The sequence below is a fragment of the Faecalibacterium sp. I4-3-84 genome, assembly GCF_023347255.1.
Taxonomy (GTDB): Bacteria; Bacillota; Clostridia; order Oscillospirales; family Ruminococcaceae; genus Faecalibacterium; species Faecalibacterium taiwanense.
This window is the reverse complement of the sequence record NZ_CP094466.1, coordinates 2,625,118-2,681,500: the sequence shown is the minus strand read 5'-3', so window position 1 is coordinate 2,681,500 and position 56,383 is coordinate 2,625,118. Positions and strand designations below refer to the sequence as shown.

Genomic DNA, 56,383 nt, shown 5'->3' with positions numbered 1-56,383 from the left:
CCTGTGCCGGAATGTTGATGCGCTTGCGGAACTCATTGAGGCTTGCCTTCTGATTGATGAAGGAGAGCTGGACGAAAATCGAGCTGTCGAAGTAGTTCAGAAAGTCGCACCAGTTCTCAAAGATGGCAGTTTTGTCCTCGTTCTGCGCAAGCTGGTAGTTGATGTCCTCAAAGGCGATGGACTTCGTGTAGAGGCGGCTGTTCACCTTGCAGATACCGTCACGGCACATCTCCACATAGGGGATGGTCTGCTGGGCGGACTTGCGGACTTTCTTTGCCTTCCTGTCCTTTTTCTTCTGCATGACGATCCGCTTCTTTTCCTGAGCGGAAAGGGCATCGCCGTAAACGACGCCGTTCTTGACGGTCATCTTAGGCTTTGCCTTTGCTGTGCTGTTGTTCAAGCTGCAATTCCTCCTGTTCTTTGATTTTCTGCTGAATTTCAGCGTAGAGATTGTTTGTGCGATAGGGACGCACCTTGTCCCGGATGAACATGGACTGTACGATGTGGTACAGATACTTTTCGGCGGGCTGTCCGTCCTTCTCGTAAAGCGCGAAGAAGATGAACGGGAGCATGATGACCACCATCAGCATTGCCGCCGTAGACAAGTCGAGATGCGCCTTCGCCAGAAAGAAGATCGGGACGCCGACCGCCGCAGCGATGGAAAAACAAATGAGCTGCCGCTTGGTCAGGTTGAACATGACCTTCGTTTTGACGCGGTTAAGATCCTTCGGGACCGGAACAAATGCCATTGACTGTTTCCTCCTTTCTAAGCTGCTTTTCATAGCGCAGCTTCATTTGTGCGGGATATTGATCCTCCTTCGGCTGACGCTTGCCTGTCCAGCGAAGCCCACCCGCTTTGCCTTGACAAATCCAGCCGGAAGCCCGAAGGCTTGCACCGTTTTCGCTTTCCAGCGTGTAGGTGATGATGCGCTTATAGCCCATAGCCGCAGCAGCTCTTGCCGCCGCACCGTAGAGAAAGCTGCAAGCGTTCTTCTCTCCGTTGGTGCATATCCTTGAGAGCCTGCTCAATCTTTTCTAAAATGCTGCCCAATATTTCACCACCCTTCGGTTAAGCTGGGCTTGCCGTGGATTAGCCGAACAAACCGGAGAGCAGAGGGATGAGGGTCGTGCCGATCAGCACCACACCGCCGCCAGCCATGAGCTGCTTGATGCCCTGAGACTTGGCGCCGGGGTTGTCGTTGCCGTAGCCTTCCATGAGGTTGACAACACCCCACACTGCGAGACCTGCGCCGAGGGCGATAACGAGCGTCTGAAGAACCGTGACAGCCTGATTGATGAAAGCCATAGATTTTCCTCCTTGATTTGAAAAAGATTGGTTGTGTATTTTTGAAAATGGGCATAAAAAAAGAAGCCCCGTCGCTGTTCTGCTTTGGGAGCCATCAGGCTTTACCCACTGCGCAGTGCAGCGACGGGGCTTTAATCCGCTTCGACCTCGCCCATATCATAGAGGTCGAATGTGTCATCGGGCTTGACTATCAGCTTGTGCTGCCGGTACTTCTCGATGTCAAAGGCGTTCCGCTTGTTATAGTCGGAGAGCTGCCGGTACTTTGGATGCTTTGTAATGTCGTATTTGTTACTGAGAAAAGGTCTCACGCCTCGAAGCTGCAAAATACACTTGGCTCCGTCCATGACGGCGATCTCATCCTGAGACATCAGTTCTTTGCCGGTTTTCTGATAGTTCAAGCCATAGGAGTTGTTGTTGGAACGGGTTTCTGAGGTGTTGTAAAGGTCGATTGTCTCCTTGCCCAGCACCTCGCTGATTTCCTTGAGAGTCGATTTTTCTTTTCCGCCGAGGAAAAGTGTGCAGTCGCAGTTGCCCGTGATGGTGTCCGCCGCATCCTTGTAGATGGTCTTGAGCTGAGACTGGGACTGTAAGATGATTGACGCCGAGATTTCCCGGCTTCGGATGGTTGCGATGAGCTTATCAAACTTCGGGATTTGACCGATATTCGCAAACTCGTCCAGCAGACAGCGCACATGAACGGGCAGCCGTCCGTTGTAAACATCATCTGCTTTGTCGCAGAGAAGGTTGAAGAGCTGAGAATACATGATTGCCACGACGAAATTGAAGGTGTCATCGGTATCGGAAATGATGACGAATAGTGCCGTCTTCCGGTCTCCGATGGTGTCCAGCTCCATCTCATCGTAGCTCATCAGCTCCCGCAGCTCTGCGATGTCGAAGGGCGCAAGCCTTGCGCCGCAGGAAATCAAAATCGACTTAGCGGTTTTGCCCGCCGCCAGCTTGTATTTGCGGTATTGCTTGACCGCAAAGTGGTCAGGGTCGCGGGCTTCCAGCTCATCGAACATGACATCCACCGGGTTCTTAAAGGTCTCATCGTCCTCTCTGGCTTCCGAGGCATTGATCATTTCGAGCAGGGTAGTAAAGTTTTTCTCGTGGTCGGGTGCCTCGTACCAGATGTAGCCGATGAGAGCTGTGTAGTAGAGCTTTTCCGCCTTGACCCAGAAATCTTCGCCGGACTTATCGCCGTCTCCCTTCGTGTTGACGATGATCGTATTGACCAGCTTGAGGATGTCCTTCTCACTGCGGATGTAGCTGAAAGGGTTGTAGTGCATGGATTTCCGGAAATTGATGGTGTTCAGCGACTTGATGACGTAGCCGCCCTTTTCAAGCATTTTGCCGCACTCCACCAGCACCGTACCCTTCGGGTCAGTCACAACGTAGCTGCTGTGCATCTGCATCAGATTTGGTTTTACAAAAAAGCGCGTCTTGCCTGAGCCGGAACCGCCGATGACAAGGATGTTCTTGTTGCGGGCGTATTTCGGCTGCTTTGGACGGCTGTTCATGGTCAAGAACTCCGTCTGCGTCAGAATGATGTTGTTCGAGAACTCCGGGTCCGTGTACGGCTTGATGTCCTCCGGCTTACCCCATCGTGCAGATCCGTATTCTTCGCCCTGCCGGAACTTCTTGCGGTTCTTGCCCTTGACATAGACCGCCAGCTTGAGCAGCGCACCGGCAACCAGACCGATGAGTAGATCAACGGGATGAAAGCTGGGCAGCGGATTTGCGAAGGTAGTGCCGAACACGGCAAAGCCGTTTGTCAGCTTGTCGATGAACTCTGTGCCGGGGGCGAGACGAAACACGGCGGCGATCTTATCCGCGAAGTAGAAGGCGAAGACATACGGAAGGTTCAGAAGAATGAGTTTCTTCACATCGGGTTTGTTCACAGCTCCACACCCCGATCCTTGGTCTTGACCTTGACCTTCTCTTTGTGTTGTGCCTTGCTCTGGGCTTTCTCATGATCCAGCTTGTGCCGGATGGACGGCTGTTCCTTCTGCTTGACGGTTTTGGCGGAGAACTCCTTGAAGGCGGCGGTCATGACATCAACGTCCCGACCCTTGAAGAAGACAAGATAGCTGGGCGGCTCTACGGAAACGTCCTTTTTGAGCGCAAAGTCCAGACCGTATTTGCTGGCAGTCCGCTCAAAGGACTTGATGTTGCCATCCGTCACTTCAATGTTGGAGATGGCGGCATTCTGGCTCATCAGATGTTTGATGGACTGCTTGCCGCGATAGGTTTTAGGTTGCTGCATCTGCTTCTGCGCCTTCTCGATTTCCTGAACGAACTTGTCCAGAGCCTTTTTCAGCACCTCAGCGGAGATTTTACCGCCCTTGATCATGATTGCAACAACTTTGGTGTTGACTTCATCCTGCAATGCAGTGATACCTCCTTTCCTTGGAATAATTGAGGGAATGCTGCCTCAGCTAAGGCGGCACACCCGGCAGATGAATGAATATGACCATGTAAAGCCCTCCTTTCAGGCATAAAAATAGCCGCCAGCGTTTCGCTTGCGGTTTACCAGCCGTTGAAATCATGATTGACCTTTGCGGAGTAGAAATTGTCCATCGTTGCCGGAGCGTTATAGAGTGTGGTCAGGAGATATGCCCTGATGTTCCGAATGTTGGACGGACATTCCTTCATTGCGTGGAAAACATACTCGATGTGGCTGCTGTCCAGCTTGAGAAAGCGGGACTTGACCACTTGCTGCGGCATATCTTCGCCATTGATGCGGATGGTAGGAGCAGTTGAGCAAACGGCATCCAGCATGATCTCGACAATTTCACCGAGGCGGTCTCCGTCAGGACGGTCTTTCATAATCTCGTATTCGATGTTCTCTTCGATGATTTCTCTATATCGCTCTCGCTCATCCACCCAATCAGTCCCATCATTTCTGCGTCCTGTGCCTGAGTGATTGATAGATGGAGTATTGTTCAAGTGAGTATTTTCTTGGTGTGTAATTACTTGGTTCGTATTTATTTGCATTGGGTTTCCCGATGTCGGGACATCCGTTGCCGGTTTTACCGGTATCGGCTTTTCCGATGACGGTGAATCCAACGCCGGTTTTGACAACTCCGGTATTTCAAAGACAAGATACTCGCTTTGCGCCATTCTGCCGTTTTTGTCCCTACGCTGACGCCTGATGATATAACCGGCATCCTCCAATTCCTGCACAGCAGAGCGAACGCCGTCGATGCCGTCCGCGTTGAGCTTGGCAAGCCCCTTGAGGGAGTAGTCCCATTCATCCGGAAGGCTGAGGATTTTCGACATCAGCCCAACAGCCTTGAGGGAGAGCTTCTTGTTGCGAAGATGGTGATTGCTCATCATCGTGAAGTTCTCGATCTTGGGGACTCTGAAAACTGCCATAAAATCACCTTGCCATCTTGGGAAGCAGCTCTTCGCCGCACTTTTTCTGGAACTTCATTCGGATGACATCCTTGCCCTTCGGCGTGAAGTAGGTCTGAGAACCGGTGTAGCAGTACGTCACAAAATCGCGGACGATGAACAGTCCGGCATTGCTGTCCTTGTTGTAGGGAAGAAGCTGACCGGAGGGAGAGCGGAATAGGTACTTTTCTCTAAGAAGAAACTGGACGAACTTGCGCTCCGGGATTTTCAGTTCCTTCGCCGTTGTTCTAATATTGGTACAGTCATCCGGATTGATAAAGGCATCGTAGTAATCGGCTTTGGGCTTTGCAGTGTTCAGCTCAACCTCAAGAACCTTTACGCGATTCTTTTCTCGAATCAACGCCTGAGCGAACTCCATGATGACCGCCGGTTCCTTCTGAATGCGTTCCAGAAGGGAGTCCGTCATGTAGCCGCCGGTCTTGCGGATGGTGGGGACAACTTCATCGAACAGCCAGTGTTCAAACTTCTCAGCAGCAGGGAGTTTGCTGTGAACAATCAGTCGGTAAACATCGCCCTCCGGTATATAGGAAAGGGACTGCATACCACCTCTTGTAAGGGTGTCCCGTTTTAGGACACCCTTGCAGTGATCAATAATTGCCTTTCCGGGTCGGGCATATCCAAGCGCTTTCGCAATATCTGAACCGCAGAACAGGAGTGTTTCCCCTTCGAGGATCGTTCGCACCTCACCGAACTGTTCATTCTTGAAGACTTCGATTTTGTTATTCATGACTGACTTCCTTTCCGGCAGCAGATGTGCCATTTTGATTTTTGAGAGTAGAAACGGGCTTGCAGCAGTAGGGACACTCTGCAAACACGCAGGACTGATATTTCCAGAAGGGACGATGAAATCGACAGCTTCGGCACTCAGGGAGAATGCCATCCGCGCCGCTGTCAAAATGCTCAAAGCCGGGTGTGGTCTGCATCAGCAATTCGAGTGCTTGCAGATCACCGGCTGTCATGCGTTTCATGCTTAAAAACTCCTTTCCTTCGCCGCATCGCCAGCAAATATTCCGGCTTTTGGGCAACAAAAAAAGAGGGTTTGCTTCTTACTCCAAATTGGAGAAGAAACAAACCCTCTTCGTTTACGATGTAGTTCAGATGATTTCTCGGATGGTATGAATGACACCGAGCAGCAGCCCGATGAAGAAGGCGAGTCCTCCGATGAGACCGCCTATGATTAAGTTCAATGCGAAGATGCCGACTGAGCCGGAGATACCGTAGCCGCTGGGAACGAGCCAGAGGCACATCCTCCGGATGCCGAATGGCAAGCCGACGCAGATCCACATAAGGAAGTAGTCACATACGCCGTCAGGCATATAGATCGGCTTGAGAAATGACGCGAGGCAGAACGCAAGCGCGATTGGAAGCACAACCTCCTTCAAGAAGACTTTGATAGCACCCACTATATCCTCCTTCTGCCGGAAGTGTGCAGCAGCACCCTCCGGCTTGCTTGATTATTATGAAAGTCCTTTGTTTTCGGTCAAAAAAAGAAGGGACTAAGCCAGAATGCCTTGATTTTCAAGGTCTTTCTGATTTAGTCCTATTATCGCACAATAATCTTTTACAATGACCGTTGCAATATGCCCGGCTTCGATTTCGGCAATCATGGACTGAAAGCCGGGGCGGTTGAAGTTTGTTCCGCTGTATCCATCATCCGTAAAATGTTTGATATTGTTGAAACCACTTTTGCGAGCGTAGTCTTCCAGATACTTTTTCTGGTTCAGGATGCTGTTGGATTCACCCTGTAATTCGTCATCTCTGGAAAGTCTTTCGTACAATGCCGTGATTTTTCCTTGGTTGGATTTTGCCATAGTTTCACCTTCTTTGTTTTTAGTGGGGTTGCTTGATATGTAACAAAGATACGATATTTTTACTCTCTTGTAAACGCATCTTTGCTTTATCCTTATTCATTATAGCCTTTCGGGTCAGTAACCACATAGGAACTGTGACATTGTAAAAGGTTGGGCTTGAGCCAAAACCGGGTCTTGCCGCTGCCGGAACCGCCCACCACCAGCACATTTTTGTTCCGGGCGTTTTTGGGGTCCGGTGGGCGGTTGGACATCATCAGCCGTTCCGTTTTGGTCAGGATAATGTTGTCGGCAAACTTGGGAGCCATGAACGGTTCAATATCCTTGGGTGTGCCCCACCGGGCAGAGCCGTACTCCATGCCATGGCGGTACTTTTTGGCGTTTTTGCCACGCAGATAGACCGCCAGCCGCAGCCCTGCGCCGCAGCACAAGCCCACCAGCAAATCCAGAGGGGGCAGACTGGGCAGCGGGTTTGCAAACGCCACCGGGATGGTGCCCATCATGGACATGATCTTATCGCCCAGTTCCTTGCCCTCGGCAAGCCGCCACGCTTCGCCAAAGTTGGTTGCCACCAGTCCCAGCAAAATATAGGGCAGGTACAGAGCCAGCAGTTTTGTCAGCTTTTTCGTGGTCACAGTCCGCGTTCCTGTTCCTTGTGCCGGACTTTGCCGGGGAGTTCTGCTGCTGCCTGCACCAGTTCATGCAGTTTTGCCAGCACCGAGGGGCGGTTGTCTTTATTCAGCAGGGATGCCGAATATTCTTTGAAAGCTGAATTGAAGGCTTCTGCGTCCGGGGCTTTGAAAAAGACCAGATACCGGGGCGGCACCTCGGAGGTGTCCTTGCGGATGGCGTAGTCGATGCCGTACTTTTTGGCATAGCGTTCCAGCCCTCGGATACCGGTCTTGCTGATCTCCACGCTGGATACGCCCCGGTTTTGCCGCAACAGGGTGCGGACGCTTTGCTTACCTTGGGATGCTTTGGACTGGTACAGCCGAAACGCCGCCTTTACCGCCCGGAGGACAGTCCGGGCAGACAGCTTCGTGGTGGAGATCATCAGGTTGAAGGATTTCTGTTCGATTTCTTCCTGCAATGCCATCACCTCCCATGCAGCAGAATGCTTTTAGCGGTCATGCTCTGCCGGGGGCTTAGTGCGGGGCTTTTCTGCCGGAGGTTCATCGGGCACAGGCAGCACCAGCAGACGGTTGCCCAGTTTCAGAAAGGCTTCCGGCTGATGGAAAAGCTGCTCATACTTCTGTGCCATCTCCGGGGAGAGCGATGCAAAATCCTCCTCGCCCAGACCCACCACCAGAAAGTCTCCGGCAACGGCATCATACATTTCTCCGTTTTCATCCCGAAGGGCACGATTCAGGGGCAGACCCATGAGCTTGCCGTCATCGTTATAAACGATGGCAACCGGATCTTCAAAAGGGTAGCTTGCGCCGATGGAACCGCCCACCGCCTGCTGCAAGGCTTTCAGGTCGTTATCAATCTCGACCTGCTGCGGATGCTGTCCCGGTGCAATTTTCAGCACGGACAGGGTGTTTTCATTCTGTTCCATTATCATTCTCCTTAAAGATTGTGCTCTCCTGCCCGGCATGGGCGGCGTTCAACAGAGCTGCCACGAAGAAGCCGAAAAAGGCACCAGCCTCAAAAAATGCGACACCGATAAAAAAGTTCAGCATGGCACACCTCACTCCATCATCCAGTTCAAGATACTTCCGCCCCAGCTTTTCATCCAGCAGCCTCCGGAACTCACGTTCAATTTTGTCACGCTCGCAGGCAACTCGCTGATAGCGAGGTGTCTTCATCAGCTCCGTCCATATTGGACGTACCATTTTGTCATAGTAGTTCAGCATAAAGTCTTTATCCATAGGCATCCTCCTTTTGAAATGTTTTGTGGGTAAAAATAAAAGCGCAGCTTCTATTCATTCAGAGTAGAAGTTGCGCTTTGCTGCTAATTTGTGCGTCAGACCACCACTATTTATTTTTCTGCTTCGATGTACTGCCTTAGAACATCGCAGAATGTCATATCATTGCATTTGCTGATCTGCTCCTTTACGGATACTGATTATTTCACCTCGAAAGTTACGCATATAAGCTATTGCTTTTTGTATGCGCACATGCTATGATATAAACAACATTGTTCAGCATATTGTTTACAACAAGGAGGACATGAAATGGCAACTGCAAACGATCTTTTAGCTCGAGCTATAGACGAAACAAAGCATCTACATACTAATGAAATTTTTCTTGTACGAGATTTATTTAAAGGCTATGAGTGGAATCGAATCTCAAGAAGTGACAGATTGTTATTGGGAACTTTGTTCTTAAACTACGTTCACACCTCTGGAACCCGTTTGAAACCAATCGAAAAAACTTCCTCTGGACAGCAAAAGTATAAAGTCGGCAGCAATTGATAGTTTTATACACTATCAGAATGACAACTATTCGAGAGGGAGGATTTGCCATATGAAAGCAGAATTATACAAGAGACTATTTCGAGCCATTTTCTCCGAAGATATAGCATCATTAAAAAAAATAGCCATTGCAATCATTCAAGAGGAGCGCAAACTCGGTCATAACGTTCTTGCAGACTCTTTAGAAAAAATTTCAATTACCGAAAAGCCCAAATATACTCTGTTTGATAGTAGAAAAAACGAAAGTGGATTATCTGCTTTGCCAAAGAGCAAGCGTACAAATTCACAATTGGTATCATATATTCCAAGAGAACAATTAAAACATCATATGATTTTACCAAACGAAGTTGAAGAACGACTTCTTTCGATTGAGCAGGAATATGTAGCACGCGAACGGTTGAAAAAATTCAATCTTGTACCTAAAAGAAAAATACTTCTCTATGGTCCTCCGGGATGTGGCAAAACATTAAGTGCCGAACGAATTGCATGGAATCTCGGGTTACCACTATTGAAAGTTCGATTCGATTCTTTACTTTCTTCTTACTTTGGAGAGTCCGCATCAAACCTTAGAATGGTATTTGATTATTGCAAAAGTGAACCTGTTGTTTTACTTCTTGACGAATGTGATTTTATCGCTAAATCTCGCATTACAACGCAGGATGTTGGCGAAGTTCCTAGAATCGTCAATATGCTACTCACTTTGTTAGACGAATATGATGCTCCGGGATTGGTTCTAGCCACTACAAATTTGAAAGTATCTCTTGATGAGGCTCTTTTCCGAAGATTCGATGATGTTATTAAAATGCCGATGCCGGGGAAATTAGAACGTAAACGCTTATTGGAAATGACTTTATCTGCAATACCAGTTGCTCCGGATATTGATATGGATAAAATATCAAATCAATTGGAGGGATACTCTGCCGCCAATGTTGTTTTGATTGCACAACGGGCTGCCAAAATTGGTATTCTCACAGGGTGCAAAAAAGTATGTAACGAACATTTTGTAAAAGCATTGGAAGAAAGCTCTAAATTTTAATCTGTAAGGAGGTACGACAATGGCAGAGAATAATGGTTTTACGCATTTACCCCTCCCACTGTTATTTCAAGGAAAACCGAAATTACGTGGTGGCGGTGCAGTATCTGCGCAGACAAAGAGGAATACTGCTAATCGAATTACTCACGGTGGCTATGTGAAACATCGCTCTGCTGAATTGTCCCGCTTTTGGAAAGAACGTCGTGCAGAACGTTCAGAAAATGCGTTACCTGAAATAGAAACTGGTATTCCCATACTGCTAGAAATAGATCCTTCTACGGATATTGATTTCCTGCGTGGATTGGGATTTGAAATCGTCTGCGAGATTGAGGAAGGATTTATTATAGTTGCTACAGAAGATGTTGATCTTTCAGTCTTTAATGAGAAAGTAGATGCTTTTGTTGCAAATGTAACGGCAAGGTGCAATTCACCGGCAAAAGTTTATGCTCTCTGTGAAGATGGTGATAGGCTTAAGCGGATTTTGTCAAAAGAACTCTATGCAAAATGGGCAACAATTTCACCAGATTCAGTATATGTTATTGATATAGGCGTTAGTTGCTGTGGAAACATCGAGTTGCCTAAACGGCCCAATCGAAAAGATGATGAAACAGATGGACACTATTCTGCTCGTGAACAGCGGTGGAAGGAAAAGTTTAGTGCCGCCTATATGGCTTGGGACGAAATCAAGATGCAACGAGAAGAAACAATAGAAAATTTTGTTTCTGATTATAATGGTGAAATTATGGAACTCGCTGATGGTATATCGGAAATAGCCGATTTACCTGACAGCTTCTCGGCACGCTTAAGAATATCTGGTAAATGTTTGCTTGACCTAGTGTTGAATTTTGCATATATATTTGAAGTATCCGAAGCCGAGACAATAGCTATGGGATATACGCCCGAAAATAAAGACGATTTCATCGAAACCGTACAAATTGAGGCTCCTACCCAATCCGCTCCCATTGTATGTATAATGGATAGCGGTGTTCAAGAAGAACACAAATATTTAGCACCATCAATTTCTAGTGACGAATCTATCAGTTTACTACCCAATAATACGAGTACAAGTGACGAAGTTGCTGGAGGAGGACATGGAACACGAGTAGCCGGCGCAGTCTTGTATCCAAAGGCAGTCCCTTTAGATGGAGTTTATCAACTTCCTTGCTGGATTCGCAACATGCGAATTCTCGATGAAAACAATTGCCTGCCAGAAAATGTATATCCTCCAAAGGCAATTGCAATTGCTGTACAGAAATATAATGTTGAAAACCAAATCCCAACTAAAATATTTAATCACTCCATTGGTAGCCATCAACCTTGTGAAATGAAACACATGACACCATGGGCCGCTGAAATTGATAGTCAGTCTTACAACCACGATGTTTTGTTTATACAGGCTGCGGGAAATATTTCCACAGATGTCATATCGGCCTATTGGCAGGCGGGATATCCATATCCTGAATATCTTGACAGAGAGTTATGTAGAATTTCAAATCCAGCGCAGAGCCTACAAGCGATTACTGTCGGTTCCGTGTCAGCGGACGAGCTAGAAACGGATGACTTTATCGCACTGGGAAAGCATATGGAAGTCTCTTCATTCTCACGCTCAGGACCCGGTATTTGGGATGTCTTAAAGCCAGAAGTTGTCGAATATGGAGGAACTCACGTATATAATAAAGGGAGCGTCCCTCCTCAACTCACAACGCCTCCGGAAGTATGTCCAGAACTAATTCGTAAATCTCCAGAAGGTCCAGCTTTTGCACGTGATGATGTTGGCACGTCTTTTTCAGCACCAAAAGTCACCTATATTGCATCACAGGTTGAAAAGGCTTTGCCTGAGTCGCCTGCATTGCTGTATAGAGCTTTAATAGCCCAATCTGCCCGGTGGCCTAAAAATATCAATGAAGTTAGCAAAGAAGAATGTGTCTCTACATTGCGTCATATAGGATATGGTGTTCCGGATGTCGAACGTGCTACTCACAATGACGAGTACCGAATAACGTTGGTAACACCATCTCTTATGGAACTTGGTGATGATGAAGCTCATATTTTTCAAGTTCCTATTCCTGAAGAACTATCTAACGTTGGTGAAGATTATGACATTCTGGTCGAAGTTACTCTGTCCTATGCAGCGAATCCTCGCCGGACTCGGCGTTACGTAAAAGGGTATTTATCAACATGGCTAGATTGGTGCTGTAGCCGAATTGGAGAGAGTGCGGAGACATTTGCTCGCCGTATATTTGAAACGGGTGCTATCATTGAAGATGATGGAGACTTTAACTGGGTGCTTGGAGAGGCAACCAATCGGGGGGTAGCAGAAGGATATTCACGAAAAAATGGTACTCTTCAAAAGGATTGGTGTATAATCAAATCCAATCAATTGAGTGATGCTTTTTGCATTGCGGTTCGTGGTCATAAAGGCTGGGGAGGCTTGTTTAAAGCAAAATATTCATTAGCTATCAGTTTTGAAGCTGTCAATCAGGATATACCGATCTATGAACCGATACGGACTGAAATTGAATTGGCTGTTGAAAACGGAGAAATCGAGGTCGAAATGCCAGAGCACAAACCGTAATATCTTTATTTGGAGAAGAGTCAATTGGATTTCCTCCATTTTTGGGGCCAAGTTTGCTCGAAGAATAACCTTGAAAAGATTTACTAAACGTCCGCAATATTGTTGACCTGTTCTTGCTGCTATCCTATTCTCTGAGTTCTCATTCCTCCTATAGTATCGGCCATTATGGCACTGTTGGGCGTTGGGCCGTTCTTCATCAGTTATATGTGTCTTCTGCGATGTCATCTTTTACCATTATAACTGCGGATTCTAAATAGACACGTTTTTTCATTTCAATCTCTCTTTCTTTGAGTGAGAAAGGAAAAATCAAACGTGTTTCGTCCATATTTTGTTTTCAAGGTTCAGTTCGATTTTATCTTATCTCACGCATTCAAGGAACACAAGGATGTCAGGCAGCGGTGTGCCCTGCCGTGCGCAGGATGGTGGTTTGCAGCAGCTTCTGGATCGCATCCAGACAGTCCGTATCCGCAGACGCATAGGTGATCTTGACTTTGCAGCCTTTGACGGAAAGAGTTTCGGATTTAGCGGTGGTATCGCAGATAGCGTTCATAGGCCTCCTTTCTCCATACCCATTCGTTCAGATCGAGCTGATACAGCAGCGCATAATTAAGCCGAATGAGTTCCGGGATGCTCAACCGTCCCATCGGGCGGATCAGCCGTCCCTTGCTGATGGTCTGGACAGATTCTGCCAAGATCATAGAGGGCTGCAAAAAAGCCCGATTACCGTCCACAAGAACGTGGGCTTGGTGATCAGGCTTCTTTGCAGTATTGGATGTGACAGGCGCAACAATGAGGTTGGGCGAATAGCAGTTTGCGGTGTTGTTCTGCACCACGACCACAGGGCGGATACCGCCCTGCTCGGAGCCAAGGTGCGGCTCCAGATAAACAGCGGCGCACCCTTCACAGAAATCAGGGCATCGTCCTCGTCAAAACAAGGCAGAATGGAAGGGGCATCCTCCTCCACGATAATGGTCAGTTCCATGCCCGGGCCGATGGCGGCAAGGTAGACATTCTCGCTTGCCATTTCGGTCAGGCAGGATGCCGCCTGTTTCAGCATGGTCAGGATGTTCACATCCACAGTAATCTGCGGAGCATGGGTTGCGGAGTGAAAAGGAATCGTGTTGTTCATAGGCGTTACCTCCAAATTTTTGCAAACAAAAAAGACCCCATCGGGTCTTACGTTACGGGTCAGCGCTCGTTGCGGCGCTGCTGTTTTTTCTGCCACGCATCCAAAAGCTGGATGATCTTCTCCTCCATCTGTTTAGGCGTATAGCTGCGGGGGAAATACTTCCGCAGGGTCTCGTTTTTGATGGTCACGGTGTCTTTCTCGCTTTTTTTCTCCTGCCCCATCACATCAAAGGCTTTTTCGTAGCTGAACTCTCCCTGCTGTGCCATCTTTTTCAGTTGCTGCGCCTGCGATAAGGACGGCGCGTTCTGGGTGTCGTTCATTGCTTCTAAAAAATCCCGCTGTTGGCTTTCGTCCAGATAGGAAAGTTCCACAGCGGGATTAAAGGCAATCTTCTTTTCGTCCACCATGTCCAGCAGTTCGGGAACAAGATTGGTGAGCCGAATAAAACGCTGAACGTTTCGTGCGCTTTCACCAGCGCTTTCGGCAAGTTCTGAATCTGCCCGGAACTTCGTGCCAACTTGGCACGAAGTTAAATCTGACCTAGCACCTTGATTTTTTAGAGCTTCCAGCTTCATTTTGTAGGCAAAAGCCCGTTCACTGGGGAGGATGTGTTCACGCTGCAAATTGGAATCCACCATCAATATCACAGCAGCATCGTCCGACATTTTCCGCACAATAACCGGCAGGGTATCCAGCCCGGCAAGTTTCGCCGCATACTGACGGCGGTGCCCAGAGATGATCTCGTAGCCGTCACCATCCGGGCGGGGACGGGCAAGCAGCGGAGCCAGCACACCGTACTGAACGATGCTCTCCACCGTCCGGGTCATAGCTTCATCGTCCAACACCTTGAAGGGGTGGTTGGTGAAGGGGTGCAGCGCATCAATGGGAATCTGCTGTACCTGCTCCCGCTGTTCCTCCTGTCGGTTTTCTTCGGTGGAAAACAAGTCATCTAGCCCTTTCAGAGCTAAGTTTCCGCTGTCGATCGGCATCTGCCAGCACCTCCTTCGCAAGAGATTTGTAGGCTTCTGCCACCTTGCCCTTGGGGTCGTGCTGGAAAATGCTCTTGCCCACGGCACTAGTTTCTGCTGCTCGGACGGACCGTGGAATGGTCTGCTCAAACACCTTTAGGTGTTTCCCGTATGCCTGCCGGATCAGATTGCTGATTTGTTTTCCGTAGTTGGTACGGCTGTCGGTCATGGTCAGCAGAATGCCCTCGATTTTCAGCTTCGGGTTGATCTGCCGCCGGACCTTTTGGACGGTCTGCAAAAGCTGTTCCAGACCTTTTGCGGAAAGGTACTGTGCCTGCACAGGAATCAGGGCGGCGTCTGCCGCCGCCAGTGCGTTGATGGTGAGCATCCCCAGCGATGGCATACAGTCCAGCAAAATAAAATCGTACTCCCGTTTGGCACTGTCCAGCACCTGTTTCAGCATCTTTTCCCGGTTCATGCTGTTTACCAGAGCCACTTCCAGCCCTGCCAGTTCGATGTTGGCAGGGATCAAGTCAACGCCCTCTGCGTGGTGCAGGATGCCCTCACCGGGCTGGATGGGCTGGTCGTTCATGGCTTTCTGCATCAGGGTGGAAAGGGTGGTGGGCAGTTCATCGGGCTGCTGCCAGCCCATGCTGATGGTAAGTGAACCCTGTGGATCAGTATCCACCAGCAGGACTTTTTTGCCCTCCATTGCCAGCCCGATGCCTAGATTTTCACAGGTGGTGCTTTTCCCCACACCACCTTTTTGATTGGTAACCGCGATAATCGTAGCTTTCTTTGCGATAACATCACCCCGCTTTCGGTGAACCGCGCGCAAAGTCGTGGTTTGTCTTGTTCTGATAGTAGAGGTTCATGGTGGTGGGCGCATTGTAGAGCATCGCCAGCAGATACTGCTTCATGTTCCGCACCGGGGCGGTGTTTTCCGCCAGACAGCCCAGCACAAAACGGATGTGGTCGGCGTTCAGCTTTTTCAGCCGACTGCGTACCACCTCGGTGGGCTTGTCATCTCCGGCGATCCGCAATATCTTGCGTTTGGTGGAACAGGTGTCCACAAGCAGGTCTACGATCTGATAGATGGTATCCTCATCATCCGGGCAGAGCCGGAGCAGGAGGTCTACCTCCAACGCCTGATAAAAATAATCCTCAAGCTGCTCTCGGATGCCCCCGGAATAGATAGGGTCAGGATCGTTCCACTCTGTCTTATTCTTATCAGTCTTATTTGCTTGCGGTTTTGGCTGTTCCAGAGTTGCGCTTTCGGCAGCGCCTGAATTGCTGTTTGGGCAATTCTGTACTTGCGCTTTTGGCAAGCCGGAGGAAAAGTCCTTGACGTAGATCAGGCTGGGTCTGCCCAGACCACGGCGTTTGCGCTCAATGAGGTCCATGTCCTCCAGTTCCCGGAACAGCTTGACCGATTTGTGTTCGGCACAACAGAGGGATTCCTGCACTTCCCGGACGGTGTAGATGATATACACCCGCCCTTGCTCGTCCAGCCAGCCGTTCTTGACCGACAGGCTCATGCGGTCCAGCAGAATGCCGTACAGTGTCCGGGCATCGGTGGAGAGCTGCCGGAAGCGGTGGTCTTGGAACAGTGCCTTGGGGATGCGGAAATAGGAGAACAATTCGCCCGACTGACCGTAGAAGTAGTCGTAACTCATGGCATTAACGGATCATCATCTCACGGTCTGCGGCACCTTTCATATACATGGCTTCTGCGATGTCACATTCTGCCAATATGACGGCGGATTCCAAATCAAGGTACTTGCGTTTCTGCTCATCGTTCAGCATCCGAAAGAACTCCCGTTCGATTGCGTCACGCTTACTTGCTGCCGGTTGGTAGCGCGGTGTTTTCAGCAGCTCCTCCCATTCAGTCTGTACGGCTTTGTTAAAATAGTTCAGCATAAAGTCTTTATCCATAGGCATCCTCCTTTTTGATTGTGAATCATCTAATTTTGTGATTTCTTCGAGTACGGATGAGTTATCGACTTCAAAGAGCAGCAGTCCAAGAAGGTAATTACAGCTATTCCATTGAAAATGAAACTGTGGTATAATGCTTAAAAAGAGCTTACGAAGCCATTGAAAATGTGACACAAAACACTAAAGGTGAACTTATGAACCATACAATTCATATAAAGAAGTTAGGACCAATCAATGAATGCACATTAGAAATAAAGCAATTCAATGTATTTACTGGCCCACAGTCAAACGGAAAAAGTACTGTTGCAAAAGCTATATACTATTGTCGTTCGATTAAGCAAGACATTTTAAATATCATGATGCAGGGTGGTCCTTCTAAAGTCTTTTCAGCCAAGACTGACTGGAAATGTGCTATGCAGGCTAGAATGAAAGATAAATTTCTGCAAATTTTTGGAACTTCGTGGATTATGCCCTCTGATATGATGCTGGATTACGTCTACGGCGATGAAAAAATGTCTCTTTGTGTTTCTTTGAATGAAGATTACGAGCGTCCGGGACACAATTATGTTAATATTCAATTTTCGGAAGGCTTCTTAGAGTTATTTCAAGAATTGGATGACAACGTATTTCTCGATCCATACGCTTTTAAGAAAGGCCATTGGGAAGAAGTGCTCACCAAAACCCTCCATGATCCATACGAGACCGTGTTTATTCCAGCAGGCCGTAACCTGATTACAATACTGAGTGAGCAGATGAACTATATCTTCACTTCATTGGAGGGATCACAGCTTCGCCAGATTGACTATGTAACCAAACGTTATATTGAAACCATTTTAAAATTAAAGCCTTTATTTGGGCGTGGGTTATCTGGATATATAGATGATGTGATGGCTTCCGAAGATTCTGAAGCTGCAAAAAAATTCAAATCGAATCGTCCAGCCATCAAGCTTCTTTGCGAGAAAGCGACAGAAATTTTGGGTGGTAGCTATCGTTATGTAGATGGTGAAGAGCGTTTGTATTTAGATGAGCGTAAATATATTAAAATCAATTTCACCTCCTCTGGCCAGCAAGAAATCATTTGGGTATTCAATTTACTTTTTTATTATCTGATTGAAGATAAAAGAGTTTTTTTAATCCTTGAAGAACCAGAGTCTCATCTCTATCCAAGTTCGCAACGTAGTGTTGGTGAGCTTTTGGGACTTTTCCTCAATGACGAAAAAAATGCAGAGCTTATTACGACCCATAGTCCTTATTTGCTCGGAACTTTTAACTATATGCTTCAAGCCGGGCAAAGCAAAGGTAATGCTGGCGAAAAGATTAAACAGAAGTTGCGCAAACGATATTGGCTTGACCCAAAACAAGTGAGTGCCAGTTATATTAGGGGCGGTTCTATAGAAGATGCACTAGACCAAGATGATGAGTTGACTCTAATAAAAAACGAATTGATAGACCAAGCGTCTGTTGACATCAACAATATGAGTGATTTCATTATTGATAAAAATTTTGAGGATTCAGATAATGCCGAACATCAATAACTGTGTACCTTATCGTGCAGGAACTTGCTCATCATTTGTATCTTCAGAGAATGGATGTAAACATGAGGCAAAAAATCCTGACAAGAAGGCTATTCGACAATTCAAAGTAGATGGAGAAGTCTTTCCTAAAGGACATGATCCTGAACGGTGTGATTGGCTTTTATTAGATGATACTAAAGGAAATGCCTATTATATTGAACTCAAAGGCTCTGATATTCCTCATGCCATTGAGCAAATTGAAAGTACCATTCGAGAGATTCATTGGTCGATTTCTGAGTACATCGTTTTCAAACGAATCGTATATAAAACTGGAACACATAAGATTCAAGAAAGCTCTGTTATAAAGTGGAAACAGCGTAATAAAAATGCCATTATAAAGGAAAAGCAATTATCCGAAAATATATGATTCGTAAAAATCGGTTGAATTTTGTTCAATCGATTTTTTGATATATAGTATTTTTTGCGTAAGACCTTTGTTTGGTCGGTGGAAGGAAATCCAGCATGAATACAAGACTGTATTGGACTATCAAAAAATTTTTTCAAAAAATTGTTTTTGACACGAAACGATTAATATATGTTTTGAAGGAAAAGTTTTCCAAACAATGCAAATTACTGCACATTCAGTTTGATATCTTAAAGGTCGTTTTATGGCAGATATTTCTCGCAATCGTCTTTGTTCTTTTATTAAAGAAATGTGATGCGTTACTGCTTTCTTACCTAAAGCTGGATTCTATATCTTTGGATATGTTTAAAGATATCACAATTGGTGGAATGGGCATCGCGGGGGTGATTTTAGGACTTTATTGTGCGAACATTTCTTCTATTTTTTCTGCAAAATATTCGAATGTTCCTTCAGACTTAGCAACGCTATATCAAAGAGATGTTATAACCAATAGCTGCATTAATCAAATTATTAGATATATCGTTGTTTGCTCCATTTTTTTGTTTGAATGTGTCTTTAAACAACCTTTAGGAATGGCATCCATTATTGTTCTACTTTTTCTAACTGTCCAAATGGTTATAACATTCAGTGTTACAGGAAATCGTTCGTATATGCTTTCAGATACTTTTTCTGTTGGAGATGCAAAATTTCAGAATCTCTATAATATCATTAAAAAAGTCTCTAAGCGCAACATATTTACAACAGATCAAAGCTTTCAAAATCATTATAAGAAAATTGCAAGTCATGACGTTTATATTCTCTTTGAAATAGGTCAATATAATGCAAATATTCCCAAAAATCAAAACGAATCAATGGGTCTATTTATGAATAAATCCGTTGCGCTCCTGGAATTTTATTGGGACAAAAAACAAAACATCCAATATGATTCACTTTGTTTTGAGAAAAAAGCTCAATATCCGCAATGGCATGCAACGGATGATACCGAAATAAGATTAGCTCTTCAAACCGGAACATCTATACAACCGAAAATGGTAACAGATAATTATTGGTTTGAAAACGCATTATTAAAAGTAAATCAAGAATGTCTCAATAAAATCCTTAGAGATGATGACATTCTAGTATTGCAACAATATTTTGTGTGTCTTCAAAGTTTGACCCTGATAGCTGGAGAAAAAAGACAATGTGACTATTGGGGTTCTGTTCTGAAAAAAATCAAAATATCATCATGGACTGTTATTTGTAAACACTTGTCGAGCGATGACCTTGATAAAGAAAATGCACTGTCTATAGTTGATATTATGTGTTCAAATTATGTTGAATTGATTCTTGGAATAACTAGATATCTTTCGAATCTGAATGTCGAAAGTGTTTTGCATCAATGCACAACCTATTCCAGTTTTGACCAGTGTGATATTCAGTATGTTCCATATCTGAATGGAGAAATGTGCAAAAGATTATTTACCCAGATTTCCGCAGAGCTATCCATTGAAAACAAAAAATTGACAGCTAATTGGTATATTCAGCAAATTGTTGCTAAAGAAATATATCAATATATTGGTATTGTAATCGGCACCATTGAGTTTTCAATTAAAGAAGTGTATGAAATTGGTATACAGCTAAATACAGAAAACCATTGTCAAGCTGCTGCAACTGCTCTGTCACACGTGTTTGAAATACTCAACAAAAGCAAACGCGCTATTCTTTTAATTGAAAAGATTTTGATACAGTTAGAAAATAAGCATATTGAAAAATCAATTCTTTGGCAAAAAGTTTCAACAGACTCATTAGTTCAGACTATTCAAAAAATAGAAACTAATCTTCCGGCTGTTCTTATAAAATGTAGTGTATCAGATGCGCTAGACCACTGGAAAAATCGAGAAGACTATCCAGACTTTTTGGGGCTTTGCTATAATCATGTTTCGGAAGCACTTATTCGGTCAATTGAATCTAATGACTTTGAAAGATTCAAAAAAATATATAGAGGATATTTTGACTTGGTGCTTCTCTACCAAGAATACATTCGAACGGATGTAATAAAACATAAAGAAGCTTATCTGGCGGAAATTGTATTTCATGTTGCTAGTGCGCCATTTTTTGAGTATGCTCTAATTAGTGGGCTTGCTATTATTTGGGGTGAATTTAACGGGGCATCTTGTTGGAAAGACTCAATCGATACAACTTTAAAGGAGTTTATCAAAAAGGACTCGAAGAATCTATCGATTTTGTCGGTCATCGCACAACAACTTCAATTTCGTCAACATGACATTGTCGGTATTGGAAATCGTGATATTCTTCAAACAAATTGGAAACAGCGAATAGCTCATGTGATGTCCAGCAGTCCAAGTTTCGAGGTTATTTATGATCATTTTAGCGAAAGATTAAAGACGGCAAGTAAAATTTTACAAAGTTATAGGGGAATAACCATAATGAATCACCATGTAGACTTAACTAATCCAGAGGATGTTTTTATGATCGTCTCCGTTAACAACTATCTTCCAGATGAGAAAAAATATAAAAGTTGCTGGGGTTGGAGCGAAAACTATGAATCATGAGATAGAGAATTTTAAATCTTCTCAAATTAGTCCGAATTTCGAAGTTCATAAGAATTCAAAAGTTTTATCTGGATTATATACGCAAATGCTTTTGGATGATTTTTGTAGAAGCTATTCTATTGAGTTTTCAGTAGACAAAAATAGGCAATGCTTTTATGATATTAGTCCAGTAGGTGATACATTGAAAAGCATATTATCTTCTCAGCAGCCTTGGAAATTTGAAAACATTATGGACGATCTTCTTTCCCATATGACAGCTAATCTCATTCAATATGGGAGATTTTTCACAGAAATAGTTTTATTGACAGATTGCAATAACATTATAATGGGAATTTCATTCGTCCCAATTCATCCAATTGTTTCGATTGTGGGGAGAAAAAACACTTATTTTATTTCGCATAGAAAGCAAAATGATGTCAAGCTATATAATATAAGAAACGACAGACTCATCACATTCGATTTACATGAAATAGGTTGTTCTCGTAAAATTTTCACTAAAGCCTTAAAGAAAATCAACAAGCGTGATATTACAGAAATCACTAATTTTATTTTGGATAAAAACTTAAAGTTTGATTTAACGAAGTATACTCAAAGCGAAGAATACCAGTTACTTAAGAATACAAAAGAAATTTATTGGTACGGTCGGAATAATCATAATCAGTTTATGGATGATTTTTACCTTTTATGGCGTACAGCAAAGTTCAAGGAGTTCAAAAGAGAAATCCTTGATTATCTACTGCGCAAAATAAATACTGCACTTTTACCATATCGTAATATTGCGAATTTCTCCGGCGAAATTATCACTCACTGCAAAGAATCTAATTACTCCCAAGACTTTGATCGTCTTCAAAAAGGTGATCTCACAATTTCGCAATTTAGTAATAAATTATATCACTCTAAATAAAACGGTACCACTCTTTATCTTTGATTTTGTCGATCATCAATGTTTCCATGAATATTTTATGGGCAAAAAGCGCAGCTTCCATTCTTTTCGAGTGAAAGTCGCGCTTTTACGGTACATCGTGTTTTCTTTTGAATCGGGATGCGATACATCTGAACCCCAAGTGAGTTACATCTCAAGGGCCTGTAGCTCACTTGTCCGCCAACCATATCACATCCCAAATCGCTTCCTTTTGAAAATCAGCGGATTGGAAACCATACTTGCGACCAAGAAAGGCCGTTGGGATGGCAGGTCATTTTATATGGACGAATATACGTTGATTTTTCTTTTCTCATGGTGCATAAGGTGTGCACAAAAGCGATATTGCTGGGAGAGCGTTCGGTTCGCATCCGAAAGGTCGAGGGTTCGACTCCCTTCGAGTCCATAAAACGCCGTATCGTGTTAAACGATACGGCGTTTCTTTTTGCCATTCTTTGCAAAATCGTGCAGCATTTTTAGGCACAATGCTTATAGTTTCACCTGCTGTTTTGTCTAAAACGGCGATTCCGGCATTTGATGTACAATGCCCAACTTTTTGAGGATTTTGCGACTTATTTTTCTGTTTTTTGCCCCGTCCAGCCGATGCTGCGTGACGCTTGAACTCCTCGAACTCGTCCAGCGGCACATTGAGAACGATCTCGATATTATAGTCGCGTCCGACACGCACTTCCTTGATAAACTGTTTCAAAATACCGCTGGAATGCGAGATACAGAAGTCTGATTTATCTCCATACCTATTTTTATTGCTTCCTGAAACAGGGTAAAACAAAAGCCGCCCGAAGGCGGCAGGATGCATCACGGAAGCAACTATGAACGCGGCTCAGGGCCATCAGAACAGATCCAGCATGTTGTCCAGATAAATTTCTTCCCGGACGCGCAGCTGATACTCAGGCTTTGTCATGTAGTAAAGCAGAAATTCCAGTATCAACGCGCTGCCCAGTCCCCGCCCCTCGATCTTGAAGTTGGAAAAGCCGCCGGGCAGATAAATTTTGCGGATATCCCCGGCCCCGATGAAGCCGGGGTTTTCCATTGCCTTTGAAAAACGATAGCCCTGCTGTGCGCCCGGCGCTGTGCAGCGGTGGTCCGGGCAGTCCTCGCCCAGATTTTTGCGGCTGACATTCTCGTAGCAGTGCTTTCTGTCCCGGCAGCCGTACCAGCAGCATTCGTTGCACAGAAATTCCACCTTGTCCTTCTGGTCCTGCGACAGGGTATCCAGCTCTGCAAACGACTTGTTCAGGCGGAAATCCGGCACAACATAGCGGAACTCTTCCCGTTCCGTTTCTCTGCGGAGCTGCTGAAAATCTGTAAGGACTTTTGTTGTGGAGGACACGAAATAAAGGCCCGGATACTGCCTTTTCAGGTAGTCCAGCAGCAGGTCCGAATGGACGATGACACCATTCTGCACACGGTTTTCTTTTTCAAACAGCGCACAGAGGGCATTGCATTTCCAGTCTGCAAGGTGCTCTTCCCGGAGCAGCGAATTGCTGAAGGTGAGCCGGGCCGATATGCCATATTCCTGCATCAGTGCAAGCACCCGATGCGGCTGTGCATCTCCAAAGCCAGCGCGGCCCCCGCCCCAGATGCAGTCGGCTGGTGCACCGTAGACCGAACCGATCTCGCACCAGTCGTAAAAATATTCCCTGTGTTCACGGAACAGCGGCAGAAACACACGGTACAGTTCATAAAATTCAAACAGTCCCGGAAGATGATAATATGCCGTGCCGCGTTCGTGCTGTGCCATTGCCGTGTGTGTTCCTCATTTCTGTAAGTTTCAGCTTCCCTGCAGCAGCTTTTGCGCTGCACCCGGAGATCTTTTTTCCAGTATAGCACAGTCCTGCCGGGAAAGAAATCATCTTCCTCTTGACCTTGAGCACACTCCAAGTTTTATCATGTGCATAAAGGCTCCTTCGGTCCGTTTTTTTGCAGAACTTCTCCTTCTGTTTTTTATCTCTCCTAATTTCAGCCGGTCAGCAGGCATCCACATTCTTGGTGACCATCACGTCACTGTCCAGCCCGCAGACGTTGTGCAGCACGATGGTGCCCGCCTTGACGGGGGCGGTCAGCACCACCTTGCGAATCTCGTCCATCACCGGGAAGATCATATCCTTGGGGATGGCCTTGGTCAGGCGCACGCTGGTAACAGGCAGCTCGCCGCCCTTGACCAGCACCGAGCTGGCGATGGTGCGGCGGGGCGCAGTCAGCTCCTGACGGACATACTGTTCGCCGCGGGGGCAGGTGTGACCGGTGACCGAGATCACCTGACCATTTTCAACTTCGGCTTCGATCTCGCAGCCGTTGGGGCAGACGATACAGGTAAATTGCTTTTTCATTCCACCGACACCTCCAGTGCGCCCGTTTCCTGCAGCTTGGCAGCAGAGACCTTGAACTGGATCATCTCCGCAGGAATGGCTTTCTTCATCTTCTTGGCAGCAACTTCCACACCGTTCTGGCGCACCACGATGCGGCAGTCACGGTAGTGGTTCCGCACGCGCAGCGACAGGCTAAAGTCGTTCTTGCCGCTGACCTTCTGCGGAATGGTGTGGCCCACGCCCTCGCCGCACTTCACGTCCAGCGTGCAGGGGTCGATGCCCTTGCCCTCAACGTAGGCGGCAGCGTGGCGTGCCAGTGCCTCGGACTCCATGGAAACAAAGTCCACCAGATCATGCACATGCAGCACATTGCCGGCAGAGAACACGCCGGGCACGTTGGTCTGCAGGTTCTCGTCCACCACAGCGCCGTTGGTGTGGGGGTCAATGGCGATGCCGGCATCCTCCAGCAGCTTGTTCTCCGGGATCAGGCCCACGGAGAGGATCAGCGTATCACACTTGTACTCCTTCTCGGTGCCGGGGATGGGCCGACGGTTCGCGTCCACCTCGGAGATGGTCACGCCGGTCAGACGGTCACGGCCATGGATCTCGGTGACGGTGTGGCTGAGATAGAGCGGGATATTGTAGTCATCCAGACACTGCACGATGTTGCGCGGCAGGCCGGAGGGGTAAGGCATCAGCTCGAACACTGCCTGCACATGAGCGCCTTCCAGCGTCATGCGGCGTGCCATGATCATGCCGATATCGCCGGAGCCGAGGATGACGACCTCCTTGCCGGGCATCCGGTTGTAGAGGTTCATGTAAGCCTGCGCAGTGCCTGCGGTGAACACGCCCGCCGGACGCTCGCCGGGAATGCCCAGTGCGCCGCGGCTGCGCTCCTTGCAGCCCATGGCAAGCACCACAGCCTTTGCCTGATACTGGCGCAGGCCGCTGCGGGTGGAGGCGGTGACGACACGATCCTCCGTCAGGCTCAGCACCGTGGCGCTGGTCTCGTAAGGGATCTCACGCTTGTTCACTTCATCAATGAACGCCTGTGCATATTCCGGGCCGGACAGGCTCTCGCCGAAGCGGCCCAGACCGAAACCGTCATGGATGCACTGGCGCAGGATGCCGCCCAGCATCGCCTCGCGCTCCAGAATGATCATGTTGCGGATGCCCTGCTTGTGCAGCTCCACCGCTGCGGCAAGACCTGCAGGGCCGCCGCCGATAATCACAACGTCTTTCTGTTCCATCGCTCAGTTTTCCTCCTTCCGCATATTGCCGGTGAGTACCCATGACCCCTGACGGCTGTAACGCACATTCTCCGGCTCGGTGCCCAGCTCCTGCTCAATGAAGTGTTCGATCTTCATCTGACAGAAGCCGCCCTGACAGCCGCCCATCATGGCGCGGGTGCGGTACTTGATGCCGGTCATGGTGGAAACGCCCAGCGGGTTATGGATGGCCTGCAGGATCTCGGCCTTGGTCACTTCCTCACAGCTGCAGATCATCTCGCCGTAATCGGGGTCCTGCGCGATGAGCTCTGCCTGCTGTTCCGGCGTGCACTCGGCAAACTTGACGATACCCTTGTGGTGCGGGTCAAAGTCTGGGTTTTCCTCAAACTTTTCGCGCTCCTGCATCAGGCCGATGACGTAGCGGGCCAGCGGAACGCTGCCGGTCAGGCCCGGGGATTCAATGCCCACGAGGTTGACGGCATTGGGTGCCACGTCGTCCCGGATCTCCACCTTCCAGTCCTGAATGGCACCGTTTTCATCCACCCACTTGGGCTGGATGCCGGCGAAGGTGCGGATCTGATCCTTTTTAAAGATGTGGGGCCACAGCTTTGCGCCCTCCACGGCCAGACTGTCCATGTTGGCCTGCGGCACGCTGTAGTCGTCCAGCACATCGGTGTTCTCCGCGTCCGGGCCAACAGTCACGTTGCCGTCCACGGTGGGGGTGATGTGGATGCCCATATAGGTGTTGCTGGGCACCGGGTACACCGGCATAGGCAGCAGCTTGCCCATGCGCTTGTGCAGGATGATGTAGTTGCTGCGGGAGCCGATGACACGGTAGCCGGTCAGGCCCAGCAGGTCGGAGATCTGCTTTGCGCCCAGACCAGCGGCGTTGATCACCCAGCGGGTGCAGAAATCGCCATGGGCAGTATGCAGGTAGTACCGCTCATTTTCCCGGGTGATAGCCTCTACCTTGTGGTCAAAGAAGAAGTCCACGCTGTTGGTGTGTGCGTTCTCGGCCAGAGCCACCGTGTACAGGAACGGGTCCATGATGCCGCTGTTTTTGGACCACATGGCAAACTTGCCCACCACGGCTGGCACCAGCTCGTGCAGCTTTGCTTCATCGATCATCTCAAGGCCGGTGCAGCCGTTGACAGCGCCCTGCTTCATGGTGCGCTCCAGCTGCTCCATGTCCTCGGGGGTGTTGCCCACCAGCACCTTGCCGCAACGCTTGAACGGGAAGTTCAGCTCTTCGGCCAGCTGATCCATGATGCGGTTGCCTTCCACGCAGCATTTTGCTTTCAGGCTGCCAATGGGGTTGGCAAAGCCGCCGTGCACCACAGCGGAGTTGCGGCCGCTGGTCTCGTTGCAGACATCCAGATTTTTTTCCAGCACTGCAATGCTCAATTTGTAGCGTGAGAGTTCGCGTGCAATGGCGCTGCCCACGACACCTGCACCGATGATGACCACATCGTATTGTTTTTTCATGGTATCCACCTTTCTTCCTGATTTGGAGATCCTGCTTTTATGTTATATATTTCATTGACTAAAATATATAACATTTCATGATCTCTGTCAAGCCGTTTCCGGCAAAAAACTGCACAAAAAAATGCCGCATCTTTTGGCATAGATACGGCATTTCTGAACGTGATACGGTTGTTTCAGGCTTTGAAATAGTGTGGGAATGCTTCCCGGATCGCAGAAAGGTTCTCCGTGTAGCGCTGCATATGCTGCCCGGCAATGCGGTGTGCTGCCGCCGCATCCTTCTGTTCAATGGCTTTCAGCAGGCTGACGTGATCTTTGTAGATCGTTTTTGCGGGCCTGCAGCGGAAGCTGAGGATGGTGGTGCGGTCAAAATGCGGAGCCAGATTTTCCACCAGATCGTACCAGTACGGGCAGCCGCACTGCACATAAAGCAGCCGGTGGAACCCCTTGTCCAGCTCAAAGATCTTTTCTTCCTGTGCACGCTCAATGTACATGCGCCAGAGCGCCACGTTCTCCCACAGCTGGTCGATATCCGCCGGGGTCAGCTTTTCGCACGCCATGCGGGCGATCTCTGCTTCCAGCACAGCGCGCAGATGGCGCACTTCTTCCACCAGCTCTGCATCGATGAGAGAAACATAGGTGCCGATCTTGGGCCGGATCTCAATGAGCCGCCGCTGCGCCAGCTCCAGCTCTGCTTCCCGGAAGGGGGTGCGGCTCACCCCCAGCTGTTCGCACAATTCCGGCTCGTTCAGTTTTTCACCCGGCTCCAGACGGGTATTGATAATATTATCGATCAATACCCGCAGAACAAAACTTTTTGCAGATTCATGCTCTCTGCGCTCTGAAATCGTAATCATCGGAAGGCTCCTTTCCCTCACAGGGAAACACTGTTCTCAGACTGCTGGGTCAAGTATACCACACTGCACACCGGCGTAAAAGAGGACAATATATAAAAGGAAGAAAACTGTGTCAGAATTGTAAAAGATAAAATATTTTAACTATTATTCTTGACTTATCCAACGATTCGGCTATAATGGTCGTGTTCGCAAGAAGCTTCAAAAAATTTAGATATTCAAAACAAATCAAAGGAGACTACTACCATGACGTTTGAAGAAATGAAGAAGATCGTTGTTGATACCCTGAACTGCGACGAGGACAAGGTGACCATGGAGGCCAGCCTGACCGAAGATCTGGAGGCCGACAGTCTGGATGCCGTGGAGCTGAACATGGCTCTGGAAGATGCCTGCGGCGTGTCCATCCCGGACGAAGAGCTGGCAAAGCTCAAGACCGTGGGCGATATCTACAACTACATCACCGCACATATCTGAGGCAAAAAGCAATGAACGATATCCGAGATCTTTTCCCCGGCCGAATGCGGGAGCGCACCTTCCAGCTGAAGGCCAAGCGGGATGCCGGTGCCGTCTGGCACGAGCAGCAGTTTGTGGAGTGCAAGCAGTGCGGCCGCCGCGCCGCACGCACCCTGTGGGCAAGAAGCCTTTACGTCTGCCCCAACTGCGGCTACCACATGCCCATTGGCGGGTACTACCGGCTCAGTCTGGTGCTGGACCACGGCAGCTTCCGGGAACTGGATGCCGACCTTGCTCCACAGGATGTGCTGCATTTTCCGGGCTACCGTGAAAAGCTTGCCGCCGCCCAGAACAAGACCGGCCTGCGTGAAGCCGCTGTAACGGCCACCGGCCGCATCGGCGGGGTGGCCTGCGTGGCTGCCGTGCTGGACAGCCGCTTTTTCATGGGCAGCATGAGCACTGCCGTGGGCGACAAGATCACCCGCGCCATCGAGTACGCCGCCGCAAAGCACCTGCCGCTGGTTATTTTTTCGGCCAGCGGTGGCGCGCGGATGCAGGAGGGCATTTTCAGCCTGATGCAGATGGCAAAGACCAGTGCCGCCATCCAGCGCTTTTCGGCAAAGGGCGGGTTGTACATCAGTGTGCTCACCCACCCCACCACCGGCGGTGTGACGGCCAGCTTTGCAAGCCTTGGCGACATCATGCTGGCAGAGCCTGGCGCGCTGATCGGCTTTGCAGGTCCGCGGGTCATTGAGCAGACCATTGGCGAAAAGCTGCCTGCCGGATTCCAGCGCAGCGAGTTCCAGATGGAGCACGGCTTTGTGGATCAGGTGGTGCCCCGCAGCCAGCTGCGGGATACCCTGATCCAGGTCTTGCAGCTCCATGCAGGAGGAAAACACGAATGATCAAGGAAATTTTAGAGCAGCTGGCTCCGCTGGATGCCCAGATCGCCGCGCTGAAAGGCAGCGGCAACGAGATGGATGCCATCACGGCCCATGCCTCCGAGCTGGCAGAGCTGGCTGTGGAAGAGGACGAGATCCTGCGCACCTGCGGCCCGCTGACCGCCGAGGATCGGGTGTTTCTGGCCCGGCACCCGGAGCGCCCCCACATTGATGAGACTGTTTCTGCCCTGTTCACCGACTTCTTTGAGCAGCGCGGCGACCGTCAGTGCAAGGAAGACCCTGCCATTCTGGGCGGCATCGCCCGTTTTCACGGATTGCCGGTGACGGTCATCGGCCACCGCAAGGGCAGCACACTGGAAGAAAATCTGGCCTGTAACTTTGGTATGCCGGGGCCGGAGGGCTACCGCAAGGCCCTGCGCCTGATGAAGCAGGCCGAAAAGTTTGGCCGCCCCATCATCACCTTCATTGACACGCCGGGCGCTTACCCCGGCAAGGATGCCGAGGAGCGCGGTCAGGGCGAAGCCATTGCACGCAACCTGATGGAAATGAGCGGCCTGACCGTGCCGGTCATTGCCGTTGTCACCGGCGAAGGCTCTTCCGGCGGTGCACTGGCACTGGGTGTGGCAAACCACATCCTCATGCTGGAAAATGCCGTTTACTCGGTGCTCAGCCCCGAGGGCTTTGCCAGCATCCTGTGGAAGGATGCTTCCCGCAGCGGCGAAGCCTGCGAGATGATGAAGCTGACCGCGCAGGATCTGTACAGCGATGGCATCGTGGAGCAGGTGATCCCGGAACCGTTGGGCGGCGCACAGCGCAGCCACGCAGCCTTGTTTGAACAGTTGGATGTTGCTTTGCGGGTGCACCTGAAAGAGCTGTGCCGCATGAGCGGCCGCCAGCTGGCCGACCAGCGCTATAAAAAATACCGCCAGATCGGAGAAACGAGGAACGCATGAGTGGTTTACAGCTGATCGCCACCGGCGGGGCCATCCCTGGCCGAACGGTCACCAACGAAGATCTGAGCCGCATGGTGGATACCAGCGACGAGTGGATCACCAGCCGCACCGGCATCCGCACCCGGCACTGGTGCACGGAGGATGAATCTGCCGCCACGCTGGCCATTTCCGCCGCAAAGCAGGCTTTGGCCCGCAGCGGCCTTGCCCCTGCGCAGATCGGGTGCTGCATCTGTGCCACCCTGTCCGCCCCAGACGCGACCCCCAGTGTAGCCTGTCAGGTGCAGGCGGCGCTGGGCCTTCCCGAGGACCGGCCTGCGCTGGATGTCAACGCGGCCTGTTCCGGCTTCCTCTACGGCATAGCCGTGGCGCGGGGACTGCTGACAACTTTGGGTGGACAGTATGCCCTCGTCATTGGGTGCGAAGCCCTTTCCCGCCTGATGGACCCCGCCGACCGCTCCACCTGTGTACTGTTTGGGGATGGAGCCGGTGCTGCCATTTTTCAGCTGTCGGACACTCCCTTTGCTCTGACGCTGGGCGCGCGCGGCAGCGATGTTCTCCATGCAGGCGGGCCGAACCGCACAGGTTCTGCGCCCATCACGATGGATGGCAAAGCGGTGTTCCGCTTTGCAGTGGATGCCCTGCCCAAGTGCCTGCACACTGTGCTGGATGAAACACAGCTGACCCTCGATGATCTTGAGTGGGTGGTCTGCCATCAGGCCAACAGCCGCATCATCGACCACTGCGTGCGGGCGCTGAAGGCCGACCCGGCAAAGTTCTACAAGAACATGGACCGCCACGGCAACACCAGTGCCGCCAGCATCCCGGTAGCCCTGAACGAGCTTGCCGAGAACGGGCAGCTGCAGCCGGGCCAGCTTCTGGCCTGCATCGGCTTTGGCGGCGGCCTGACATGGGGCGGCATGATTGTGGAATACGACCCTCTCAGGCGCTGATGCGCCAGCTCCCCCGAAGGGGGAGCTTTATGGGCGGGTAGGGTCAGTGTGCCTTCCAAGAGAAGGTCCAGCTGACAGAAAAGCAGAAAAAAGCTCCCCCCTCGGGGGAGCTGTCAATGCCGGAAGGCATTGACTGAGAGGGTTTTTCTATGAAACTTTTAAATGAAATTCTAGGCACAAAATACCCCATCATTCAGGGCGGCATGGCCAACATTGCCACCGGCGAGTTTGCCGCCGCCTGCTCCAACGCGGGTGCGCTGGGCATCATTGGTGCGGGCGGCATGAACGCCGACACCCTGCGCCAGAACATCCGCCGCTGCAAAGAGCTGACCGACAAGCCTTTTGGCGTGAACATCATGCTCATGCATCCGCAGGCAGATGAGTTTGCCAAGATCGTGGTGGAAGAGGGCGTGCCCGTTGTAACCACCGGTGCAGGCAACCCGGGCAAATATATCCCCGCGTGGAAAGCGGCAGGCATCAAGGTGATCCCGGTTGTCGCCGCCGCCGTTCTGGCAAAGCATCTGGAGCCGCTGGGCATCGATGCTGTCATTGCTGAGGGCACCGAGAGCGGCGGCCATGTGGGCGAAATGGCTACCATGGCGCTGGTGCCGCAGGTGGTGGATGCCGTAAATGTACCCGTCATTGCGGCTGGCGGCATCGCCGATGGCCGCCAGCTGGTAGCAGCTCTGGCTCTGGGTGCCTGCGGCGTGCAGGTAGGCACCTGCCTGCTGGTGAGCGAGGAGTGCCCCATCCATGAAAACTACAAAGCCGCCCTGCTCAAGGCCAAGGACAGCGATACCATCGTGACCGGCCGAAGCGTGGGTGCGCCGGTGCGAGTGCTGAAAAACCGAATGAGCCGCGAATATGTCCGGCAGGAAAACGCCGGTGCCGACAAGATGGAGCTGGAAAAGTACACCCTTGGCAGCCTGCGCCGCGCCGTGTTTGAGGGCGACACCACCACCGGAAGCCTGATGGCCGGTCAGGTGGCAGGCATGCTGCACGAGGTGCGCCCGGTGGCGGATATTCTTGCAGACCTGTGGAACAGCGGGAGGCAGCGCATTGCCGCGCTGAGCACCGAATGCTGACCCTCGGCAGAAAGACCCTGTCTGTGCCCATCTTACAGGGCGGCATGGGTGTGGGCGTTTCCCTTGGCGGGCTGGCCGGTGCTGTTGCAGCCTGCGGCGGCATGGGGTGCATCTCCACCGCCGATGCAGGCTACCGGGAGCCGGACTTTGCCCGCGACCCGGCAAGCGCCAACCACCGTGCACTGACAGTGGAAATTAAAAAAGCAAAGCAGATTGCAAAGGGCGCGGGCATGGTAGCCATCAACGCCATGGTGGCAACGCAGGATTATGCGGCCGCGATCCGCACCGCTGTGGAAGCGGGCGTGGACGCGGTGGTGTCCGGCGCAGGCCTGCCGCTGGAGCTGCCCGGCATCGTGGGCACAACGGATGTTGCCATTGCGCCCATCGTTTCCAGCGGAAGAGCCGCAAAGCTCATCCTGCGCCGCTGGGCCAAAGAGTTTGGCCGCACCGCTGATTTTGTGGTGATCGAAGGCTGCAAGGCAGGCGGACACCTCGGCTTTGCCGAAGATGACCTGCTGGCAGGCAAATGCCAGACCCTCGACGACATTCTGCCCGAGGTGCTGGCCGAGGTAAAGCCCTTTGAAGCACAGTTTGGCCACAGCATCCCCGTGTTTGTGGCAGGCGGCGTGTATACCGGTGCCGATATGGCCCACTTTACCGCAATGGGCGCTGCGGGCGTACAGCTTGCCACCCGCTTTATCACCACCTACGAGTGCGACGCATCCCAGGACTACAAGGACGTTCTGCTGAACGCCCGGCCCGAGGATGTACGGATCATCCACAGCCCGGTGGGAATGCCGGGCCGTGCACTGAACACCCCGCTGGTGCAGGCGCTGGCAGAGGGGACCTGCTTCCCTCCCCAGCACTGTGCCCGCTGCCTGAAGACCTGCGACCCCGCCAAGGTGCCCTACTGCATCACCCACGCGCTCATCGAAGCCGTAAAGGGCAATGTGGAGGAGGGCCTGTTCTTCTGCGGGGCCAACGTGGGCAGGCTGGACCGGATGCGCACGGTACAGGAGCTGATGGATGAACTTGTGACCGAATGGAGGCAAAATCAATGAAGCTTGCCGTTTTATATGCCGGTCAGGGGGCACAGCACCCCGGCATGGGCAAAGAATTTTACGAAGGCTCTCCCGCGTTCCGGGCGGCATTTGACAGCGCAGAGCTGGACTTCGATCTGCACCGCGTCTGCTTTGAGGACCCGGACGGCCTTTTGAATCAGACCGAATACACCCAGCCCTGCATGGTGGCCTTTGCCTGCGGCGTGACCGCAGTGCTGGCCCAGCAGGGCGTGAAACCCGCTTATGTGGCCGGGCTTTCGCTGGGCGAATACTCCGCGCTGGAAGCTGCCGGGGTGTTCACCGCAAAGCAGGCCATCGAGCTGGCCTCTTACCGCGGCAAAGCCATGGCCGAAGCCGCAAAGGGCATTGACTGCGGCATGACCGCCGTGCTGAACCTTGACCGGCAGGCACTTGCAGCCTGCTGTGAGCAGGCTGCACAGCTCGGCTGCGTGCAGATCTGCAACTACAACTGCCCGGGTCAGCTGGTCATCGGCGGCGAGAAAGCCGCTGTGGACAAAGCCGCCGCACTGGCCAAAGAAGCCGGTGCCCGCCGCTGCATCCCGCTCAAGGTAAGCGGCCCGTTCCACACCCGTCTCATGGCCCCCGCCGGGGATGCACTGGCAAAGCGTTTTGCCTCTGAGTCCTTTGGCGAGATGCAGGTGCCGGTGCTGTTCAACTGCCTTGGCCGTGAAAAAGCTGAGCAGGACAGCATCCCCGCCCTGCTCGTGAAGCAGGTGCAGAGCAGCGTTTACATGGAAGATACGCTCCACCGCCTCGGTGAGCTGGGCGTAGACCATATTCTGGAAGTTGGCCCGGGCAGTGCTCTGGCTGGCTTTGTGAAAAAGACCCTGCCCGGCGTGGTCTGCGCTTCGGTGGAGACCCCGGAGCAGCTGAACGCCGCACTGACAGCATGGAAGGAAGAGCTATGAGCGAAGAAACGATCATCCGCACCGCCGTTGTTACTGGCGGAAGCCGGGGCATTGGCCGGGCTGTGTGCATCCAGCTGGCAAAGCAGGGCTGCAATGTCGTGGTGAATTACTGCCACGGCGAAGCTGCAGCTGCCGAGACGGTGGCTCTGTGCAAGGCCGAAAACGCAAATGCCGTGGCTGTGCAGGCCGATGTTTCCACTGCCGAGGGCTGCAAAGTGCTCTTTGAACAGGCGGTGAACGCCTTTGGCCGGGTGGATATCCTTGTGAACAACGCGGGCATTACCCGCGATAATCTGATCCTGCGGATGAGCGAAGAGGACTTCGATGCAGTGCTGAACGCAAACCTTAAGGGTGCGTTCCTCTGCTGCAAGGAAGCCGCCCGCCGCATGGTGCGCCAGCGCTGGGGCCGCATCGTGAACCTTTCCAGTGTGGTGGCCCTGCGGGGCAACGCCGGCCAGACCAATTACGCCGCCAGCAAGGCGGGCCTGATCGGCCTGACCAAAAGCCTTGCCCGCGAGCTGGCAAGCCGCAATGTGACCGTGAATGCGGTCGCGCCGGGCTTTATCGAGACCGACATGACCGCCGCCCTGCCAGAAGCCGTCCGTGCCGAAATGGCAAAGGGCATCCCCGCAGGCCGCGCAGGAAAGCCGGAGGATGTGGCAAATGCAGTGGCATTTTTTGCCGCAGAACAAAGCAGCTATCTCACCGGGCAGGTGCTCTGTGCAGACGGCGGCATGGCAATGTAAAAGGAGAAAACTCTCATGGAAAAACGCAGAGTCGTGATCACCGGCCTTGGCACCGTGAACCCGCTGGGCAACAACACCGCCGACAGCTGGGCCGCTGCCAAAGCGGGCAAATGCGGCATCGGCCCCATTACCCAGTTCGATACCACCGATTTTAAATGTAAGCTGGCAGGCGAGGTGAAGGGCTTTGACCCGGAAACCATCGTGGACAAAAAGGAAGCCCGCAAGATGGCCCGCTTTACCGTTCTGGCCCTTGCTGCCGCCGCTGAAGCGGTTGCAGACAGCGGTCTGGACACCGAAGTAGAAGCCAAACAGATCGGTGTCATCCTTTCCAGCGGCATCGGCGGTCTGCCCACCATTGAGGAGCAGCACACCCGTGGTGAAGAGAAGGGCATGGAAAAGGTAAGCCCCTATTTCGTGCCCATGTCCATTGCCAACATGGCAGCGGCACAGGTGGCCATCCGCTTTGGTCTGAAGGGCATGTGCACCTGCCCGGTGACGGCCTGCGCCGGCGGCACCAATGCCGTAGGCGATGCCTTCCACCGCATCCGTGACGGCTACGAGACCGCCATGGTCTGCGGCGGTGCAGAGAGCTGCATCAGCCCTCTGGGCATCGGCGGCTTTACCAGCATGAAAGCGCTTTCCACTGCGACCGATCCGGATGCAGCCAGCCTGCCCTTTGACGCGCGGCGCGGCGGCTTCGTGATGGGCGAAGGCAGCGGTGTGCTGGTGCTGGAAGAGCTGGAACATGCCCGTGCCCGCGGTGCGCACATCTACGCCGAGATGGTGGGCTACGGTGCCAACTGCGACGCCTACCACTTCACCGCCCCCGCCCCCGGCGGCGCAGGTGCCATCGACTGCATGGCGCTGACGCTGGCGGATGCAGGCATCGCACCGGAGCAGGTGGATCACATCAACGCCCACGGCACCGGCACCCACATGAACGATGCCTGCGAGACCGCCGCCATCCATGCGGTGTTCGGCGAACACGCAAAGCAGCTGACTGTGGTAAGCACCAAGAGCATGACCGGCCATCTGCTGGGCGGTGCGGGCGGCATTGAAGCCGTATTTACAGCGCTGGCCCTGCATGACCAGTTTGCGCCGCCCACCATCCACTATGAGCAGCCCGATCCCGAATGTGATCTGGACTATGTGCCGAACACTGGCCGTGCGCAGGCCATGACCTACGCACTGAGCAACAGTCTGGGCTTTGGCGGGCACAACGCCTGCATCGCCCTGCGCAGATGGGAGGGCTGACCCATGGCAGAACCCCGCACCGTGCGTGCAGACGCAAACACCCTGAACAGTGAGGAGATCGCGGCGCTTCTGCCGCACCGCTATCCCTTTGCCCTTGTGGACCGCATTCTGGACTATGAGCCGGGCCAGTGGGCCATCGGCCGCAAGTGCGTGAGCCGCAATGAGGAATTTTTCTGCGGACATTTTCCCGGCCAGCCGGTGATGCCGGGAGTGCTCATTCTGGAAGCACTGGCCCAGACCGGCGCGGTGGCAGCGCTCAGCCTGCCGGAGAACAAGGGCAAACTGGCCCTCTTCGGCGGCATCAAGAATGCCCGCTTCCGCAAGCAGGTCACCCCCGGCGATGTGCTCACCCTGCACTGTGAACTGGTAGAGCAGCACGGCCCGGTGGGCGTGGGCAAAGCCTCGGCGTGGGTGGACGGCAAGTGCGCCGCCACCGCCGAGCTGACCTTTGTTCTGACCGACCCCAACGCCTAAAAACACCCCTGTGAGTTTAAAAAAACTCACAGGGGTGTTTTCCGTTATTTTACCATTGAGAAGCCGCTTCGCTCTCTCAGCCAAGCGCCACATCCAGAACCATCAGTGGTGCCCCACCAGATAGGCCACCCGTTCGATCTGCGCCGCCGTCATGCCGGTATCCGTCAGAAATTCCCGCACCAGCGGAGCACTCTCCTGCTCCTGATACTTCCATTGGTGTTACTGCAATGGTAGGATCGCATATTTACTGATTTCTGTATCTGTTCAGGACAGCATCCGGGATATGGCAGTAGCTGCAGTCTTCAGGGTGCCGTTCCAGATGGTGCTGATGCTCCTCAGCGCTCCGGACATAATTTGTCAGCGGCAGCACTTCCAGCATGATCTTGTCCCGGTCCTCCCGGCCGTTTATAAAAGCTCTTGCTTCTTCCAGATGTCTGGGATCTGTACTGTACAGCCCTGTCCGGTACTTTTTTCCAACGTCCACGCCCTGTTTGTTCAGGCTGTAGGGGTCGATGATCTCAAACAGGTGTGCCATCAGTTCTGAAATGCTTGTGTTTTTCTCATCATAGACCACTTTTACGCATTCTGCATATCCATCGTATGGGCCATCCAGAGAGCTCGTTGTTCCGTTGGCTCTGCCGGCTTCAGTCATCTGTACACCAGGCACTGTGTCAAAAAAATGCTGTACGCCCCAAAGGCATCCGCCTGCGATATAGACCGTTTCCATCTTGATTTTCCTCCTCCTGTTGATCATATATCAGCTTTGCTCCTATTCTACCACGCTTTCCCACTGTCGGAAAGATATCAGAAAACAAAAATGGCCCCGGAGGGCTTATCGCAGCTCTCCGGGGCCGCTTTATGTGCGTTTTGCCTTTTGCCTTTTGCAGATTCTCCTTGAAATAATGCACGACTTCCGGCATCCAAAGGGTGGTATTGTATTTTCCTCCGTCTGAAGTGTGTTTTGCTTCTTCTGAGGTCATTTTACTGAAAGAGCTGTCCCCATAAAAATCGCTTTCAGCATTTTCTCTCATCTCATTCTTCTCCGATGCCCAGATACGCATCAATGTCCATGATACCCTCCCCGCCGAGTTTCACCAGATTTTCAAAGGGCACCACGGTATCGCCCACCTGTAGGGTGCGGAACACCGGGTCGATGCGGTCTGCTTTTCCTGTCAGTGTGATATAGTTGCCCACTGCCGGAATCTCCGGGTGGGCGGTGTCCTCCTTGAAGTACCGCACTGTGATGGTCATGCCCTTGGTGACCTGTATCAGACGATCGGACAGAGCCGACATTTCTTCCTCGGTCAGAATGCGCTTGGGTACCCGCTCGGTGCGCTGCTTTTCTGCGGCAAGCTGTTCGTCATAGCCCCGCAGTGGAGAGAAGGGCGAAAAGATTTTGGCACGGTTCTGAAGGGTCATGCGGGGGTGCTTGCGAAGGGATTCTTCGGTCCGGGGGCGTTCCATCTCTATGATGTCCCCGTACTTTTGGGCGGTCTCCCGCCCAATTTTGCTATTTTTGTAGTTTTTCATCCGAACCTCCTGCGCTGTGACCGCCGATCTGCGCATTGCGCTGGCGCATGGTGGCACCCTCCTCGTAGCTGCTGGCTTTCAGCACAGCGTTTTTGCCGTACTTGTTCTTGATGCCCAGCATGGCTTGCTGGAGCTTTTTCTCCTTTTCCAGCTTCTTGGTGTCGGTGAAAAAGTCCACCTGATAGATGCCCTCGTCCGGCGTGACCTTATTGGCGTTGATGGTAATGCGCCGCACTGTCAGCGCCGGGTCGGTGATGCGCTCAAACAGCTTTGCGCTTTCGTTGATGAGGGTGCTGCCCAGATTGGTGGGGACATCAAACCGGACGGTGCCGTGTGCCGCCTTGGGGATGATTCTGCCGTAGCGGTCGGTCTGGGTCAGACCACGGTAGCCGCCCTTGTCCACATTCTCCCGGTCGTAGCCTACTTCCAAGGTGATGGATTCCGTCACCAGCTTTTTTTCGGTGAGCCGGAACATCAAGATTTCCGCCATTTCCCGGACAATGAGCTTTGCCTTATCGTTGGGGTAAGGGCAGGTCAGCACCTGCCCCTCGCTGATGCTGTTGGTGCTGGGCTTGTAGCTTTTGATTTGCTCTATGCCGCAGGGCTCGCAGCCCCATGCGTGGTCAATAAGGATCTCTGCATCTACGCCGAAAATCTCATACAGTCGATCTTCTCCGTGGATAGAAAAACGTGCCAAGTCCCCCATCGTATAAATGCCGTGTGCTTCCAGCTTTTTCACTGTGCCGGGACCTGTCATCCAGAAATCCGTCAAGGGGCGGTGGCTCCACAGCAGATACCGATAGGACTGCTCGTCCAGCTCCGCAATGCGGACACCATCCTTGTCCGCCGGGATGTGCTTGGCTACGATGTCCATGGCCAGCTTTGCAAGGTAGAGGTTGGTGCCGATGCCTGCCGTTGCGGTGATGCCGGTGTTGTACAGCACCTCCCGCACCATGGTCATGGCAAGTTCATGGGCACTCATGTGGTAATAGGGCAGATATCCCGTCACATCAATAAAAACCTCGTCGATGGAGTAGGGGTAGATGTCTGCCGGGGACACATATTTGAGGTAAGTTTTGTAGATTTGGGTGGACACATCCAGATACCGCTGCATCCGGGGCGGCGCAACAATATAGCTCAGCCCCAGCGCCGGGTCTGCGTTCAGGGCGTTGGCATCGAAAGAGGTGCTGGCAAAGCGGTACTTGCCATCCTCCCCACGCACTGCCTTGTGTTGTTGGATGGCAGTTTGCAGCCGCTGGGCGTTGACCTCTTTCACCCGCTGAACGGCTTCAAACAGCCGTGCTCTGCCGGGTATCTTGTAGGCTTTCAGGGAGGGCGATACAGCAAGGCAGATGGTCTTTTCGGTGCGGGATGCGTCTGCCACCACGAGATTGGTGGTCAGGGGGTCCAGATGGCGGTCTACGCACTCCACCGAGGCATAGAAGCTTTTCAGGTCGATTGCCAGATAGGTGCGCGGCGCTGCCATACTTCAGCCCTCCTTTGTATAAGACACAACTATTTATCTTATTATAATAAATCTTTACGCTGTTTTCAAGATGAAGCGGCTATTTTATCTGTGATTCAGACAACAAAAAAGAGTGAAAGCATTTCAATCTGAAACGCTGTCACTCTTTTTAAGGGCTGCTGCCCTGTTTAATACAAGATTCCTCAAAATGTGATGTCCCTGTTTGCCCAGATACAGCTCCACGATCATCCGTCCGTTTTCGGTGTTGCAGAAATCCTCTCTGCAATAGCTGCAGAGCTTTCCATCTGCCTGTGCCACATATATAAACTGAAAATACCGCTGAGGACATCTTCCAACCGGAAAAGTTCCTCGGCGGTATTCGTTTAGCGGGTGCATTACGGCCTGCGGAGGTTCTTATGCAAAACTTTCTGTCCGCATCAAAGGTATTTCTGGATGGTCGGCACAAGGATATTCATATTGATCGGCTTTGCGATATGATCGTTCATTCCGACATCCAATGCTGCCTGTTTATCTTCGGAAAAAGCATTTGCCGTCATGGCGATGATAGGGATGCCCGCCTTTTGGGGGTCATCCATCCTCCGTATCTTCTTTGCCGCATCGTAGCCGTTCATCACAGGCATCTGGATATCCATAAGGATCATCTGATACGTTCCGTTCGCAGCCTTTTCCAGCATATCCACACATTCCACGCCGTCTTTGGCGCGGTCTACCGTGCAGCCCTCTTCCTGCAGCAGTTCGACGGCGATCTCCGCATTGAGGTCGTTGTCCTCGGTCAGCAGGATCCTTGTACCGCACAGGCACTTTTGATCCGAAGGGTTTGTTTCTCGTTTCGCCTGTGTTTCATCCCCGGACACAATGCGGCAGGGAATGGTCACAGTAAATGTGGAGCCAACACCGATCTTGCTCTCCACTTCCACGGTGCCGCTCATCAGCTCAACCAGTTTTTTCACAATGCCCATTCCGATGCCGCTGCCCTCCACCTTGCTGACGGTGGAAGTGCGTTCCCGTTCAAAGGGTTCAAAGATATGCTTCTGGAACTCCTGCGACATTCCGATGCCATTATCGGCAACCGTGACCACCATATCGCACCAGCCCTCTTTTTTGCCGGGCTTCTGCGTGACATCGCAGTGGATCGTGCCGCCGGCTCCCGTGTATTTGACCGCGTTGCTGACAAGGTTTGTACAGACCTCGGTCAGGTGCGGAATATCCGCATAGACATACGGATACAGCAGATGTGCTGTCACCGTAAGCGTCTGCCCCTTGCTGTCTGCCTGATTCTGGAACATCGCAACGCAATTACGGAAATCCTTATCGACATCCGAAACAGAATACTCCATCTCCGTCTTGTCATTCTCGATCCGGGCAAGATCCAGAACGTTGTTCAGCAGCATCAGCAGGTTCTGTCCGCACACCTGAATGTTCTCCATGTATTTTTCCAGCTTTGCAGGGTCGTCCAGATGCCGGGAGGCAAGGTCTGCATAGCCGATAATGGCGTTCATGGGCGTGCGGATATCATGCGACATATTGAACAGGAAGGTGGATTTGGCGCGGTTCGCACTCTCCGCGTTTTCCACAGCGACCTGCAATTTTGCATTCAGTTCCTGCGTATCGTTTGCGGCTTTTCTTGCAGCAGCTTCGGCTTTACGCGCCTTCTGGAGCAGCTTCAAAATCGTGAGCAGAACAACTGCAACCGCAATGCTGCTGATCAGCAGAACCATAAAGAAGTTATCCTTTATAAAATCGATCAGGGTAACCTTCCGCGAGGAGCTCTTATACATCGCCAGAGAGCTGGTAAGCATATTGGCTGGCATTGCCTTGATCGTTTTGTTCAGGATGGACAGCAGGCTGCGGTTTCCGCTATTGACCGCAAAGCAGGAATTGGCAGGGTTAGGCAGCGGAACGCTGTAAAAGCCGTATTTCTTACTGTAATTTCCCTCACTGCTGATCCCGGTGACAAAACAGTCTGCCTGTCCGTCCTTGACCAGTTTTATCGCATCCTCCTGTGTATCGCAGTCCACGATTTCCCACTGCGGATAATAAAACGCAATGTACCTTGTTAGGGAAATCTTGTTTTGGGGAACGGCAATGCGGTTCACTTGGTTTTCGGTAAAGAGCTGTTTGTTCGTGACCGCCATCATATTGGAGGTCCACGTTGTGTTGGTGCAGGCAACGCGATATTCTTCTGCCAGATTGGGACTCTGGTCGAAATGGAAGACCATGTCGATCTCGCCTGATTTCAGCGCATTGAGTTCCGCCTCTTTGTCGTCATAGCCGACCAGATGGAATTCCAGCTCCTGATTGCCCAGACAATCTGTTGCAAACTGAATATAATCCGTGATTGTCCCGGTAATCTCCCCGGTGGCAGGGTCATAGGTGCTGACGCCGCGATCACTCGTCAGAAAGCCCATTCGGATCGCACCGTGCTTTCTGAGCCACGCCTTTTCCTCTCCCGTAAGGATGGGCTTATAATCCAGCGAGAAATACTTTTTACACAGATCCGCTGTATAAAAAGGAGCCGCTTCGTCCAACGCGCGCATCGCATTGTCCAGTTCTTCCTTGAGATCAGAACGGTCTTTGTTGAGCACATAGTAGATGCTGGATTTTCCCACGCGGGTTATGGTCGAGATGCCAAGCTCTGCCCATAAGGATTCTTCCAGCGAAACAAAGCAGTCGATCTCGTGGTTTGCCAGCTTTTGCTTCACATCCTCGTTGTTGGAGATGTTGACGTGCTGCGTTTTTATGCCGTATTTTTCCTCCCATTCGGTCAGCATCACTTCCGGTTCCGTTCCCATCAGAACACCGACCTTTTTGCCGTTCAGCGTTTTGAAGTTGGAGGCGGAGATGTCTGCACGCGAAAGATCGACGTAGAGGTAATATTTTTCTTCCCCCATCGGCTCGTCCGAAAACAGCATTTCCTCAGCGCGATCCTCCGTATAAGAAATACCGCCCATGATGTCGATTTCGCCGTTTTTGAGCTTTTCGAAGCAGTCTGACCAGTCGCAGGTCACATATTCGAACTGCCAGCCTGTATAGCCGGATAAGGTCTGCAGTAATTCGTAGCCGTAGCCCTTTCTTGCGCCCTTCTCGTTGCAATAGTTGAAGGTGTCCTCAAACGAGCCGACGCGGATGATCTTTATTGGGGCGGTTTCTGCGACAGCCTTCACAGGGAGCACGGCTGACAGCAACAGCAGCAGACTCAGCAGCGCACAGACGCTTTTCCGTGTCAGGGAGCGCATGGTTTCGCTCATTCCAGAGTTTTTCATTTCATCCAATCTTTCTCCGCCCCAGACGGTCTCATTCCGTTTTATTTCCATTGCACAGGTTTCAAGAAGTTCATGGCAGCCTTGATCGCATCCTGTTGTCAGCAGCTTTTTGAACAGTATATATACCAACGTATCTAGCATGTATTGTAACATTATGACAGAAGCATTTCAAGAGTTTATGCTTGTGAACACTATTTGGTCAGAAGTTCTGCGAACTCTGCATCCAACTCCTTGACCTTCGGCAGTTTTTGCAGCCCGGCTTCGTCAAAGGCAGCTTTCGCCGCCTTGTGCAGGGTGATTGCCTCCCGGTGAGCTTCCAGAAAGGCCTTGCTGTAATCAGCTTGCGTGAACCACAGCGGAAAGACCCTTATAAGATACAGAAAAGATTTCTGTATTTTTCTTGACAGTTTTCCCATATTCTGTTTTAATACATCTGATAAAAGGGAGTAAAGGGCAGTGTTCCGGCTTATTCTTCGGGAGACTGCTGCATGGCAGCGTCATCACGGCAGAAATGCCCGATGTCATGTGTTCGCTTGAGACTTTTGTCACAGACAAGGTGCTGTGGCGGGAGTCTCTTTTTTCTTGTCACCGCACCGGAGCACAATAGGAGGCAAGAAAACTATGAACTTTCTGAACACATTCGCAAGTCTGTTTTCCAATTTTGGAAACCTGACTTGGCAGATGGTGGTGATGTGGGGCATTGGTGCATTGCTCATCTACCTTGCCATCGCCAAAAAGATGGAGCCGAGCCTGCTGCTGCCCATGGGCTTCGGTGCCATTCTGGTCAATCTGCCGCTGTCCGGTGCCATCACGCAGGGCGATACTGTAGGCCCCATTTCTGCCCTGTTTGAAGCAGGCATGTCCAACGAGCTGTTTCCCCTGCTGCTTTTCATCGGCATTGGTGCTATGATCGACTTTGGCCCCCTGCTGGAAAAGCCGTGGCTCATGCTCTTTGGTGCCGCAGCGCAGTTTGGTATTTTCTTCACCCTGTTTCTGGCAGGCTTCTTCTTTGATCTGAAGGATGCTGCTTCCATCGCTGTCATTGGTGCAGCGGACGGTCCCACCGCCATTTTTGTAGCCAACACCCTCAACTCCCAGTACCTTGGTGCCATCATGGTGGCAGCGTACAGTTACATGGCTCTGGTGCCCATCGTGCAGCCGCCGGTCATTAAACTGCTGACCACCCAGAAGGACCGCCGCATCCGGATGCCCTATGAAAAGGGCAATGTCAGCCAGCTGACGAAGATCCTGTTCCCCATTGTGGTAACCATCATTGCCGGTATGGTAGCTCCTGCCAGCGTAGCTCTAGTTGGTTTTCTGATGTTCGGCAACCTGCTGCGGGAGTGCGGCGTACTGAATGCCCTCAGCGAAACCGCGCAGAATGTGCTGGCAAACCTCATCACCATCGTGCTGGGCCTGACCGTGGCCGGACAGATGACCGCTGACAAATTTGTCCGGCCCGATACCCTGCTCATCCTTGCACTGGGTCTGGTAGCCTTCGTTTTTGATACCGCAGGCGGCGTGCTGTTTGCAAAGCTGCTGAACCTGTTCCTGCCCGAAGGCAAAAAACTGAACCCGATGATCGGTGCAGCCGGCATCTCGGCCTTCCCCATGAGCGGCCGTGTGGTCAACAAGATGGGATTGGAAGAAGATAACCAGAATTTCCTGCTGATGTACTCCATCAGCGTCAACGTTTCGGGGCAGATCGCATCCGTCATTGCAGGCGGCCTGATTCTGACCCTGATGGCTTAACGGAGGTACACTTATGCTTCATCTTTCTTCGTGGATGACCACCATGCCCATGATGCTCATCGGCATGGTCGGCATTCTTCTCGTCATTGGTGTCATTGTTCTGGCTGTGATGCTGCTCAACCGGCTGACAAGTCGGAAATAATTCATCCCATCAAGTAGAGATGTCAGAACACAAAAACCCCCGAAGAGCTTTTTACGGTTCTCCGGGGGCTGGTTCTATGCGCCGGTGTTCCTCACACCGGTGCACAAACGTTATTCGATTTCAATGAGATTGGGATTCGCAGGCAGAGCCTTCTGCTGCTGCGGTGCGGGCAGCACGATGCGCAGGATGCCATCCTCGAACTTTGCGTGGATGTCCTCCTTCTTCACGGCATCACCCACATAGAAGCTGCGGGCACAGGTACCGGAGAAGGTCTCACGGCGCAGATAACGGCCATCGTTGTCCTTCTCATCATTGGAGTGGCTGCGGACGGCCTGAATGGTCAGGTAGCCGTCGCTCAGTTCCATCTGAACGTCTTCCTTCTTGCAGCCGGGCAGGTCAACAGCCACATCATAGTTGCCATCGGCGGTCTGCTTCACATCGGTTTTCATCATGTTTGCGCCGCGCTTGCCGAAGGCTTCACGCTCTTCACGATTCATTGCACGCTCCAGCGCACCGTCGTTCCAGAACGGATCAAAGAAATCATCGAACAGATTTTCATGGAAAACAGCAGGCATAAACATAAAACAACCCTCCAATCCCGGCGTTCGGGTCGGGCATAAAATCAAGATCGTGCATCAGGAGCGGAGTCTTCCCGGGAGCCTTGCGGTTCCCTCATGCCCCTTTCTCCTGAGCACGCCACTGTTATAACACTGTTTATTAGCAGTGTCAATAGTAGAGTGCTAAAATTCATAAAAGAATAATACTTTTATAATATTTCATGCAATTCTCGGCAAAATCGTTTGCACTGGATTCAATTTTTTCTTCTCTGATCGTAGTCTTTCGCTGTGACAGAACGGATGCAAGCCGTTTCTTCAGAACCAGACGATCCATTGCCCGCGTAAACAATGCAGTTGTCAAAAAGTCTCTCTGTCCTTGCAGCGTCTTGCGTTCTGCCGGTCCACCCGCTATAATAATGTAGAAACCGAGATGAAAAGAGCGTGATATTGTGGAAGAGACCGAGATCAGTCATTTTCTCCACATTCTGGTCCGAATGGGCGAAGCTTTACAAAACAGTGGCGCAGAAGTATTCCGCGTTGAGGACACTTTGAACCGGATCGCAATCGCCTATGGGGCAGAAGATGTGAATGTATTCGTGATCACATCCAGCATCGTGGTCACGCTTACCATGCCCTCGCTGCCGCCGCAGACCGAGACCCGCCGCCTGCGTCACGCTGCCAGCAATGACCTGCTGACCTTGGAAAAGCTCAATGCGCTCAGCCGCCGTATCTGCACAGCGCCTCCTTCCATAGAAGAGTTTCAGCGCCAGCTGAATGCCATTCTGGCACAGCATCCGGACCCAAGACTGCATCTTGCCGGCAGTGTGTTGGCTGCTTCCAGTTTTGCCATCTTCTTTGGTGGAAATCTCTGGGACGGCCTGCTGGCCGGCGGCATTGCCGTTCTGATTTGCTGGATGGAGCGCTATCTCTCGCCTTTTTGTATGAATGGCGTAGAATTTCAGTTTATAGCATCATTTCTCAGCGGTGTCTCCACTCTGCTGCTCTGCCGCTTTGGGATGCAGTTTCATGCCGATAAAGTTCTGATTGGCATCATCATGCTGCTGATCCCCGGCATCATGCTGACAAATTCCATCCGGGACATCCTACTTGGGGACATTATTTCCGGCTCTCTTCGGCTGGTGGAAGCCATTCTGATGGCCGCCACCCTTGCACTCGGCATAATGGCCGCCATCTGGTTGATGGGAGGGATTTCCGCATGATACAGGTTTTTTCGCAGTTGCTCAGTGCTGCCCTTGGTTCGGTCGGTTTTGGACTGATCTTCAATCTGAACCGGCGCTACTTACCCGCCGCCGGTGTAGGCGGACTTCTGGCATGGCTGGCTTATCTTCTTGCCGCCAACACCCTGCGCAGCGTCTTTCTTGCCAATCTGTTGGCCGGTTTCTGTACCGCTCTGTATGCCGAAATTCTTGCCCGATACTGCAATGCACCTTCTACGCCTTTCTTCATCACCGCTGCCATTCCCCTCATTCCCGGAAGCACCCTCTATTACTGCATGAACGCAGTCGTCTCCAATGATTTGTCTGCTGCAGGGCATTTCGGAGAGCAGACCTTTCTGGCCGCTCTTGGAATTGCCGGCGGTATGGCAATCGCATGGTGTCTGGCCGATTTGAGCCGGAAGCTGCACGCACTTGCAATCCGTTCTTCGGGAAAGCAGTGATCTTCCACATTGAAGAATGCCCCTGTCAGCTTTGGTTTCATCCCACACAGCTGACAGGGGCAATATTGTTATAACATTTTGATAAAATCGCTTTTAACGCTCATTCTGAAGGGCTTTCCGGGGAGCCTTTCAGCTCTCCTTTTTTGCCTTCTCCCGAGCACGCCACTGTTCTATACCGCGCCGTTTATCAGCAGCGTCCATAGCAGAGTGCCAAAGTCCGCAAAAGGATCATACTTTTTTTAAAATCCACGGAATCCTTTTTGTACAAATCACCGTTTTTTTTCGTGCAAAGCCAAATTGTCAATCGGGAACGGATCCTATAACGCCAACTGTGATTGCATCAATAGCCGCTGATGTAGGCGGCAGGGCATCCTGTGCGCTGTGATCCATTTTTCGTTCCTCCCTCATGTGGTTTTCTTTATCCTAAAAAAATGAGATAGGCAACCCCTTTTGTGGGGAAGTCTATCTCATTTTTTTGTTGGGGCTTTTTTGCAACAGCCCCCCTTTTATAACAACCCTGCCTTACAGTTTGGGAGAAACGCTTAGTGCTTCAGTTCCAGCAGCGCATCGCCCTGCTTTACGGTGCCGCTGGCTTTAGCCGCGACAGCGGCATAGTCATCAGTATTGCAGACAATGAGCGGCGTGGTCACGGGATAGCCTTCGGCCTTAATGGCTTCCAGTTCAAAGCGGATCAACGGCTGGCCTTTCTTTACCTTGTCGCCCTCGTTGACGAGGTAGGTGAAGTGCTTGCCACCCAGCTTGACCGTATCGATGCCGATGTGCATCAGCAACTCCGCGCCGTCAGCCGTGGTCATGCCCACGGCATGGTGGGTCTCAAAGGTGGAGGAGATCTCGCCGTCAGCAGGTGCCACCAGTTCACCATCGGTGGGCTCAATGGCAATGCCATCCCCCAGTGCACCGCTGGCAAAGGCTTCATCCTTCACATCGGCCAGCGGCACTACAGTGCCGTTCAGGCAGGCAGACAGCACGGTATCCTTTGCTGCGTGGGCTGCCGGGGCGGGTGTTGCGGTCACTGCCGGGGTCTTAGGTGCATTTTCCAGATAATCTTCCAGCTTTGCCTTGATGACGGCCACCTTGGGGCCGTATACCACCTGCACACCGTCGCCCTTGCAGATCACGCCGGAGGCACCGGAGGCCTTGAGCACATCCTGTTTGACCAGCGCAACATCCTTGACGGTGCAGCGCAGGCGGGTGGCGCAGCAGTCCACGTCGGACAGGTTGTCGGCACCGCCCAGACCTTCTACGATCAGGGCGCTGACCGGATCATCCCCTGCGGGAGCGGTGCTGTCGGAAGCGGCGCTGCGGGCGTTCACGTCCGCACGGGTGTACAGCTTGACTTCCTCGGCATCGTCACGGCCCGGGGTCTTGTAGTTGAACTTGGAGATCATAAAGCGGAAAATGATGTAGTACAGCACAAAATACACCGCACCCACAACGACTACCCAGATCCAGTGGGTCTTGGCGTTGCCCTGCATCGCGCCGAACAGCACCAGATCGATCAGACCGCCGGAGAAAGTCATGCCCACGCCCACGTTCAGGATATGCATGAGCATGAAGGACAGGCCCGCCAGCACGCAGTGCACGGCGTACATGGGCAGAGCCACAAAGATAAAGGTAAATTCCAGCGGCTCGGTGATGCCGGTGAGGAAGGCGGTCAGGGCTGCGGAAAGCAGCAGGCCGCCTGCCGCCTTTTTCTTTTCTGGCTTGGCGCACTGGTACATCGCCAGCGCCGCGCCGGGCAGGCCGAACATCATAAAGGGGAACTTACCGGCCATGAAGCGGGTAGCGCTGACCGAGAACACCGTGGTGGACTTGGAGGCCAGCTCTGCAAAGAAGATGTTCTGGGCGCCGGTCACGGTCACGCCGTCGATGATGGCGGTGCCGCCCACAGCGGTCTGCCAGAACGGCATATAGAACACATGGTGCAGGCCGAAGGGGATCAGTGCGCGCTCCAGCAGGCCGTAGATAAAGGTGCCTGCGTAGCCGGAAGCCAGCACCAGTGCGCCCAGCGCAGCAATGCCGTTCTGCACCACCGGCCAGATGTAGAACATGGCGATGCCGACCACCAGATACACGATGGAACTGATGATGGGCACAAAGCGGGTGCCGCCGAAGAAGGCCAGCACCTGCGGCAGCTCGATCTTATAGAACCGGTTGTGCAGGGCTGCCACGCCCAGACCGACCACGATACCGCCGAACACGCCCATTTGCAGGGTCGTGATGCCCAGCATGGTGGTGGTGGAGTTGGCAGGCATCGCTTCTACGCCGCCTGCCGCATTGATCATGGCCTGAATGGCTGTATTCATAATGATATAGGCCACCGCACCGGACAGAGCGGCTACCTCTTTTTCCTTGCGGGCCATGCCGATGGCCACGCCCATGGCGAACAGCAGGGCCAGGTTGTTGAACACGGCGCTGCCGGTCTGGCTCATCACGTCCAGAATGGTGTAGATCAGGGTACCGGGGTGGATGACGCTGTTCAGGCCATAAGCCGCCAGCATCGTCTCGTTGGTGAACGAGCTGCCGATGCCCAGCAGCAGGCCCGCCACGGGCAGCAGTGCAATGGGCAGCATAAAGCTGCGTCCGACACGCTGCAGCACGCCAAAGATCTTGTCTTTCATCTTCAATTCTCCTTTTTCCAAATTCGTATCCAACAAATATATTCACACGCAGGCGTGGCCTGCGGAGAATCAAAGGTACGGCAGGCGGGCGGCTTATTTCCCCATCCGAATCCGTTTCAGATGGATCGTAAGGAACACCAGTTCCTCGTCCGAAAGCTCCTTGTGCCATGTGTTGCGGACATATTCCGCAATGCAGCAGGCGCATTTGTAGTGTTCGCTGCAATTGCGGGCGATCAGGGCGCGGAACACTTCGTCGTGGGTATCGTTTTCCTGCTCCTGTTTTCCTTGAAATACACGTTGCGCAAAAAAGCGCAAATGCACTGTAAAGCGGCTGAAATCCAGCGCATCCCGGTCAAAATGGCAGTCGTAAAAGTATTCCACCACCTGCACGCAGCCGTCCACAAAGCGGGTGACATCGTTCACCACGCTCATGGTGGTGTTGAGCTCCGCATTGACGATGTGCAGGGCGATGAAGCCGCCCTCGTCATCCGAGAGATCTGCCCGGCAGCGCTGGCGGATGATCGCCAGACAGTCCATGCCAAGACGGTACTCCTGCGGATAGAACTCCCGGATCGGTGCCATGAGCGGGTTGGAGAAGCGGATGCCCTGCTCACTGCGCTGGATGGCAAAACTGATATGGTCGGCCAGCGTGATGAGCATGCTCTCGTTCAGCGGGTAATTCACCCGGCTGCGGATCATCTCCACCAGCTCGTCGGTGAGCAGCAGATGCTCATAGGGGATCTGTTCCAGCAGCTCCACCAGCTTCTGCTGCACGGCAGGGCTGGTCATGCGGTAGCTGCGCTCCACCTTTCCGGCGTCCAGCTTGTACCCCGGCTTTGCGCCAAAGCCCAGCCCGCGCCCGGTAACGATCAGCTCGCAGCCCGTGGGGTCCACCACCCGCAGGATGTTGTTGTTGATCGGCTTTTTGACGGTATATTGCATCGTTTCTCCTCCTCAGGTTGAAAAAGGCAATAAAAAAAGACCACTCTTGACACAGCAAACATACCGAAGGCTGAAACACGCTTTCGGCTTGTGCTATGCAGAGTTGGTCTAGCCCGCCAAACGGTAACAATCCAACGACGCTGCTCACGTACGATTTTCTTTTTTGTAAGGCACGAACAAATTAAGCACTTGAATGGAAATTTATTCTATGCCTGATTACAATACCATATTCTTTGCGGAGTGTCAAGATGGGAACGGGTTTCTTTTTCACTTTATCAATTTTGCCCAAACTCAGGTGATTTTCTACAGCAAATTGACAAGTAAGAACATTCCTTTTTTGCTTTATCTGTGCAGTTGTTTTCAATCGAGATTATTGCGGAGAAAGCTGTGCTCCATCTCGTAACTCATCACCTTCACAAAAATTCTTTTCATTGTTTCTCGTTGCAACCACCTGCTTGGCACACCCTGTTTTCATTTAACTGCGTTTTCTTCTTCCTCAACGACCTGTTCCGCGCATTTCGTTGCACTGGCATACTGCGGATATGCTGTTTCGATGCGGTAGATCTTCCAGGACGCCCGGTTGCCGTCATAGGCAAACTCCACACCGGTATCTACGGTGGCTCTCACAAAATGGATCGCATCCGGGTTTCTTGCCACCAGATTGGCACGCAGACGTTCGCCCGCCGTCAGGCAGGTGGAAATGCCGGTCTGCAGCGCAAAGAGCGTTGCTTCGTCCTCCTTGCTCAGACCGAGGAAAACCTTGCAGCGAATGGGCAGATCCTTGCCGCCGTTGCAGGCCCGGCGTGCCTCCACCGTGTTCTGCCCATCAAAGACGTAATAGCGGCCATCCCGAAAGCTGACCTTCGGATCATACTCCTTTTCGCTGATATATAAAAACGCCGTCCGGGTTCCCCCTGAACGGCGTTTGGAAAAGGTTTTGTATGGTCTCTCTTAATTTGCCCCCGGCACCCCTGAGAAAGGGAAACATTCAGGCGTTGGATTTGCACCACTCCATTGGCCTCTCGGCCACCCCGTCTTCTTTATGACCGGGCCGCGAATTACGGAAGTATCATTGTCTGGAAGTACCTGAAGCTGCATATTCAATTTTCAAGGTTCGTCGGCTCCGGTTTCCGTTCCCTCTCGGGCCCGGTCCGTTTCCGTGACATGATTGTATCGTACTTTCGCAGAAAAGTTTATGGACTTGTAGTCCAAGTTGCCCACCCTCTTAGTCCAAGTTCTGGGATACAACAGACAAAAAAGAGGAGTTGAGTCCATTCATCAGACTCAACTCCTAAGTAAGACGAGAAAATTCGTCTTTCTGTTAATTGTCAAAGGTGCATTTTCCGCTCGACTTCATAACGCAATCGAGATATTACACTTATAGGATAGCATAATTTAAAATTGCCACTTTCTAATAGTCCCCTGATGTCAAGATATCACAGCGCAAAAAGAGTGTCAACAAATTATTTATTGACAGATTTTCAATGAAACATCCAACTTTTTGAATTGCGCTGTTCCATCACTCACCGCTGCAAAAAACTTGCATTTTGTTTCACATCTACTATACTAAAGGATGTATCGATTATTCTTGAAAGAAAGCGGATGCTATGGAATTTCAAATGAAGTTAAAGCGATTTCTCAAACAGGAGACCGTTCTTTCGGTCGCCGCCATACTGGCCGTGCTCTCCATGTTCTTTGTGCCGCCGGATGCAGACTACCTCGGTTACATCGACCTGCGCACGCTCGCTATTCTATTTTCCCTAATGACCATCATGGCCGGACTGCGGCGGCAGGGCGTTTTTGACCGGATGGGCCGGGCGCTGTTGGCACGGACCGGCAGCACCTTGCAGCTGGTGCTCGTTCTGGTCGGACTGTGCTTCTTCGGGAGCATGATCATCACCAACGACGTTTCCCTGCTGACCTTTGTCCCCTTTACCTTTGTGGTGCTGAGCGGCCTTGCGCCGGACACCCGCCGGGCGCTGACCATCCCGGTGGTGTGCATGCAGACCATCGCGGCCAACCTTGGCAGTATGCTCACGCCCATCGGCAACCCACAGAACCTCTACCTCTATGGCAAAAGCGGAATGAGCATGGCGGAGTTCCTCCTGCTCATGTTCCCCTACACGGTCGTTTCTCTGCTGCTTCTGGTGGGCTGGGCGGTCATGGTTTGCCGCAAACAGGCATCCTCCTGCATCGGTGCGCTCCCGGAGCAGCCGAACACCACCGCAGACCGGAAAATCATCCTGCTGGATGTGGTGCTGTTTGCGGTCTGTCTGCTGGCGGTCGTCCGGGTATTGCCCTACGGCGTTGCCTTTTCCGCTGTGCTGGTCTGTACCCTCTGCGCTGACCGCTCCACTCTCCGCAATGTGGATTACTCCCTGCTGCTGACCTTTGTGGCATTCTTCGTTTTCATCGGCAATCTGGGGCGCATCCCGGCCTTTTCGGGCTGGCTGCAAGCCATCCTCGCCGGGCGGGAAGTGCTGGTGGCAGTTCTGGCTTCGCAGGTCACCAGCAATGTTCCCGCTGCCCTGCTCCTGTCCGGGTTCACGGATGAAACCGCCGCGCTTATCATCGGCACGAATCTCGGCGGCCTTGGCACCCTGATCGCGTCCATGGCCAGCCTGATTTCCTACCGCCAGATCGCGCGGGAGCTGCCGGAGGAAAAAGGCCGCTACTTCAAGCTGTTCACCCTGTCCAACCTGATTTTTCTGGTGATCCTGCTGGCTGAATGGAGGATCATCGGGCGATAAGACCGAAACGTGGAGGTTCCGAAATGAAGCATCGTATTGTCACGGCTGCACAGATGAAGGCCATCGAACAGGCCGGAAATGCTCACGGCCTGCCCTATCTGCAGATGATGGAGAACGCCGGGCTTGCAGCCTACGCCGAACTGAAAAACGTCCTTCCGTAGCCCGGCTCTCTGCTGGTGGTCTGCGGAAAGGGCAACAACGGCGGGGACGGTTTTGTCATCGCCCGCGCCGCCGCAAAAGAGGGCTGGAAGGTGACCGTCCTTCTGGCCGAGGGTGAGCCGAAAACGCCCGATGCCATCACAAATTTTGAACGCCTGCACGGTCTGCCGGTGGAAATTTGCTCCGACGGCTCCGGGCTTTCGCATGAACCATTTACTGCTGTCGTGGATGCGCTCTACGGCACCGGATTCCATGGCAGTCTGCGTCCTTCCGGCCTTGCCGCCTGTGCGCTGATGAATTGTCAGCATGAAAACGGCGCATTTGTTCTGGCGGTAGACCTGCCCAGCGGCATCAGCACCGACACCGGCGAGGTAGCCGAAGGTGCCGTCCGTGCCGACCTGACCGTCACCTTTGACAGTTACAAGCCGCTGCACACGGCAGTATCGTCCGCACCGCTCTGCGGCAAAATCGTCTGTGACGACATCGGCATCCGAGACGAGTGGCACCCGGTGTTTTAATGGGAGGTGGTCATCCTGCACGATATCTGGAATCCGTGGCACGGCTGCGGCAAATGCCTGTGACAGCTCTGAAACAACGCACGTCCCCTCCGTGCAGGCCTGGATCTCACGTTCCGGGTATCTGCGCGGAAGGGACGTTTCGTTTTATCAGAGTTTTGTCATCCACAGGCCGGGAGCCATCGGTTCCTTTTTCAGGAAATGGCATAGAACTGCTTCATAAACGCAAAAAAGTGCGCCGTCGGTTCCGACATAAACTGTGTGGAAGAATACACGATATAGAGTTTCCGCAAGAAAGCCGACTGTTCCAGAGGAATGATCAACAGCTTTCCAAGCTGTGCATCGTTCTGAACCGTTGCGCGGGAAAGGATGGAGATGCCCATCCCCAGTGTGATGCAGCGGATCAGCGAAGCGGCATCATCCATCACAGCGGTCACATTCAGATCGTCCAGCGAAATCCCCCGGTTTTTCAGATAATAGAGCGTTTCCTGTTTTGTCCCCGAAGTATCCTCCCGCAGGAGAAATGGTTCTTTTAGCAGCATGGAAACCGGATCTTTCAATTCCAGACAGGCCTGAAAATGCGGTGTAGCCGGGGCCGCGATCACAAGTTCATCCGAAGTGACCGGCAGAAAGCGGCAGGGTGTATCCGAAATTTTCGTGCCGACCAGCCCGATATCGCAGGTTCCATCTGTTACTTTCCGAATGACATCCAGACTGTCCGAGCAGCTGGTACGGAAGCGGACATCCGGCATTTCCTGATGGTACGCCGACAGCAGTTCCGGCAGAAGATAGAGGGACGGAACGGAGGAAACACCGATGTGCAGCAGCTTCTGATTTTTATCGGAAAGTTCCAGAATCGCTTTCTGCTGGAGATTCAGGATCTCAGCTGCGTAGTTGTAAAGGGTCTGCCCTGCGGGCGTAACCGACAAACTCTTGGTCGTTCGCTTCAAAAGTCGTGTATGAAGTTCTTTTTCCAGATTGTTGATATGCGAACTGACGGTCGGCTGCGAAAGATAAAGCTTTTGAGCCGCAAGGGAAAAACTCTGGTATTTTACGGTATACACAAAGGCTTCCAGTTGGCGGATATCCATGCTGCGCTCCTTTTTGTGCTGAAAAGGCTTTTTCTTCTATTATAGTTCTGCTCATTGATTATATCAATAAGTACATACAGATTATCAATAAAATCAATTTCACCTGAAAAATCGTGTGTGTTATACTGAACTGGTAAAGTTCATCCGCTAAAAAAGGAGGCAATCATGAAATTATTCGACAAAACATGGAAGCTGGCCTTGTCCGGTGTGGTCATCGGACTTCTGGTCATGCTTCTGGCCATGTCTGGCAACCCGGCCAACATGGCAATCTGCGTGGCCTGTTTCATCCGCGACGCGGCAGGCGCGCTCAAACTGCACACCGCTGCACCCGTTCAGTATTTCCGCCCTGAGATCGTCGGCTTTGTCTGCGGCTCGTTCCTGATTTCCATGGCAACCAAAGAGTATCGCTCTACCGCCGGTTCTGCGCCGATGGTGCGTTTTCTGCTGGGTGCCGTTATGATGATCGGTGCACTGGTCTTTCTGGGCTGCCCGCTGCGCATGGTGCTACGGATGTCTGCCGGTGACCTGAATGCGTATGTGGCGCTCATCGGCTTTGCTGGCGGTGTCGCCACTGGCTCCTGCTTCTTGAAAAAAGGCTTTTCTCTGGGAAGAGCCTATGAAACCAAGTCGCTCAGCGGTGCGGTGCTGCCGGTTCTGCTGGCTGCTCTGCTGGTGATCGGTGTGGCAACGGGTGCTTATGCGGCAAGCACGGAAGGCCCCGGCAGCAAGCACGCTCCGCTGCTGCTGGCACTGGTGGTCGCATTGGTCATCGGTGCCCTCGCACAGAAAAGCCGTATGTGCTTTGCCGGAAGCATCCGCGATGTGATCCTGATGAAGAATTTCGACCTGCTCAGCATTATTGCCGCGCTGTTTGCGGTCATGACCATTTATAACATTGCCACCGGCAATTTCCATCTGAGCTTCTCCGGCCAGCCCATTGCACATTCGCAGCATCTGTGGAACATCCTTGGCATGTACGTTGTCGGCTTTGCAGCGGTATTGGCCGGTGGCTGCCCGCTGCGTCAGCTGATCCTTGCAGGGCAGGGTTCCTCCGACAGCGCGGTAACGTTCCTCGGTATGCTTCTGGGTGCCGCTTTTGCACACAATTTTAATCTGGTCGGCAGCGCCGCCAAAGCTGCCACAGCGACCGATGCCGCTGTTCCCGGCGGCCCGGCCA

General features: G+C 51.8%; 59 protein-coding genes and 4 pseudogenes (2 of these 63 running past the window's edge). 25 read left to right on the top strand and 38 right to left on the bottom strand.

The window, feature by feature from the left end; translation table 11 throughout:
* From MTP41_RS13385 to MTP41_RS13315, 15 genes and pseudogenes are all read right to left on the bottom strand, one after another.
* Positions 1-367, bottom strand: the 5' portion of a protein-coding gene (locus MTP41_RS13385; RefSeq protein WP_249236573.1) for a VirB4-like conjugal transfer ATPase, CD1110 family. It extends 2,033 nt beyond the left edge of the window; only the first 367 of its 2,400 coding nucleotides appear in the window; it begins with the start codon at positions 365-367; the stop codon falls past the left edge of the window.
* A 1-nt stretch (position 368) separates the two neighbouring features.
* The gene (locus MTP41_RS13380) at positions 369-749 is read right to left on the bottom strand and encodes a PrgI family protein (protein WP_005934790.1); all 381 of its coding nucleotides are present in this window, start codon (positions 747-749) and stop codon (positions 369-371) included.
* Positions 718-1,020, bottom strand: a pseudogene (locus tag MTP41_RS13375) (XF1762 family protein); the annotation flags it as partial. The pseudogene MTP41_RS13375 and the gene MTP41_RS13380, both read right to left, overlap by 32 nt.
* A 70-nt stretch (positions 1,021-1,090) precedes the next feature.
* Positions 1,091-1,306, bottom strand: a complete 216-nt coding sequence (locus MTP41_RS13370) for a Maff2 family mobile element protein (protein WP_005934794.1) — start codon at positions 1,304-1,306, stop codon at positions 1,091-1,093.
* Between the two features lie 131 nt (positions 1,307-1,437).
* Positions 1,438-3,207, bottom strand: coding sequence for a VirD4-like conjugal transfer protein, CD1115 family (locus MTP41_RS13365; protein ID WP_249235717.1), 1,770 nt, complete (start codon positions 3,205-3,207; stop codon positions 1,438-1,440).
* Entirely contained in the window at positions 3,204-3,695 is a 492-nt protein-coding gene (locus MTP41_RS13360; protein ID WP_008816180.1) for a PcfB family protein, read from the bottom strand. The genes MTP41_RS13365 and MTP41_RS13360 overlap by 4 nt, the downstream gene beginning before the upstream one ends.
* Before the next feature lie 140 nt (positions 3,696-3,835).
* The gene (locus MTP41_RS13355; RefSeq protein WP_249235716.1) at positions 3,836-4,684 is read right to left on the bottom strand and encodes a DUF6017 domain-containing protein; all 849 of its coding nucleotides are present in this window, start codon (positions 4,682-4,684) and stop codon (positions 3,836-3,838) included.
* Between the two features lie 4 nt (positions 4,685-4,688).
* Positions 4,689-5,450: a phage antirepressor KilAC domain-containing protein gene (locus MTP41_RS13350; protein WP_249235715.1), complete on the bottom strand. Its 762-nt coding sequence runs from the start codon at positions 5,448-5,450 to the stop codon at positions 4,689-4,691.
* Positions 5,443-5,691 (bottom strand): hypothetical protein, encoded by a 249-nt coding sequence (locus tag MTP41_RS13345; protein ID WP_119214433.1) that lies wholly within the window; start codon positions 5,689-5,691, stop codon positions 5,443-5,445. The genes MTP41_RS13350 and MTP41_RS13345 overlap by 8 nt, the downstream gene beginning before the upstream one ends.
* Positions 5,692-5,817: 126 nt before the next feature.
* Positions 5,818-6,126 carry a DUF6050 family protein gene (locus MTP41_RS13340; RefSeq protein ID WP_007046096.1) on the bottom strand — a complete coding sequence of 103 codons (309 nt, stop codon included), beginning with the start codon at positions 6,124-6,126 and terminating at the stop codon, positions 5,818-5,820.
* Between the two features lie 153 nt (positions 6,127-6,279).
* Positions 6,280-6,534: pseudogene (locus MTP41_RS13335) on the bottom strand (recombinase family protein); the annotation flags it as partial.
* 104 nt (positions 6,535-6,638) lie between these two features.
* Positions 6,639-7,166 (bottom strand): annotated as a pseudogene (locus MTP41_RS13330) (type IV secretory system conjugative DNA transfer family protein); the annotation flags it as partial.
* The gene (locus MTP41_RS13325) at positions 7,163-7,627 is read right to left on the bottom strand and encodes a PcfB family protein (protein WP_097778240.1); all 465 of its coding nucleotides are present in this window, start codon (positions 7,625-7,627) and stop codon (positions 7,163-7,165) included. The gene MTP41_RS13325 and the pseudogene MTP41_RS13330, both read right to left, overlap by 4 nt.
* A 24-nt stretch (positions 7,628-7,651) precedes the next feature.
* The gene (locus tag MTP41_RS13320) at positions 7,652-8,089 is read right to left on the bottom strand and encodes a DUF3846 domain-containing protein (RefSeq protein WP_097778241.1); all 438 of its coding nucleotides are present in this window, start codon (positions 8,087-8,089) and stop codon (positions 7,652-7,654) included.
* A complete protein-coding gene (locus MTP41_RS13315; protein WP_097778242.1) occupies positions 8,076-8,402 on the bottom strand; it encodes a hypothetical protein in 327 nt (108 codons plus the stop codon). Before MTP41_RS13315 ends, MTP41_RS13320 begins: the two co-directional genes overlap by 14 nt.
* A gap of 306 nt (positions 8,403-8,708) precedes the next feature.
* Here MTP41_RS13315 and MTP41_RS13310 point away from each other — a divergent pair, with 306 nt between their 5' ends.
* Genes MTP41_RS13310 through MTP41_RS13300 form a run of 3 tightly spaced genes read left to right on the top strand, consistent with a single transcriptional unit; the run spans position 8,709 to position 12,556 of the window.
* Positions 8,709-8,948 (top strand): single-stranded DNA-binding protein, encoded by a 240-nt coding sequence (locus MTP41_RS13310; RefSeq protein ID WP_097778243.1) that lies wholly within the window; start codon positions 8,709-8,711, stop codon positions 8,946-8,948.
* 52 nt (positions 8,949-9,000) lie between these two features.
* Positions 9,001-9,984 carry an AAA family ATPase gene (locus MTP41_RS13305; protein WP_179859708.1) on the top strand — a complete coding sequence of 328 codons (984 nt, stop codon included), beginning with the start codon at positions 9,001-9,003 and terminating at the stop codon, positions 9,982-9,984.
* A gap of 19 nt (positions 9,985-10,003) precedes the next feature.
* Positions 10,004-12,556 (top strand): S8 family peptidase, encoded by a 2,553-nt coding sequence (locus MTP41_RS13300; protein ID WP_097778244.1) that lies wholly within the window; start codon positions 10,004-10,006, stop codon positions 12,554-12,556.
* Between the two features lie 388 nt (positions 12,557-12,944).
* On the opposite strand, the gene MTP41_RS13295 is transcribed toward MTP41_RS13300, so the two are convergent.
* From MTP41_RS13295 to MTP41_RS13270, 6 genes are all read right to left on the bottom strand, one after another.
* Positions 12,945-13,106: a hypothetical protein gene (locus tag MTP41_RS13295; RefSeq protein ID WP_154244677.1), complete on the bottom strand. Its 162-nt coding sequence runs from the start codon at positions 13,104-13,106 to the stop codon at positions 12,945-12,947.
* On the bottom strand, positions 13,078-13,386 hold the full coding sequence (locus tag MTP41_RS13290) for a type II toxin-antitoxin system PemK/MazF family toxin (RefSeq protein ID WP_242959407.1): 309 nt from the start codon (positions 13,384-13,386) through the stop codon (positions 13,078-13,080). The genes MTP41_RS13295 and MTP41_RS13290 overlap by 29 nt, the downstream gene beginning before the upstream one ends.
* A 358-nt stretch (positions 13,387-13,744) precedes the next feature.
* On the bottom strand, positions 13,745-14,674 hold the full coding sequence (locus MTP41_RS13285) for a ParB/RepB/Spo0J family partition protein (RefSeq protein ID WP_249235714.1): 930 nt from the start codon (positions 14,672-14,674) through the stop codon (positions 13,745-13,747).
* Positions 14,631-15,458, bottom strand: coding sequence for a ParA family protein (locus MTP41_RS13280; RefSeq protein WP_097778391.1), 828 nt, complete (start codon positions 15,456-15,458; stop codon positions 14,631-14,633). The genes MTP41_RS13285 and MTP41_RS13280 overlap by 44 nt, the downstream gene beginning before the upstream one ends.
* A 4-nt stretch (positions 15,459-15,462) precedes the next feature.
* The gene (locus MTP41_RS13275; protein WP_097778247.1) at positions 15,463-16,329 is read right to left on the bottom strand and encodes a DUF6017 domain-containing protein; all 867 of its coding nucleotides are present in this window, start codon (positions 16,327-16,329) and stop codon (positions 15,463-15,465) included.
* Between the two features lie 4 nt (positions 16,330-16,333).
* Positions 16,334-16,588, bottom strand: coding sequence for a hypothetical protein (locus MTP41_RS13270; RefSeq protein WP_097778248.1), 255 nt, complete (start codon positions 16,586-16,588; stop codon positions 16,334-16,336).
* Positions 16,589-16,782: 194 nt separating this feature from the next.
* Here MTP41_RS13270 and MTP41_RS13265 point away from each other — a divergent pair, with 194 nt between their 5' ends.
* The 4 genes from MTP41_RS13265 (at position 16,783) to MTP41_RS13250 (ending at position 21,982) form a co-directional block, all read left to right on the top strand.
* The gene (locus MTP41_RS13265; protein WP_097778249.1) at positions 16,783-18,123 is read left to right on the top strand and encodes an AAA family ATPase; all 1,341 of its coding nucleotides are present in this window, start codon (positions 16,783-16,785) and stop codon (positions 18,121-18,123) included.
* Positions 18,107-18,529, top strand: a complete 423-nt coding sequence (locus MTP41_RS13260; protein ID WP_143405525.1) for a hypothetical protein — start codon at positions 18,107-18,109, stop codon at positions 18,527-18,529. Before MTP41_RS13265 ends, MTP41_RS13260 begins: the two co-directional genes overlap by 17 nt.
* A gap of 95 nt (positions 18,530-18,624) precedes the next feature.
* The gene (locus MTP41_RS13255; RefSeq protein ID WP_249235713.1) at positions 18,625-21,078 is read left to right on the top strand and encodes a hypothetical protein; all 2,454 of its coding nucleotides are present in this window, start codon (positions 18,625-18,627) and stop codon (positions 21,076-21,078) included.
* The gene (locus MTP41_RS13250) at positions 21,068-21,982 is read left to right on the top strand and encodes a hypothetical protein (protein ID WP_097778251.1); all 915 of its coding nucleotides are present in this window, start codon (positions 21,068-21,070) and stop codon (positions 21,980-21,982) included. The genes MTP41_RS13255 and MTP41_RS13250 overlap by 11 nt, the downstream gene beginning before the upstream one ends.
* Positions 21,983-22,310: 328 nt before the next feature.
* On the opposite strand, the gene MTP41_RS13245 is transcribed toward MTP41_RS13250, so the two are convergent.
* The 6 genes from MTP41_RS13245 to MTP41_RS13220 all read right to left on the bottom strand — a co-directional run bounded on the left by MTP41_RS13245 (position 22,311) and on the right by MTP41_RS13220 (position 27,895).
* On the bottom strand, positions 22,311-22,706 hold the full coding sequence (locus MTP41_RS13245; protein ID WP_249235712.1) for a hypothetical protein: 396 nt from the start codon (positions 22,704-22,706) through the stop codon (positions 22,311-22,313).
* 141 nt (positions 22,707-22,847) lie between these two features.
* Complete coding sequence (locus MTP41_RS13240) at positions 22,848-23,759, bottom strand: hypothetical protein (RefSeq protein ID WP_120019647.1); 912 nt, start codon at positions 23,757-23,759, stop codon at positions 22,848-22,850.
* A 226-nt stretch (positions 23,760-23,985) separates the two neighbouring features.
* Complete coding sequence (locus MTP41_RS13235; protein ID WP_005939786.1) at positions 23,986-24,348, bottom strand: DUF1667 domain-containing protein; 363 nt, start codon at positions 24,346-24,348, stop codon at positions 23,986-23,988.
* Entirely contained in the window at positions 24,345-25,577 is a 1,233-nt protein-coding gene (locus MTP41_RS13230) for an NAD(P)/FAD-dependent oxidoreductase (protein WP_005939784.1), read from the bottom strand. Before MTP41_RS13230 ends, MTP41_RS13235 begins: the two co-directional genes overlap by 4 nt.
* 3 nt (positions 25,578-25,580) lie before the next feature.
* Positions 25,581-27,041: an NAD(P)/FAD-dependent oxidoreductase gene (locus tag MTP41_RS13225; RefSeq protein ID WP_120019645.1), complete on the bottom strand. Its 1,461-nt coding sequence runs from the start codon at positions 27,039-27,041 to the stop codon at positions 25,581-25,583.
* 173 nt (positions 27,042-27,214) lie between these two features.
* Positions 27,215-27,895, bottom strand: a complete 681-nt coding sequence (locus MTP41_RS13220) for a GntR family transcriptional regulator (protein ID WP_120121186.1) — start codon at positions 27,893-27,895, stop codon at positions 27,215-27,217.
* Positions 27,896-28,138: 243 nt separating this feature from the next.
* Between MTP41_RS13220 and acpP the strand changes: the two genes are divergently transcribed.
* The 10 genes from acpP (at position 28,139) to fabZ (ending at position 36,699) form a co-directional block, all read left to right on the top strand.
* Positions 28,139-28,366, top strand: coding sequence for an acyl carrier protein (acpP, locus tag MTP41_RS13215; RefSeq protein ID WP_005939770.1), 228 nt, complete (start codon positions 28,139-28,141; stop codon positions 28,364-28,366).
* A gap of 11 nt (positions 28,367-28,377) precedes the next feature.
* Positions 28,378-29,250 carry an acetyl-CoA carboxylase, carboxyltransferase subunit beta gene (gene accD, locus MTP41_RS13210; protein ID WP_097774750.1) on the top strand — a complete coding sequence of 291 codons (873 nt, stop codon included), beginning with the start codon at positions 28,378-28,380 and terminating at the stop codon, positions 29,248-29,250.
* Positions 29,247-30,200 (top strand): acetyl-CoA carboxylase carboxyltransferase subunit alpha, encoded by a 954-nt coding sequence (locus tag MTP41_RS13205; protein ID WP_005939761.1) that lies wholly within the window; start codon positions 29,247-29,249, stop codon positions 30,198-30,200. The genes accD and MTP41_RS13205 overlap by 4 nt, the downstream gene beginning before the upstream one ends.
* On the top strand, positions 30,197-31,150 hold the full coding sequence (locus tag MTP41_RS13200; protein WP_249235711.1) for a beta-ketoacyl-ACP synthase III: 954 nt from the start codon (positions 30,197-30,199) through the stop codon (positions 31,148-31,150). The genes MTP41_RS13205 and MTP41_RS13200 overlap by 4 nt, the downstream gene beginning before the upstream one ends.
* Before the next feature lie 149 nt (positions 31,151-31,299).
* Complete coding sequence (locus tag MTP41_RS13195) at positions 31,300-32,235, top strand: DUF561 domain-containing protein (protein ID WP_249235710.1); 936 nt, start codon at positions 31,300-31,302, stop codon at positions 32,233-32,235.
* Positions 32,229-33,296, top strand: a complete 1,068-nt coding sequence (locus tag MTP41_RS13190; RefSeq protein WP_249235709.1) for an NAD(P)H-dependent flavin oxidoreductase — start codon at positions 32,229-32,231, stop codon at positions 33,294-33,296. The genes MTP41_RS13195 and MTP41_RS13190 overlap by 7 nt, the downstream gene beginning before the upstream one ends.
* Complete coding sequence (gene fabD / locus MTP41_RS13185; protein ID WP_249235708.1) at positions 33,293-34,225, top strand: ACP S-malonyltransferase; 933 nt, start codon at positions 33,293-33,295, stop codon at positions 34,223-34,225. Before MTP41_RS13190 ends, fabD begins: the two co-directional genes overlap by 4 nt.
* Positions 34,222-34,971, top strand: a complete 750-nt coding sequence (gene fabG, locus MTP41_RS13180; protein WP_154258590.1) for a 3-oxoacyl-[acyl-carrier-protein] reductase — start codon at positions 34,222-34,224, stop codon at positions 34,969-34,971. The genes fabD and fabG overlap by 4 nt, the downstream gene beginning before the upstream one ends.
* 15 nt (positions 34,972-34,986) lie before the next feature.
* The gene (fabF, locus tag MTP41_RS13175; RefSeq protein ID WP_249235707.1) at positions 34,987-36,225 is read left to right on the top strand and encodes a beta-ketoacyl-ACP synthase II; all 1,239 of its coding nucleotides are present in this window, start codon (positions 34,987-34,989) and stop codon (positions 36,223-36,225) included.
* 3 nt (positions 36,226-36,228) lie between these two features.
* Positions 36,229-36,699 (top strand): 3-hydroxyacyl-ACP dehydratase FabZ, encoded by a 471-nt coding sequence (gene fabZ / locus MTP41_RS13170; RefSeq protein WP_249235706.1) that lies wholly within the window; start codon positions 36,229-36,231, stop codon positions 36,697-36,699.
* Between the two features lie 244 nt (positions 36,700-36,943).
* Here the strand turns inward: fabZ and MTP41_RS13165 are convergent, their stop codons facing one another.
* From MTP41_RS13165 to MTP41_RS13140, 6 genes and pseudogenes are all read right to left on the bottom strand, one after another.
* Complete coding sequence (locus MTP41_RS13165; RefSeq protein ID WP_097774744.1) at positions 36,944-37,426, bottom strand: peptide-methionine (S)-S-oxide reductase; 483 nt, start codon at positions 37,424-37,426, stop codon at positions 36,944-36,946.
* Positions 37,371-37,730, bottom strand: a complete 360-nt coding sequence (locus MTP41_RS13160; RefSeq protein WP_249235705.1) for a hypothetical protein — start codon at positions 37,728-37,730, stop codon at positions 37,371-37,373. The genes MTP41_RS13165 and MTP41_RS13160 overlap by 56 nt, the downstream gene beginning before the upstream one ends.
* Position 37,731: 1 nt before the next feature.
* The gene (locus MTP41_RS13155) at positions 37,732-38,229 is read right to left on the bottom strand and encodes a hypothetical protein (RefSeq protein ID WP_249235704.1); all 498 of its coding nucleotides are present in this window, start codon (positions 38,227-38,229) and stop codon (positions 37,732-37,734) included.
* Positions 38,210-39,715: a Y-family DNA polymerase gene (locus tag MTP41_RS13150; protein WP_249235703.1), complete on the bottom strand. Its 1,506-nt coding sequence runs from the start codon at positions 39,713-39,715 to the stop codon at positions 38,210-38,212. Before MTP41_RS13150 ends, MTP41_RS13155 begins: the two co-directional genes overlap by 20 nt.
* 416 nt (positions 39,716-40,131) lie before the next feature.
* On the bottom strand, positions 40,132-42,978 hold the full coding sequence (locus MTP41_RS13145; protein WP_249235702.1) for a hybrid sensor histidine kinase/response regulator: 2,847 nt from the start codon (positions 42,976-42,978) through the stop codon (positions 40,132-40,134).
* Between the two features lie 194 nt (positions 42,979-43,172).
* Positions 43,173-43,319, bottom strand: a pseudogene (locus tag MTP41_RS13140) (relaxase/mobilization nuclease domain-containing protein); the annotation flags it as partial.
* A gap of 280 nt (positions 43,320-43,599) precedes the next feature.
* Between MTP41_RS13140 and MTP41_RS13135 the strand changes: the two are divergent.
* The gene (locus MTP41_RS13135; RefSeq protein ID WP_005939727.1) at positions 43,600-44,730 is read left to right on the top strand and encodes a sodium ion-translocating decarboxylase subunit beta; all 1,131 of its coding nucleotides are present in this window, start codon (positions 43,600-43,602) and stop codon (positions 44,728-44,730) included.
* Positions 44,731-44,743: 13 nt separating this feature from the next.
* The gene (locus MTP41_RS13130; protein WP_097778264.1) at positions 44,744-44,872 is read left to right on the top strand and encodes an oxaloacetate decarboxylase; all 129 of its coding nucleotides are present in this window, start codon (positions 44,744-44,746) and stop codon (positions 44,870-44,872) included.
* Positions 44,873-44,982: 110 nt separating this feature from the next.
* On the opposite strand, the gene MTP41_RS13125 is transcribed toward MTP41_RS13130, so the two are convergent.
* A complete protein-coding gene (locus MTP41_RS13125; RefSeq protein WP_249235701.1) occupies positions 44,983-45,453 on the bottom strand; it encodes an Hsp20/alpha crystallin family protein in 471 nt (156 codons plus the stop codon).
* 425 nt (positions 45,454-45,878) lie between these two features.
* Here MTP41_RS13125 and MTP41_RS13120 point away from each other — a divergent pair, with 425 nt between their 5' ends.
* Together MTP41_RS13120 and MTP41_RS13115 are read left to right on the top strand one after the other, a co-directional pair.
* On the top strand, positions 45,879-46,649 hold the full coding sequence (locus tag MTP41_RS13120; RefSeq protein WP_120121163.1) for a threonine/serine exporter family protein: 771 nt from the start codon (positions 45,879-45,881) through the stop codon (positions 46,647-46,649).
* Positions 46,646-47,107 (top strand): threonine/serine exporter family protein, encoded by a 462-nt coding sequence (locus MTP41_RS13115; protein ID WP_249235700.1) that lies wholly within the window; start codon positions 46,646-46,648, stop codon positions 47,105-47,107. The genes MTP41_RS13120 and MTP41_RS13115 overlap by 4 nt, the downstream gene beginning before the upstream one ends.
* 542 nt (positions 47,108-47,649) lie before the next feature.
* Here the strand turns inward: MTP41_RS13115 and MTP41_RS13110 are convergent.
* The 3 genes from MTP41_RS13110 to MTP41_RS13100 form a co-directional block, all read right to left on the bottom strand.
* Entirely contained in the window at positions 47,650-49,749 is a 2,100-nt protein-coding gene (locus MTP41_RS13110; protein ID WP_249235699.1) for a PTS transporter subunit IIABC, read from the bottom strand.
* A 93-nt stretch (positions 49,750-49,842) separates the two neighbouring features.
* On the bottom strand, positions 49,843-50,691 hold the full coding sequence (locus MTP41_RS13105) for a PRD domain-containing protein (protein WP_249235698.1): 849 nt from the start codon (positions 50,689-50,691) through the stop codon (positions 49,843-49,845).
* A 471-nt stretch (positions 50,692-51,162) separates the two neighbouring features.
* Positions 51,163-51,504 (bottom strand): DUF6551 family protein, encoded by a 342-nt coding sequence (locus tag MTP41_RS13100; protein ID WP_243089065.1) that lies wholly within the window; start codon positions 51,502-51,504, stop codon positions 51,163-51,165.
* Positions 51,505-52,310: 806 nt separating this feature from the next.
* On the opposite strand from MTP41_RS13100, the gene MTP41_RS13095 reads away from it, so the two are divergent.
* The 3 genes from MTP41_RS13095 to MTP41_RS13085 are packed head-to-tail and all read left to right on the top strand — an operon-like array spanning position 52,311 to position 54,118.
* Complete coding sequence (locus MTP41_RS13095) at positions 52,311-53,441, top strand: SLC13 family permease (protein ID WP_249235697.1); 1,131 nt, start codon at positions 52,311-52,313, stop codon at positions 53,439-53,441.
* Between the two features lie 23 nt (positions 53,442-53,464).
* Positions 53,465-53,602, top strand: coding sequence for a hypothetical protein (locus tag MTP41_RS13090; RefSeq protein WP_249235696.1), 138 nt, complete (start codon positions 53,465-53,467; stop codon positions 53,600-53,602).
* 15 nt (positions 53,603-53,617) lie between these two features.
* Positions 53,618-54,118 (top strand): NAD(P)H-hydrate epimerase, encoded by a 501-nt coding sequence (locus MTP41_RS13085; RefSeq protein ID WP_249235695.1) that lies wholly within the window; start codon positions 53,618-53,620, stop codon positions 54,116-54,118.
* Positions 54,119-54,309: 191 nt separating this feature from the next.
* Here MTP41_RS13085 and MTP41_RS13080 read toward each other — a convergent pair whose 3' ends face one another.
* Positions 54,310-55,206 (bottom strand): selenium metabolism-associated LysR family transcriptional regulator, encoded by an 897-nt coding sequence (locus MTP41_RS13080; RefSeq protein WP_249235694.1) that lies wholly within the window; start codon positions 55,204-55,206, stop codon positions 54,310-54,312.
* 165 nt (positions 55,207-55,371) lie between these two features.
* Here MTP41_RS13080 and yedE point away from each other — a divergent pair, with 165 nt between their 5' ends.
* Positions 55,372-56,383, top strand: partial view of a YedE family putative selenium transporter gene (gene yedE / locus MTP41_RS13075; protein ID WP_097778272.1) — the 5' portion only. The gene runs 89 nt beyond the window's last position; 1,012 of the gene's 1,101 nt are visible here — the first part of the coding sequence; its start codon is at positions 55,372-55,374; its stop codon lies beyond the right edge, outside the window.

Coding starts and splice junctions, on each gene's coding strand:
- MTP41_RS13380 (WP_005934790.1), bottom strand. CDS start 749: ATGGCATTTGTTCCGGTCCCGAAGGATCTTAACCGCGTCAAAACGAAG.
- MTP41_RS13370 (WP_005934794.1), bottom strand. CDS start 1,306: ATGGCTTTCATCAATCAGGCTGTCACGGTTCTTCAGACGCTCGTTATC.
- MTP41_RS13355 (WP_249235716.1), bottom strand. CDS start 4,684: ATGGCAGTTTTCAGAGTCCCCAAGATCGAGAACTTCACGATGATGAGC.
- MTP41_RS13350 (WP_249235715.1), bottom strand. CDS start 5,450: ATGAATAACAAAATCGAAGTCTTCAAGAATGAACAGTTCGGTGAGGTG.
- MTP41_RS13345 (WP_119214433.1), bottom strand. CDS start 5,691: ATGAAACGCATGACAGCCGGTGATCTGCAAGCACTCGAATTGCTGATG.
- MTP41_RS13325 (WP_097778240.1), bottom strand. CDS start 7,627: ATGGCATTGCAGGAAGAAATCGAACAGAAATCCTTCAACCTGATGATC.
- MTP41_RS13320 (WP_097778241.1), bottom strand. CDS start 8,089: ATGGAACAGAATGAAAACACCCTGTCCGTGCTGAAAATTGCACCGGGA.
- MTP41_RS13315 (WP_097778242.1), bottom strand. CDS start 8,402: ATGGATAAAGACTTTATGCTGAACTACTATGACAAAATGGTACGTCCA.
- MTP41_RS13310 (WP_097778243.1), top strand. CDS start 8,709: ATGGCAACTGCAAACGATCTTTTAGCTCGAGCTATAGACGAAACAAAG.
- MTP41_RS13305 (WP_179859708.1), top strand. CDS start 9,001: ATGAAAGCAGAATTATACAAGAGACTATTTCGAGCCATTTTCTCCGAA.
- MTP41_RS13300 (WP_097778244.1), top strand. CDS start 10,004: ATGGCAGAGAATAATGGTTTTACGCATTTACCCCTCCCACTGTTATTT.
- MTP41_RS13295 (WP_154244677.1), bottom strand. CDS start 13,106: ATGAACGCTATCTGCGATACCACCGCTAAATCCGAAACTCTTTCCGTC.
- MTP41_RS13285 (WP_249235714.1), bottom strand. CDS start 14,674: ATGCCGATCGACAGCGGAAACTTAGCTCTGAAAGGGCTAGATGACTTG.
- MTP41_RS13275 (WP_097778247.1), bottom strand. CDS start 16,329: ATGAGTTACGACTACTTCTACGGTCAGTCGGGCGAATTGTTCTCCTAT.
- MTP41_RS13270 (WP_097778248.1), bottom strand. CDS start 16,588: ATGGATAAAGACTTTATGCTGAACTATTTTAACAAAGCCGTACAGACT.
- MTP41_RS13265 (WP_097778249.1), top strand. CDS start 16,783: ATGAACCATACAATTCATATAAAGAAGTTAGGACCAATCAATGAATGC.
- MTP41_RS13260 (WP_143405525.1), top strand. CDS start 18,107: ATGCCGAACATCAATAACTGTGTACCTTATCGTGCAGGAACTTGCTCA.
- MTP41_RS13255 (WP_249235713.1), top strand. CDS start 18,625: ATGAATACAAGACTGTATTGGACTATCAAAAAATTTTTTCAAAAAATT.
- MTP41_RS13250 (WP_097778251.1), top strand. CDS start 21,068: ATGAATCATGAGATAGAGAATTTTAAATCTTCTCAAATTAGTCCGAAT.
- MTP41_RS13240 (WP_120019647.1), bottom strand. CDS start 23,759: ATGGCACAGCACGAACGCGGCACGGCATATTATCATCTTCCGGGACTG.
- MTP41_RS13235 (WP_005939786.1), bottom strand. CDS start 24,348: ATGAAAAAGCAATTTACCTGTATCGTCTGCCCCAACGGCTGCGAGATC.
- MTP41_RS13230 (WP_005939784.1), bottom strand. CDS start 25,577: ATGGAACAGAAAGACGTTGTGATTATCGGCGGCGGCCCTGCAGGTCTT.
- MTP41_RS13225 (WP_120019645.1), bottom strand. CDS start 27,041: ATGAAAAAACAATACGATGTGGTCATCATCGGTGCAGGTGTCGTGGGC.
- MTP41_RS13220 (WP_120121186.1), bottom strand. CDS start 27,895: ATGATTACGATTTCAGAGCGCAGAGAGCATGAATCTGCAAAAAGTTTT.
- acpP (WP_005939770.1), top strand. CDS start 28,139: ATGACGTTTGAAGAAATGAAGAAGATCGTTGTTGATACCCTGAACTGC.
- accD (WP_097774750.1), top strand. CDS start 28,378: ATGAACGATATCCGAGATCTTTTCCCCGGCCGAATGCGGGAGCGCACC.
- MTP41_RS13205 (WP_005939761.1), top strand. CDS start 29,247: ATGATCAAGGAAATTTTAGAGCAGCTGGCTCCGCTGGATGCCCAGATC.
- MTP41_RS13200 (WP_249235711.1), top strand. CDS start 30,197: ATGAGTGGTTTACAGCTGATCGCCACCGGCGGGGCCATCCCTGGCCGA.
- MTP41_RS13195 (WP_249235710.1), top strand. CDS start 31,300: ATGAAACTTTTAAATGAAATTCTAGGCACAAAATACCCCATCATTCAG.
- MTP41_RS13190 (WP_249235709.1), top strand. CDS start 32,229: ATGCTGACCCTCGGCAGAAAGACCCTGTCTGTGCCCATCTTACAGGGC.
- fabD (WP_249235708.1), top strand. CDS start 33,293: ATGAAGCTTGCCGTTTTATATGCCGGTCAGGGGGCACAGCACCCCGGC.
- fabG (WP_154258590.1), top strand. CDS start 34,222: ATGAGCGAAGAAACGATCATCCGCACCGCCGTTGTTACTGGCGGAAGC.
- fabF (WP_249235707.1), top strand. CDS start 34,987: ATGGAAAAACGCAGAGTCGTGATCACCGGCCTTGGCACCGTGAACCCG.
- fabZ (WP_249235706.1), top strand. CDS start 36,229: ATGGCAGAACCCCGCACCGTGCGTGCAGACGCAAACACCCTGAACAGT.
- MTP41_RS13165 (WP_097774744.1), bottom strand. CDS start 37,426: ATGGAAACGGTCTATATCGCAGGCGGATGCCTTTGGGGCGTACAGCAT.
- MTP41_RS13160 (WP_249235705.1), bottom strand. CDS start 37,730: ATGAGAGAAAATGCTGAAAGCGATTTTTATGGGGACAGCTCTTTCAGT.
- MTP41_RS13155 (WP_249235704.1), bottom strand. CDS start 38,229: ATGAAAAACTACAAAAATAGCAAAATTGGGCGGGAGACCGCCCAAAAG.
- MTP41_RS13150 (WP_249235703.1), bottom strand. CDS start 39,715: ATGGCAGCGCCGCGCACCTATCTGGCAATCGACCTGAAAAGCTTCTAT.
- MTP41_RS13145 (WP_249235702.1), bottom strand. CDS start 42,978: ATGAAAAACTCTGGAATGAGCGAAACCATGCGCTCCCTGACACGGAAA.
- MTP41_RS13135 (WP_005939727.1), top strand. CDS start 43,600: ATGAACTTTCTGAACACATTCGCAAGTCTGTTTTCCAATTTTGGAAAC.
- MTP41_RS13130 (WP_097778264.1), top strand. CDS start 44,744: ATGCTTCATCTTTCTTCGTGGATGACCACCATGCCCATGATGCTCATC.
- MTP41_RS13125 (WP_249235701.1), bottom strand. CDS start 45,453: ATGTTTATGCCTGCTGTTTTCCATGAAAATCTGTTCGATGATTTCTTT.
- MTP41_RS13115 (WP_249235700.1), top strand. CDS start 46,646: ATGATACAGGTTTTTTCGCAGTTGCTCAGTGCTGCCCTTGGTTCGGTC.
- MTP41_RS13110 (WP_249235699.1), bottom strand. CDS start 49,749: ATGAAAGACAAGATCTTTGGCGTGCTGCAGCGTGTCGGACGCAGCTTT.
- MTP41_RS13105 (WP_249235698.1), bottom strand. CDS start 50,691: ATGCAATATACCGTCAAAAAGCCGATCAACAACAACATCCTGCGGGTG.
- MTP41_RS13095 (WP_249235697.1), top strand. CDS start 52,311: ATGAAGTTAAAGCGATTTCTCAAACAGGAGACCGTTCTTTCGGTCGCC.
- MTP41_RS13090 (WP_249235696.1), top strand. CDS start 53,465: ATGAAGCATCGTATTGTCACGGCTGCACAGATGAAGGCCATCGAACAG.
- MTP41_RS13080 (WP_249235694.1), bottom strand. CDS start 55,206: ATGGATATCCGCCAACTGGAAGCCTTTGTGTATACCGTAAAATACCAG.